This is a genomic window from Amycolatopsis sp. NPDC003731 (assembly GCF_053586895.1).
Window position 1 is genome coordinate 1 of the sequence record NZ_JBSFNC010000077.1, and the last position, 43,209, is coordinate 43,209.

At 72.1% G+C, this 43,209-nt stretch carries 41 protein-coding genes; 16 read left to right on the top strand and 25 right to left on the bottom strand.

Annotation, left to right across the window (positions count from 1 at the left end; all coding sequences use genetic code 11):
* Positions 1–56 precede the first annotated feature (56 nt).
* Genes ACWDN5_RS27780 through ACWDN5_RS27795 form a run of 4 tightly spaced genes read right to left on the bottom strand, consistent with a single transcriptional unit; the run spans position 57 to position 2,233 of the window.
* Complete coding sequence (locus tag ACWDN5_RS27780) at positions 57–782, bottom strand: ESX secretion-associated protein EspG (RefSeq protein WP_449678355.1); 726 nt, start codon at positions 780–782, stop codon at positions 57–59.
* The gene (locus ACWDN5_RS27785; protein WP_310972627.1) at positions 779–1,336 is read right to left on the bottom strand and encodes a PPE domain-containing protein; all 558 of its coding nucleotides are present in this window, start codon (positions 1,334–1,336) and stop codon (positions 779–781) included. The genes ACWDN5_RS27780 and ACWDN5_RS27785 overlap by 4 nt, the downstream gene beginning before the upstream one ends.
* A gap of 14 nt (positions 1,337–1,350) precedes the next feature.
* A complete protein-coding gene (locus ACWDN5_RS27790) occupies positions 1,351–1,899 on the bottom strand; it encodes a DUF3558 family protein (protein ID WP_449678356.1) in 549 nt (182 codons plus the stop codon).
* A complete protein-coding gene (locus ACWDN5_RS27795; protein ID WP_310972625.1) occupies positions 1,892–2,233 on the bottom strand; it encodes a hypothetical protein in 342 nt (113 codons plus the stop codon). Before ACWDN5_RS27795 ends, ACWDN5_RS27790 begins: the two co-directional genes overlap by 8 nt.
* Positions 2,234–2,505: 272 nt before the next feature.
* Here ACWDN5_RS27795 and ACWDN5_RS27800 point away from each other — a divergent pair, with 272 nt between their 5' ends.
* Genes ACWDN5_RS27800 through ACWDN5_RS27810 form a run of 3 tightly spaced genes read left to right on the top strand, consistent with a single transcriptional unit; the run spans position 2,506 to position 7,436 of the window.
* Positions 2,506–3,573 carry an AAA family ATPase gene (locus tag ACWDN5_RS27800; RefSeq protein WP_310972624.1) on the top strand — a complete coding sequence of 356 codons (1,068 nt, stop codon included), beginning with the start codon at positions 2,506–2,508 and terminating at the stop codon, positions 3,571–3,573.
* A gap of 30 nt (positions 3,574–3,603) precedes the next feature.
* Positions 3,604–4,878, top strand: a complete 1,275-nt coding sequence (locus ACWDN5_RS27805; RefSeq protein ID WP_449678357.1) for a DUF58 domain-containing protein — start codon at positions 3,604–3,606, stop codon at positions 4,876–4,878.
* On the top strand, positions 4,875–7,436 hold the full coding sequence (locus tag ACWDN5_RS27810; RefSeq protein ID WP_449678358.1) for a transglutaminase family protein: 2,562 nt from the start codon (positions 4,875–4,877) through the stop codon (positions 7,434–7,436). The genes ACWDN5_RS27805 and ACWDN5_RS27810 overlap by 4 nt, the downstream gene beginning before the upstream one ends.
* Positions 7,437–7,805: 369 nt before the next feature.
* On the opposite strand, the gene ACWDN5_RS27815 is transcribed toward ACWDN5_RS27810, so the two are convergent.
* The 3 genes from ACWDN5_RS27815 to ACWDN5_RS27825 form a co-directional block, all read right to left on the bottom strand.
* Positions 7,806–8,210: a DUF3040 domain-containing protein gene (locus ACWDN5_RS27815; protein WP_310972621.1), complete on the bottom strand. Its 405-nt coding sequence runs from the start codon at positions 8,208–8,210 to the stop codon at positions 7,806–7,808.
* A gap of 250 nt (positions 8,211–8,460) precedes the next feature.
* Positions 8,461–9,681: a DNA polymerase IV gene (gene dinB / locus ACWDN5_RS27820; protein WP_310972683.1), complete on the bottom strand. Its 1,221-nt coding sequence runs from the start codon at positions 9,679–9,681 to the stop codon at positions 8,461–8,463.
* Positions 9,682–9,767: 86 nt separating this feature from the next.
* The gene (locus ACWDN5_RS27825; protein WP_449678359.1) at positions 9,768–10,493 is read right to left on the bottom strand and encodes a methyltransferase domain-containing protein; all 726 of its coding nucleotides are present in this window, start codon (positions 10,491–10,493) and stop codon (positions 9,768–9,770) included.
* A 106-nt stretch (positions 10,494–10,599) separates the two neighbouring features.
* Here ACWDN5_RS27825 and ACWDN5_RS27830 point away from each other — a divergent pair, with 106 nt between their 5' ends.
* The 5 genes from ACWDN5_RS27830 to ACWDN5_RS27850 all read left to right on the top strand — a co-directional run bounded on the left by ACWDN5_RS27830 (position 10,600) and on the right by ACWDN5_RS27850 (position 15,612).
* A complete protein-coding gene (locus tag ACWDN5_RS27830; RefSeq protein ID WP_449678360.1) occupies positions 10,600–11,493 on the top strand; it encodes a ParA family protein in 894 nt (297 codons plus the stop codon).
* 3 nt (positions 11,494–11,496) lie between these two features.
* Positions 11,497–12,306 carry a DNA-formamidopyrimidine glycosylase family protein gene (locus ACWDN5_RS27835; protein WP_449678361.1) on the top strand — a complete coding sequence of 270 codons (810 nt, stop codon included), beginning with the start codon at positions 11,497–11,499 and terminating at the stop codon, positions 12,304–12,306.
* Between the two features lie 121 nt (positions 12,307–12,427).
* On the top strand, positions 12,428–13,474 hold the full coding sequence (add, locus tag ACWDN5_RS27840; RefSeq protein WP_449678362.1) for an adenosine deaminase: 1,047 nt from the start codon (positions 12,428–12,430) through the stop codon (positions 13,472–13,474).
* A 471-nt stretch (positions 13,475–13,945) separates the two neighbouring features.
* Positions 13,946–14,506, top strand: a complete 561-nt coding sequence (locus ACWDN5_RS27845) for a GNAT family N-acetyltransferase (protein WP_310972616.1) — start codon at positions 13,946–13,948, stop codon at positions 14,504–14,506.
* A 65-nt stretch (positions 14,507–14,571) separates the two neighbouring features.
* Positions 14,572–15,612 carry a quinone-dependent dihydroorotate dehydrogenase gene (locus ACWDN5_RS27850; protein WP_449678363.1) on the top strand — a complete coding sequence of 347 codons (1,041 nt, stop codon included), beginning with the start codon at positions 14,572–14,574 and terminating at the stop codon, positions 15,610–15,612.
* Here the strand turns inward: ACWDN5_RS27850 and ACWDN5_RS27855 are convergent.
* From ACWDN5_RS27855 to rimO, 7 genes are all read right to left on the bottom strand, one after another.
* Positions 15,584–16,990 carry an allophanate hydrolase-related protein gene (locus ACWDN5_RS27855; protein WP_449678364.1) on the bottom strand — a complete coding sequence of 469 codons (1,407 nt, stop codon included), beginning with the start codon at positions 16,988–16,990 and terminating at the stop codon, positions 15,584–15,586. The two genes, ACWDN5_RS27850 and ACWDN5_RS27855, sit on opposite strands and share 29 nt — an antisense overlap.
* A 457-nt stretch (positions 16,991–17,447) precedes the next feature.
* A complete protein-coding gene (gene pspM / locus ACWDN5_RS27860) occupies positions 17,448–18,434 on the bottom strand; it encodes a phage shock envelope stress response protein PspM (protein ID WP_310972613.1) in 987 nt (328 codons plus the stop codon).
* 23 nt (positions 18,435–18,457) lie between these two features.
* On the bottom strand, positions 18,458–19,300 hold the full coding sequence (locus tag ACWDN5_RS27865) for a PspA/IM30 family protein (RefSeq protein ID WP_091315526.1): 843 nt from the start codon (positions 19,298–19,300) through the stop codon (positions 18,458–18,460).
* A 231-nt stretch (positions 19,301–19,531) separates the two neighbouring features.
* On the bottom strand, positions 19,532–19,990 hold the full coding sequence (locus ACWDN5_RS27870) for a helix-turn-helix domain-containing protein (RefSeq protein WP_167454979.1): 459 nt from the start codon (positions 19,988–19,990) through the stop codon (positions 19,532–19,534).
* A 99-nt stretch (positions 19,991–20,089) separates the two neighbouring features.
* Entirely contained in the window at positions 20,090–20,584 is a 495-nt protein-coding gene (locus ACWDN5_RS27875) for a CinA family protein (protein ID WP_449678365.1), read from the bottom strand.
* Between the two features lie 62 nt (positions 20,585–20,646).
* The gene (gene pgsA, locus ACWDN5_RS27880; protein WP_310972610.1) at positions 20,647–21,288 is read right to left on the bottom strand and encodes a CDP-diacylglycerol--glycerol-3-phosphate 3-phosphatidyltransferase; all 642 of its coding nucleotides are present in this window, start codon (positions 21,286–21,288) and stop codon (positions 20,647–20,649) included.
* Entirely contained in the window at positions 21,285–22,721 is a 1,437-nt protein-coding gene (gene rimO / locus ACWDN5_RS27885; protein ID WP_310972609.1) for a 30S ribosomal protein S12 methylthiotransferase RimO, read from the bottom strand. Before rimO ends, pgsA begins: the two co-directional genes overlap by 4 nt.
* Positions 22,722–22,898: 177 nt before the next feature.
* Here rimO and ACWDN5_RS27890 point away from each other — a divergent pair, with 177 nt between their 5' ends.
* Both ACWDN5_RS27890 and ACWDN5_RS27895 read left to right on the top strand, forming a co-directional pair.
* Positions 22,899–23,408: an amino-acid N-acetyltransferase gene (locus tag ACWDN5_RS27890; protein ID WP_310972608.1), complete on the top strand. Its 510-nt coding sequence runs from the start codon at positions 22,899–22,901 to the stop codon at positions 23,406–23,408.
* 88 nt (positions 23,409–23,496) lie between these two features.
* On the top strand, positions 23,497–23,931 hold the full coding sequence (locus ACWDN5_RS27895; RefSeq protein ID WP_449678366.1) for a phospholipase: 435 nt from the start codon (positions 23,497–23,499) through the stop codon (positions 23,929–23,931).
* Here the strand turns inward: ACWDN5_RS27895 and ACWDN5_RS27900 are convergent, their stop codons facing one another.
* Together ACWDN5_RS27900 and ACWDN5_RS27905 are read right to left on the bottom strand one after the other, a co-directional pair.
* Positions 23,932–24,366 carry a hypothetical protein gene (locus ACWDN5_RS27900; protein WP_310972606.1) on the bottom strand — a complete coding sequence of 145 codons (435 nt, stop codon included), beginning with the start codon at positions 24,364–24,366 and terminating at the stop codon, positions 23,932–23,934.
* A 39-nt stretch (positions 24,367–24,405) separates the two neighbouring features.
* Entirely contained in the window at positions 24,406–26,892 is a 2,487-nt protein-coding gene (locus ACWDN5_RS27905; RefSeq protein WP_310972605.1) for a DNA translocase FtsK, read from the bottom strand.
* A 156-nt stretch (positions 26,893–27,048) separates the two neighbouring features.
* Between ACWDN5_RS27905 and ACWDN5_RS27910 the strand changes: the two genes are divergently transcribed.
* Positions 27,049–27,864 (top strand): lysophospholipid acyltransferase family protein, encoded by an 816-nt coding sequence (locus ACWDN5_RS27910; RefSeq protein ID WP_449678367.1) that lies wholly within the window; start codon positions 27,049–27,051, stop codon positions 27,862–27,864.
* Positions 27,865–27,898: 34 nt separating this feature from the next.
* Entirely contained in the window at positions 27,899–28,513 is a 615-nt protein-coding gene (gene wrbA, locus ACWDN5_RS27915) for an NAD(P)H:quinone oxidoreductase (protein ID WP_449678368.1), read from the top strand.
* A 31-nt stretch (positions 28,514–28,544) separates the two neighbouring features.
* Here wrbA and ACWDN5_RS27920 read toward each other — a convergent pair whose 3' ends face one another.
* Positions 28,545–28,892, bottom strand: coding sequence for a hypothetical protein (locus ACWDN5_RS27920; RefSeq protein WP_310972602.1), 348 nt, complete (start codon positions 28,890–28,892; stop codon positions 28,545–28,547).
* Between the two features lie 597 nt (positions 28,893–29,489).
* Here ACWDN5_RS27920 and ACWDN5_RS27925 point away from each other — a divergent pair.
* A complete protein-coding gene (locus tag ACWDN5_RS27925) occupies positions 29,490–30,437 on the top strand; it encodes an EamA family transporter (RefSeq protein WP_310972601.1) in 948 nt (315 codons plus the stop codon).
* A gap of 53 nt (positions 30,438–30,490) precedes the next feature.
* Positions 30,491–31,891, top strand: a complete 1,401-nt coding sequence (locus tag ACWDN5_RS27930; protein WP_449678369.1) for an amino acid permease — start codon at positions 30,491–30,493, stop codon at positions 31,889–31,891.
* A gap of 99 nt (positions 31,892–31,990) precedes the next feature.
* Here ACWDN5_RS27930 and ACWDN5_RS27935 read toward each other — a convergent pair whose 3' ends face one another.
* The 8 genes from ACWDN5_RS27935 to thyX all read right to left on the bottom strand — a co-directional run bounded on the left by ACWDN5_RS27935 (position 31,991) and on the right by thyX (position 41,183).
* Positions 31,991–33,634 carry a substrate-binding domain-containing protein gene (locus ACWDN5_RS27935; RefSeq protein ID WP_310972598.1) on the bottom strand — a complete coding sequence of 548 codons (1,644 nt, stop codon included), beginning with the start codon at positions 33,632–33,634 and terminating at the stop codon, positions 31,991–31,993.
* A gap of 140 nt (positions 33,635–33,774) precedes the next feature.
* Positions 33,775–35,472 (bottom strand): ribonuclease J, encoded by a 1,698-nt coding sequence (locus ACWDN5_RS27940; protein ID WP_310972597.1) that lies wholly within the window; start codon positions 35,470–35,472, stop codon positions 33,775–33,777.
* Entirely contained in the window at positions 35,469–36,482 is a 1,014-nt protein-coding gene (dapA, locus tag ACWDN5_RS27945; RefSeq protein WP_310972596.1) for a 4-hydroxy-tetrahydrodipicolinate synthase, read from the bottom strand. The genes ACWDN5_RS27940 and dapA overlap by 4 nt, the downstream gene beginning before the upstream one ends.
* Before the next feature lie 90 nt (positions 36,483–36,572).
* Positions 36,573–38,054, bottom strand: coding sequence for a serine/threonine-protein kinase (locus ACWDN5_RS27950; RefSeq protein ID WP_310972595.1), 1,482 nt, complete (start codon positions 38,052–38,054; stop codon positions 36,573–36,575).
* A 154-nt stretch (positions 38,055–38,208) separates the two neighbouring features.
* On the bottom strand, positions 38,209–38,643 hold the full coding sequence (locus ACWDN5_RS27955; protein ID WP_310972594.1) for a hypothetical protein: 435 nt from the start codon (positions 38,641–38,643) through the stop codon (positions 38,209–38,211).
* 22 nt (positions 38,644–38,665) lie between these two features.
* Positions 38,666–39,907 carry an Nramp family divalent metal transporter gene (locus ACWDN5_RS27960; RefSeq protein WP_449678370.1) on the bottom strand — a complete coding sequence of 414 codons (1,242 nt, stop codon included), beginning with the start codon at positions 39,905–39,907 and terminating at the stop codon, positions 38,666–38,668.
* A 128-nt stretch (positions 39,908–40,035) separates the two neighbouring features.
* Positions 40,036–40,431 (bottom strand): ACT domain-containing protein, encoded by a 396-nt coding sequence (locus tag ACWDN5_RS27965; RefSeq protein ID WP_310972592.1) that lies wholly within the window; start codon positions 40,429–40,431, stop codon positions 40,036–40,038.
* The gene (gene thyX / locus ACWDN5_RS27970) at positions 40,431–41,183 is read right to left on the bottom strand and encodes an FAD-dependent thymidylate synthase (protein WP_086848783.1); all 753 of its coding nucleotides are present in this window, start codon (positions 41,181–41,183) and stop codon (positions 40,431–40,433) included. The genes ACWDN5_RS27965 and thyX overlap by 1 nt, the downstream gene beginning before the upstream one ends.
* A gap of 119 nt (positions 41,184–41,302) precedes the next feature.
* Here thyX and ACWDN5_RS27975 point away from each other — a divergent pair, with 119 nt between their 5' ends.
* Both ACWDN5_RS27975 and ACWDN5_RS27980 read left to right on the top strand, forming a co-directional pair.
* Positions 41,303–41,824, top strand: coding sequence for a toxin-antitoxin system HicB family antitoxin (locus tag ACWDN5_RS27975; protein ID WP_449678371.1), 522 nt, complete (start codon positions 41,303–41,305; stop codon positions 41,822–41,824).
* 12 nt (positions 41,825–41,836) lie between these two features.
* Positions 41,837–42,760 (top strand): DUF4097 family beta strand repeat-containing protein, encoded by a 924-nt coding sequence (locus ACWDN5_RS27980; RefSeq protein ID WP_449678372.1) that lies wholly within the window; start codon positions 41,837–41,839, stop codon positions 42,758–42,760.
* The last annotated feature ends 449 nt before the right edge of the window (positions 42,761–43,209 follow it).

Sequence of the window (43,209 nt, forward strand, 5' to 3'; positions counted from 1 at the left end):
TGACTCATTCGGGACGTCGGAGGTCCCGAATGAGTCATTCGCGACGCTGGGGCGGCTCACGCTTCGGGGGTCAAGAGGGCCGTGACGCGGGCCGCGAGGCGGGTGCTGTCGACCGGGCTGACCGTCACCCACTCCGCCCCACCCCGGCCCGCCGTCTTCGTCGCGCAGTACGCGCCCACGTCGGTGTCGAACCACGTCAAGCCACTGACCCGCTCCACCCGGCCCGACGCCGACCGGCGGCTGACGCTGAACTGCCCCGCCGCGTACACCGGCCGCGCCTGGATCGCGCGGACCTCCTCGAGCTGCGCCGCGGCGGTTCCCGAGGCGACGTCCGAACCGAGCACCGAAGCCGGCAGGCTGATCCCGTACCCGGGCCCGGCCGCCAGCTCCGGCAGGACGTCGACGATCGCCGTCGCCAGTTCGCCCTCGTGGATCGAGTCCAGGCCGATCGTCTGCTCCGGCTGGGCCGCCAGGACGCCGCGACGGCCCCGGGCCGCCGTCACCGCGCGGAACGGCGTCGCCGCCGTCATGTCCGCCAGTGCCTCGCACGCGACGAACACGTCCGCGCCGGCCAGCAGGTCCAGGCGCGCGGCCAGCGCCGGCTCCAGCCGGGACCCGTCGTAAAGGCCCCGCGAAGCCAGGTTCTCGTAGACGGCCTTGCGCACCTCGGCCCGCTCGGCGTCGGTCACGCCCACGCTGCGGACGCTCAGCGGTTCCGGCGGCCGGTCGTGGCCGAGGTCGGTCCAGAGGATGTCGAACGCCGACGCCGAAACCCGGATCAAGCCCGCCCCAGCGCCGGCGGGACGGGGAACGTCTCGGCGGGCACGTGCCCGCGCAACGCCGTGTCCCGGGTCCGGAGGACGTCGATCGCCTTCTGCCGCGCGGCCTCCGCTTCGGCGCGCCGGGCCGCCATCTCCCCCGCCAGCCCGGCCAGGACCAGCACATTCCCGCTGGACGCGGCGTCGCGGATCATCGACGCCGGGTCGTAGGTCACCGGCGGCGGCATGTCGGCGCGGGCCCGCGCGGCCACCTCGGCCTGCGCCCCGACCGCCTGGCCGACCGACGCCGAGACGGCGGCGGAGTGCGCGAGCCACCGCGCGGCCCGCCCCAGCGACGCCCGCGCGGCGTCCCCCGCCTGGCCACGCCAGTGCTCCTCCGAGGACGCGACCAGCGCGGCGACGTCGGCGGTGGACTCCTGCAGCCGTTTCGCCAGCCCGTCCCAGCGCGCGCCCGCCTCGCCCGCGGCGACCGGGTCGTTGCCGCGCTCGACCTCCGCGGCCATCGCCTCGTGGCTGTAGGCCTCGTACCGCGCGGTCGGCACGGGTGGTTCGGGCACGGCCCACCTCCTGGTCAGGGCAGCTTCGGTTCGACCAGCGCGGCCACCGTGCCCGCGCGGCGGCACGCGAGCGGGGTGTCCGAGAAGCCGGTGTTGCTGACGTCGATCTGCACGCTGGCGCCGTCGCCGACCCCGAGCAGCACGGCGCAGGTGCCGTCGGCGGCCTTCTTGTCGGCGACCTTCAGCGCCGGGTGGCTGCCGACCGTCGTCTTCGTGACGTTCTTCTTGGCGACATCGAGCTCCGCCAGCCCGTCGGTGGCGCTGAGGGTCACCGTGACGCCGAAGGTGCCGGGCACGGTCCAGTCGCACGCCTTCGCCCCGGCGATGTCCTTGGGCTTGCCGAGGACGCTGATCCCGGCGGCCGACCGGTCCTGCGGGCCGAGCAGCGCGCAGGGGTCGAGCGCGGCGAGGCCGGTCCAGGCGACCGGTGGCGGTGCGGTCGTCGCGGACGCCGAGGACGTGGCCGGGTGCCCCGCGGCGGCCGGCTGCTGCCCGCAGCCGCCGAGCAGGAGAAGAAGAAGGACGGGCGCGAGCCACCGGACCGTCCGCCGCCGCTCACCCACCCGTGCAGTCCACGCCTTCGGCCGCCTGCTCGTCCGCGTGCTGGTACTTCGCCAGCGCCTCGCCGATCCGCCGCTTGAGCGTCTCCAGCTCCTTGCCGAACGCCGTCAGCTGCTGCACCGCCGAACCCTGGCCGCCGATGCCGTACTCCGCCATGAACGCGCCGATTTCCCCGGCGTACCCGCCGCCCAGCGGCACGGTCCGGCCGAGCACCTTGGCTTCGCGCACCATCTCGCCGACGACGTCCTGCAGGCGGCCGAGCCTCGCGTAGGCGTCCGTGGCCAGGTCCGGCGCGACCGCGAAGCCGCGCACGTCGTAGGGCAGCACCTCGCTCATAAGCGGTTACGCCTCTCCGTAGCCGGGCGACCTCGAACCGCAGCATACGACAGAGCAGGGTGTCAGCGGGAGCACCCAGAATCGGGTGAATACCCACCCATTCGGGGTATCGTCGCTGCTTGCGCAGTGTCATCGCGGGGTTCCAGCCCCCGGTTCGCCCGGGTTTGACACACTGGGTGGAAGGCTGGTCGCTGCGCGCGGACAGCAGCGAGGGGGCCGTTCGGCCCGGCCGGGCGCACAATGCGCGCGGCCATGCGCCACCAGGAGGTCGAGTGACGTCGAGAATCCAGTCTGCCGCGCCCGGATCGGGCGAGCAGGCATCCGGGCGGCCGCCTTATCCGGCGGAGCCCTCGGGCAACGGCCGGGTCCACGGCCACCCCGCCAGAGTGCCGCTGGACGAACTGCACGACACCGCGCGGCGGATCGCCGCCAACGTGGAGCGCGTGCTGGTCGGCAAACCCGACGTCATCCGGATCGCGCTGGTCACCCTGCTCGCCGAAGGCCACCTCCTGGTCGAAGACGTGCCCGGCGTCGGGAAGACGTCGCTGGCCAAGGCCCTCGCCCGGTCGATCGACTGCACGGTCAGCCGCATCCAGTTCACCCCCGACCTCCTGCCGAGCGACGTCACCGGCGTCTCCATCTACAACCGCCAGTCCGGCGACTTCGACTTCCGCCCCGGCCCGGTGTTCGCGAACATCGTGGTGGGCGACGAGATCAACCGCGCGTCGCCGAAGACGCAGTCGGCGCTGCTGGAATGCATGGAAGAGCACCAGGTCACCGTCGACACCTCGACCTACCGCCTCGAGCAGCCGTTCATGGTCATCGCGACCCAGAACCCGATCGAGATGGAAGGCACCTACGCGCTGCCCGAAGCCCAGCGCGACCGGTTCACCGCGCGCGTCTCCATCGGCTACCCCGACCAGCAGGCCGAGCTGGCCATGGTCGACGAGCACGCCGGCCACAACCCCCTCGAGGACCTGCAGCCGGTGTCCGACGGCGAGACCGTGCACCGGCTGATCGAGACGGTCCGCGGCGTGCACATCGCGCCGGAGGTCCGCCGGTACGCCGTCGACGTCGTCGCGGCCACCCGGGGCGTCCCGGAGATCCGGCTCGGCGCGTCCCCGCGGGCCACGCTGCACCTCGTCCGCGCGGCGCGGGCGCAGGCCGCGCTGTCGGGCCGCGACTACGTGGTGCCGGACGACCTGCACACGGTGGCGGTCCCGGTCCTGGCGCACCGCCTGGTGCTGACCACCGAGGCCCACGCGGCCCGCCGGTCGGCGACCGACGTCGTGCGCGCGGTGCTGCACCGGGTGCCGGTGCCGCAGGGCACCCGGCCCTAGCTTTCCGCCGAAAGGAAAGAGAAAAACGGCATGCTGCGTGCCCTGTCCGGCCTGACCACCCGCGGCCGCTGCCTCCTGGCCGCGGGGATCGCCGCCGCGGTGTGCTCGTTCGTGCTCAACGAACGCGACCTGCTGCGGGTCGCGGTGTTCGTGGTGGCGCTGCCGCTGCTGGTCGCCGCGTTCATCTCGGCGACCCGGCTGCGCATCGGCGCCACCCGCGCGCTGCGCCCGCAACGCGTCGCGGTCGGCGGCAACGGCGAGGTCCAGCTGGAGCTGTGGCGCAGCGGCCGGCTGCCCGCCGGCGAGATCCTCCTCGAAGACGGCGTTCCCTACGCGCTGGGTTCGCGGCCGCGGTTCGTCGTCGAGCGGCTCCCGCACGACCGGCGCGTCGCCCTCCGCTACCCGCTGCAGCCGGTGCTGCGCGGGATCCAGCAGGTCGGGCCGCTGCGCGCGACGATCACCGACCCGTTCGGGCTGTGCGAGTTCGAACGCGAGCTGATCGGGCACTCCCGGCTGGTCGTGGTGCCGCGGGTGGTCCCGCTGTGGGGCCTGCCGAGCGGCGCGGGCATCGGCGTCGGCGACGACGGCACGGTCCGGCTGCACGCGGGACAGGGCGAGGCCGACGTGATCGTCCGCCAGTACCGCCAGGGCGACGACCTGCGCAAGGTGCACTGGCGCTCGACGGCCCGCCGCGACGAGATCATGGTCCGCGTCGAAGAGCGCCCGTGGCGCGGCGGCACGACGGTGCTGCTGGACCACCGCGCCGCCGCCCACCACGGCAGCGGCCCGGCGGCGAGCCTGGAGTGGGCGGTGTCGTTCGCGGCGTCGGCGGCGCTCCACCTGCGCCGCTCCGGCCACCGCGTCCGCCTGGTCAGCGAGCACGGCATCACCCTCGCGGACACCCCGGGCGACGGCGGCGACCACTACGACCACGTCGTGCTCGACGCGCTGGCGGCCCTGCAGCCGGCGCACCAGCGCGACATCACACTGGCCGGCGACCCGGCCGAGGGCCAGGAGCTGATCGCGGTGCTGGGCACGGTGAGCACGGAGGCGGTGCACGAGCTGACCCAGTACCGCCCGCGCGGCATCCGGAGCCTGGCGGTCCTGCTGGACACGCCGACGTGGTCGGCGGGCGTGACGGCCCCGGAGCAGCGAGCGGCGGCGACGGAAGATTCGGCGGCGCTGCTGCGCGCGGCGGGCTGGGGCGTGATCGTCGCGGGACCCGGCTCGCCGATGCCTCAGGTGTGGGCAGAGTTGTGCCGCAGCGGCGCCCGACGCGGGACGCTGATCGGGGGGCCGCGATGAGCACCGCCGCACCGCCGCGGAAGTCCGAGCGGCCCGTGTCCCGGCCGGAACGTCCGCTTTCCGCCTGGCGCAGCAGCGTTCTCGCGCCCGTGGCCGCCGGGGTCGCCACCCTCTGCGCGGCCACCTCGGTCACCAGCGTCGTCTCCGGGCTGGCCTGGTTCGGCTACCTCTTCGTCGCCGTCCTGCTCATCGGGGCCTCCGGGCTCGCCCTGCGCTCGCTGCAGGCGCCGACCGTCCTGGTCGGCTTCGGGCAGCTGCTCGTCCTGCTCTTCCTCATCACCGGCGCCTTCACCACGCACGGCATCCTGCAGGTCATCCCCGGCCCGGAAGCGTTTTCCGAAATCGGGACCACGCTGTCGGCCGCCGCGGAGCAGATCCGCGTCGGGCTGCCGCCGGTCGAGGGCAGCCAGCCGATCCTGTGCCTGATCACCATCCTGATCGGGCTGGTCGCCGTCCTCGTCGACACGCTGACCGTCGCCGCCGCGGCGCCCGCCGCCACCGGGCTCGTGCTGCTCTGCGTCTACGCCGTGCCGGCCGCGCTGAGCGAGGACATGCTGCCGTGGTGGACGTTCCTGCTCGGCGGCGCCGCGTTCGCCGGCCTGCTCGCCGTCGACGGCAACCACCGGCACCGGCGCTGGCGCACCCGCGAAGCCCCGGGCCGCAGCGGCAAGCCGGGCGTGCTGTCCGCCCCGGTCGCGGTCGTCGGCACGGCCATCGTGCTCGGCCTGCTGGGCGGCGGGATCACCTGGGTCGGCACCGTCGGGAGCATGCCGTTCGGCGGCAGCGGCAACGGCCCCGGCGCGGGCTCCGGCGGCTTCGGCATCCAGCCGTTCACCGAGCTGCGCGGCATGCTCGACCAAGGCAGCAACCGCGAGCTGTTCAAGGTCCGCGGCCTCGGCACCGACCGCAGGCTGATGCGCGCGATGACGCTCGACACCTACTACCCCAACAAGGGCTGGGGCCTGCACGACGAAGGCCGTTCGCAGCAGGGCGTCCCGGTCGGGCCGCAGCTGCCGCCCGCCCCGGGCGACGACGGCACCGGCACCGCCCGCCGGATCGACGTCGAGCCGACCAGCTGGCGCGACAACTGGCTGCCGGTGTACGGCGCGCCGCGCGTGATCGACGGTGCCGGCACCGGCTACCTCTACGACCAGATCAGCGGCACGGTGTTCACCACCCGCAGCGAAGCGCCGCCGTCGTACACCGAATACGCGTCACTGAAGGAGCCGACGGCCGCCGAACTGCGCGTGACGCCGCGCGCCGACGACCTGCCGCCGCGCTACACCCAGATCGACCAGGTCGACCAGCGCGTCCGAGCGAAGACTCAGCAGCTCATCGCGGGCGCGTCCAACGACTTCGACCGGGCGTCGGCGATCTGGCGCTACTTCACGGCGCAGCAAGGGTTCGTCTACGACACGAAGACCGCACCGGCGAACGACGCCGACGCGCTCGCCGACTTCATCCTCAACGGCAAGCGCGGCTTCTGCGAGCAGTTCGCGTCGGCGATGGCCGTGATGCTGCGGGTGGCGGGCATCCCGTCGCGGGTGGCGATCGGGTTCACGCCGGGCGTGCAGGTCAACGACTACCTGTCGATCAGCACCCAGGACGCGCACGCGTGGGTCGAGGCGTACTTCGGCGACCGGGGCTGGGTGACGTTCGACCCGACGCCGCTGTCCGACGGCCGCGGCATCACCCCGTCGTACCTGCAGGCGGGCCCGCAGAACGGCAACCAGCCGGACGACACCCAGGTGGCCCCGAGCACGGTCCAGTCGAGCGCGGCGCCGACCGGCGTCCCGCGCGACAACGAGCCGAACCTCCCGGCGCAGTCGGCCCAGGAAGAGTCCGGTGGCGACGACTGGCTGTTCAACATCGCGCTCGCCCTGGCGGTGCTGGGCGCGGGCGCGCTGTTCGCGGCGGCCCTGCTGCGGCGGCTCCTCGACCGCGGACGGAAACCCGCGTCACCGTCCGGCGGTGCGGGCCCGGCGGAAGGTGACCGCAGCGAGGGAGCGTTGCTCGTGCGGGCACCGGCCCCGGTGGCGGCGCCCTCGCGGCCGCAGGCGCTGCTCGGCTGGCTGCCGCTGCTGGCGGTGGGCCTGTGGATCATCGCGCTCGGCCTCCTCGCGGCGACGGTGGCCTGGTGGCTGGGTGTGCTGGTGGTGGTCCTGCTGCTCGCGGTGGCGGGTCCGGCCATGGTCCGCGAGGCCCTCCGCCGCCGGCGCCTGCAGCGCGTCCTCCAGCAGCAAGCGGGCGCGGCGGACGCGGCGTGGGCGGAGCTGCGCGCGGAGTGCGCGGACCGGGGCCTGCCGATCCCGAGCAGCGACACGGTCCGCGTGGCGGGCCAGAAACTGGCGGCCAAGCACCACTTGGACGACGACGGCCGCGAGAGCCTCCGTACGGTGATCGGCGTCCTGGAGAGGTCCTGGTACGGCGGCGACGACACGCCCCAGCCGGAACTCCCCCCGGCGTTCGACGGCCTGCGGCGCAGCCTCCGCCGGAACGCCCCGCTCTCGTGGAAGGGCAGGCTGTTCCCCCGATCAATCTTCCGCAACCGCGACTAACCCGCTCCGCTCACGCCCACCCGCCCTTGGAGAGGCATCACGCGTGTCGACCCTCCAATCACGCGTGTCGACCCTTCAATCACGCGAGTTGACTCCCCAATCACGCGAGTTGACCCTCTGATCACGCGAGTTCTGGGCTCGAACACGCGAGGCTCGGCTTGATCATGCGGCCGAGCGGGCGCGGAGGCGGCTCGCGGGGTGAGCTCATTGCGGAGGGAGCGAGCACGGACCCGAAGGCGTGGCCAGCTCACCCGGGTGGGGGTCACCCACTGTCACCGCAGCTTCCAACGCCCCACGGGCCCAGTTGAGCACACAAGAAGATCCGCATCCCGCCGAACGGAGGGACGCGGATCTCGTCGTCTTGCGGCGCTACTGCTCCTCGAAGCGCTGGCGGAAACGCTCCTCCATCCTCTGGGTGAAGGAACTCCGGCGACCCGATGGTTTCCCACCGCGGGCACCCGAGCCACCGCCCTTGCCGTCTCCGTCGGCGCCGTGCCGAATCGAAGTGACGGCCATCATGACTCCGAAGAACATCACGAGGAACCCGAGCACGCTGATCAGCGGGATGTCGGCCACCCGGAACTGCGGCACCACCACGCCCAGCACCAGCAGGGCCACGCCCACTACGAACAGGGCGATGCCCTGAATACGCCGTCGGCGAGCGGGGCGACGCAACCGGGTGCCACGCACCGTGGATGCGAACTTGGGGTCCTCGGCATAGAGCTCGCGCTCGATCTGATCGAGCAGCCGCTGCTCATGCTCGGAGAGTGGCATCTTTCCTCCTCCGGCACAGCTGTCGCGGGCGCCGGGCCGCGCAACGTCCTGGACCCAACAGCCAACCCCAGGCGGGGTGGCACTGTCCAGGATACGAGGCCCGCGCCCGCACGACTACCCGATCCCGCATCCAGAAGGGATCGAATTGGGCTAAATCCCGCTCGACAGGCGTTGCGGACCGTCACCGTTGCCGATCGTGACCGTTTTGCCGCCCGACCGCCGTTGTGGGGGAACGTCACCGAGCCGAAGATCACCCTCCGTTCTCGCGCGGCCCCAGCAGCGACGCCGGCCGCACCGCCGCCGAGCCGAACTTCGACCGCGCGACGTCCGCGGCCACCTCCGCGTCCCGCCAGCGCGGGGCCGGTGAGTCGAACACCAGCTGCTCCCCCGCCTCCCCCGTGTCCAGCCCCTCGACGCGGACGCCGATCAGCCGCACCGCCCCCGTCGGCGCGTGCTCGGTGAGCAGCGCCACGGCCACGGCGTGGATCTCGCGCGCCACGTCCGTCGCCGAAACCAGCGTGCGGGCGCGGGTGATCGTCCGGAAGTCCGCGAACCGCACCTTGATCGACACCGTCCGGCCCCGCACGCCCCGCTCCCGCAGTGTCGCCCCCACCCTCGTGGCCAGCCGCAGCAGCTCGAGCTCGAGGGAAGCGCGCGAATGCAGGTCGACGTCGAACGTGTGCTCCGCGCCGATCGACTTCTCCGGCGAGTCGACCACCACCGACCGCTCGTCCACCCCGTGCGCCAGCCGGTATAGGTGCTCGCCCGCCGCCACCCCCAGCGACTTCTTCAGCCGCTCCGGCGGGAACGCGGCGACGTCGGCGATCGTGGCCAGCCCCAGGCGCCGCAGGTGCTCCTCGGTCCGCGCGCCGACGCCCCACAGCGCCGACACCGGCAGCGGGTGCAGGAACGCCAGGGTCTCCGCCGCCGGCACCACGACCATCCCGTCCGGCTTCGCCATCCCCGACGCCAGCTTCGCGACGAACTTGACCTTCGCCACCCCCACCGAGCAGGTGATCCCGTGCTCGGCCGCGACCCGCGAGCGGATCTCCGCGCCCAGCGACGCCGGCGTGGCGCCCAGCCGCCGCAGCGCCCCGCTGACGTCCAGGAACGCCTCGTCCAGGCTGAGCGGCTCGACCAGCGGCGTCAGCTCGCGGAAGATGCCCATCACGCCGCGGGACACCGACGAGTACAGCCCCGACGTCGGCGGGATGTTGATCAGCTGCGGGCACAGCCGCTTCGCCGTCGAGAACGGCATGGCCGAGCGCACGCCGAACTTCCGCGCCGGGTAGTTCGCCGCCGCCACGACCGCTCGCGGCCCGCCCCCGGACACCACGACCGGCTTGTCCGCCAGCTCGGGCCGGGTGCGCAGCTCGACCGACACGAAGAACGCGTCCATGTCGACGTGCAGCAGCCCGCACCCGGTGTCGTCCGGCACCGGCTCACCCGGCCGGACGCGGAACCGGCCCATCCCGCCCGGCAACTCGGCATTTCGTCCCACGCCGAGGACGCTACCGGGCACCACCGACAGTTTTGGACGAGGCGCGAAACCGCAGCTCAGACCGGGCGCGCCACCGCGTGCAGCCGGCCGGCGATGTCCCGCAGCACCGGCGTCGCGGACGCCGTCCGCTCGAACGCCGCCAGCTCGTCGTCCCGGACGTCGCCGCCGACCAGGTCGGCGATCACCCGATCGCCCTGCAGCAGCGTGACTTCCAGTCCCGCCGCCTCCAGGTCGGCCTGCAGCCCGGAAGCGGAGAAGCGCCGCAGCACCGTGTCGCCGGCGACGACCCCGTCGGCGCTCTCGAGCAGCTGCCGCGCCTCGCCCACCCGGCCCGCCAGCGCGCGGTGGAACGCCGCCGCGTGCCGGTTCGCGACCAGCACCGACACCGCGCCGCCCGGCGCGACCGCCGTGGCCAGCGCCGTCAGCACCCCGGCCGGGTCGTCGACGATCTCCAGCAGCCCGTGCGCCAGCACGAGGTCGGCCGAGCCGGCCTCGACGTGCCGGCCCAGCGCGTCGGAGTCGTCCGCGATCACCGTGATCAGCTCGGAGACGCCCTCCTCCTCGGCCCGCCGCTGCAGCGTGGCCAGGGCGTTCGGGCTCGGCTCGACGACCGTCACCCGGCAGCCCGCCGCCGCGAACGGCACCGCCCAGCCGCCGCTGCCGCCGCCCACGTCGACGACGCGGGGGTGCTCGGCGCCCCGGGCGCGTGCGGCCTCGATCTCGGCCTCGAGCACCCGGCGGACGGCACCCGAACCCCGGGCGGCCACGGTCTCCGTCTTCATGTCGCACAGGGTAGTGCCCGCCCCCGCCGGCCTCCCGAGCTCCTCCCTTCGAGTGAACGGCCCTTGCCCGGCGGCGCCTTGCGCGCGCACCCGTAGGCTGGTGAACGTGCACACGGTCGCCGTACTCAGCCTCAAGGGAGGCGTCGGCAAGACGACGGTCGCTCTCGGTATCGCGTCCGCCGCCTTGCGTAGGGGCACGCGGACGCTGGTGGTCGACCTCGACCCGCAGGGCAACGCCACCACCTCGCTCGACCCGCCCTACACCGACGCCACCCTCGCGGACGTGCTCGAGACCCCCACCCGGGAAACGCTGGAACGCGCGATCGCCCCGAGCGTCTGGAGCGAGGACGTCGACGTCCTCGTCGGTGCCGAAGAGCTGGAGCTGCTCAACGACCCGGACGCCGACAGCGAGCGCCTGGCGAACTTCTCGCGGGCGCTGGACGAGCTGCACCGCACGCCGCTGCGGGAAACCCCGTACGAGCTGGTGATCCTCGACTGCCCGCCGTCGCTGGGCCGCCTGACGAAGTCGGCGCTGGTCGCCGCGGACAGCGCGCTGATCGTGACCGAGCCCACGATGTACGCCGTCGCCGGGGCGTCGCGCGCCCTGGAGGCGATCGAGAAGATCCGCAAGGAGCTCAACCCGGAGCTGCGCCCGATCGGCGTCCTGGTGAACAAGCTGCGCGTGCGCTCCTACGAACACCAGTTCCGGATCGCCGAGCTGCGCGAGAACTTCGGCTCGCTGGTGATGCCGACGGCGATCACCGACCGGCTCGCGGTGCAGCAGGCCCAGGGCGCGTGCAGCCCGATCCACGAGTGGCACTCGCCGGGCGCGCAGGAGATCGCGCTGACGTTCAACATGGTGCTGGCCAAGATCCTGCGCTCGAACCGGGCGGGCCGGCACCGCATCGCCGGCGAGGAGCCCGAAGGCCCGGACTGGCCCGAAGGCCCGGCCCCGGAGACGCCCGAGGCGCCGGCCGAGGTGTCCGAATCCGCGGGGTGAGCCGTGCCCGAAGGTGACACCGTCTTCCTGGTCGCCCGCCGCTTCGCCAGGGCGATGACCGGGAAGACGTTGCTGCGCGGCGAGTTCCGAGTGCCACAACTGGCCACAGTGGACCTGTCCGGCCGTGAGGTGCTCGGCGTCGGCACGGTCGGCAAGCACCTGTTCACCCGCTTCTCCGGCGACCTGACCCTGCACTCGCACCTGTTGATGGACGGGATGTGGGACGTCTACCCGGCCGGCGCGAAGTGGCGGCGGCCCGGCCACCACGCGCGGGTGATCTTCACCGCGGCCGACGTCCAGGCGATCGGGTTCCGCGTGCACGACCTGAAACTCGTGGCCACGAGCAAGGAACACGACCTCGTCGCCCACCTCGGCCCGGACCTGCTCGATCCGAAGTGGACGGACGAGCACCTGGAGCGGGCGATCGCGAACCTGACCGCCGCCCCCGCGCGCGAACTCGGGCTCGCCCTGCTCGACCAGCGCGTGATGGCGGGGGTCGGCAACCTCTACAAGTGCGAAATCGCCTTCCTGCTCGGGGTCACGCCGTGGACGCCGGTGTCCGAAGTGGACGCCGGGCGCACGGTCGCGCTGGCCCGCAAGCTGCTGCTGGCCAACGCCCTCGCCGGGCGGTTCGAGCAGAGCACCACCGGCCACCTCGACCGCAACCGCAAGAACTGGGTGTACGAGCGCACCCGCCAGGGCTGCTTCCGCTGCGGCGGCAAGCTCCTGGTCCGCACGCAGGGCCACGACGTCCAGCGGCGGCCGACGTGGTTCTGCCCGAAGGACCAGACAGGCCCGTACCCGCCGCAGTAGGCTGGCGCCCGTGACGACGTTCAAGCTCCCGCTCTACGGGGCCGACACCGAACGCGGCGACCTCGCTCCCTGAGCCGCGCCCTTCTTCCGTCACCTCGTACCCCCTCAAGGGAGCTTCGTCATGCCCGCAATCCTGACCGGGCAGGCGCTGCGCGCGTTCGCGCACGCCCTGCCCAAGGTCGAACTGCACGTCCACCTGGTCGGCTCGGCGAGCCTGCCGACCGTCCTCGAGCTGGCCCGCCGCCGCCCCGCCGCCGGCGTCCCCACCGACGAGCGCGAGCTCGCGGAGTTCTTCACCTTCCGCGACTTCGCCCACTTCCTCACCGTCTACCTCGCGGTCACGTCGCTGGTGCGCGACCGCCACGACATCCACACGCTCGTGACCGGCCTGGCGGCGGACCTCGCCGCGCACAACTGCCGCTACGCCGAAGTCACCGTGACGCCGTACAACCACCTGCTCGACGGCATGTCCGGCGACGACCTGCTGACCGGGCTGGAAACCGGCCGGGCCCGTGCCGCCGAACTCGGCGTGGAACTGGCCTGGTGCTTCGACATTCCGGGCGAAAAGGGCAACCGCGCCGGGCAGGAGACCCTCGTGTTCGCGCTCCGCGAACGGCCCGAAGGCCTGGTGTCGTTCGGGCTCGGCGGCCCCGAACTCGGCGTCGGGCGCGCGCAGTTCGAGCCGTACTTCACGCGGGCGCGGGAAGCCGGGCTGCACAGCGTCCCGCACGCCGGCGAGACCACCGGGCCGGCGACCATCTGGTCCGCGCTGCACGACCTCGGCGCCGAGCGGATCGGCCACGGCACCAGCTGCGCGGCCGATCCGGCGCTGATGGAACACCTTGCGGCGCACCGGATCCCGCTCGAGGTGTGCCCGACGTCGAACGTCCGGACCGGCCAGGTCCCGTCCGTGGCCGCGCATCCGGTCCGGCGCATGCTCGACCACGGCGTCGTCGTCACGCTCAACACCGACGACCCGCCGATGTTCGGCGCCACGCTCACCGGTGAGTACGTCGCCGTCGCCGAGGCGCTCGGCCTCACCGCGGCCGAACTGGCCCGGCTCGCGGAGAACGCCGTCGACGCCTCCTTCCTCGGCGAGCGGCGGAAAGCCCGTCTGCGGAGTGAGATCGGCGAAATGACGTTGCACGCCACCGCGGACTTCACCTAGCGTGGCAGTACACGAGAAAGGAGGTGGTCCTAAGTTGTATTCCAACAGGACTCGTGAGGTGACTGTCCGCTAGCGGATGGCACGTGGAGGACTTTGAGCAGCGATACAACCGAGCCACCTTCGGCTCATCGCCTGCTTCACGTGGTGCCTGATAGCGAATACCAGGCAGTCACCGTGCCCCCGGGGTTCCCGAGCACCAGTCCGGCTCGGGCTCAGGCGTTTGACGGCGCTTGAGAGCACCCCCGGGGGTCCCTTTACCCATCCGGCCAAAAGTAGGCCGCCCCCCTCCGCGCGGGACGTAACTGTTGCCGCGAAAGGTGGTCGGCCGTGGCTGTGGTCGGATGGGTAACGATCGATACAGTTTCGCTCGTTTGTGCAGTTCATGCCACCCGGCGTAGCAAGACGACCGTCCGGCGATCAGCGTTTCGCCGTTCCGTCCCCCGGACGGCTGACGGTCGCTAGCCTGGATGCATGCTCAGGCCCGACTACCCGATCACCACGGCCCGGCTGATCCTGCGCCCGTTCACGTCCGGGGACCTCGACGCGCTGAACTCCTTCCAGTCCCGGGCCGACGTCGCCCGCTACCTCTACTGGGGTCCGCGCAGCCGCGCCGAGTCGGCCGCCGCGCTCGCGAAGCGGGTGCACAGCTCGACGTTGACGAAGGAAGGGCAGTTCCTGGCCGTGGCGGTCGAACTGGCCGCGACCGGGCAGCTCATCGGCGACCTGAACCTGGAGTGGCTGAGCAGCGAACACCGCCAGGGCGAGATCGGGTTCGTCTTCCACCCGGACCACCACGGCAAGGGCCTCGCCGCCGAAGCGGCCACCGAGCTGCTGCGGCTGGGCTTCGAAGACCTGGGGCTGCACCGCATCATCGGCCGCTGCGACGGCCGGAACACCGCGTCCGCCGCGTTGATGGAACGCCTCGGCATGCGCCGCGAAGCGCACCTCAGGGAGAACGAGATCGTCAAGGGCGAGTGGACCGACGAACTGATCTACGCGATGCTCGAGGACGAGTGGAAGGACCGCGAGTAGTGGCGGCCTTCACTCCGGTGTGACGCTCGGGTCGCGCCCGGCGGGCGATTTGGCAGCATGGGGGCGTGTTCTTCGACAAGATCGTCCGCCCGGCGCTGTACCGGCTGTCCTCCGACGACCCCGAATTGGTGCACGAGCGCACGATCGCCGTCCTCGCCCGGCTCGGCAAGCTCGCTCCCCGCGGCGTTCCCGGCGTTCTCCGCGTCGACGACCCGGTGACCGTGCTGGGCCTGCGGTTCCCCAACCGCGTCGGCCTGGCCGCCGGGATGGACAAGAACGGCCGCGCGCTGCCGGCGTGGGCCGCGCTGGGCTTCGGGTTCGTCGAAGTCGGCACCGTGACCCGGCTCGCGCAGCCGGGCAACCCGAAGCCGCGGTTGTTCAGCCTGCCCGCCAGCGACGCGGTGATCAACCGCATGGGCTTCAACAACGAGGGCGCCGAAGCGCTCGCGGCCAAGCTCGCGCGCGACGGGAAACCGGGTGTCCCGCTGGGGATCAGCATCGGCAAGTCGAAGGTGACGCCGCTCGAGGACGCCGTCGAGGACTACCGGTTCTCGCTGCGCGCGCTGCACCCGTACGCGGACTACTTCGCGATCAACGTCAGCTCCCCCAACACGCCGGGGCTGCGGCAGCTCCAGGACCGCACGGCGCTCGCCGAGCTGCTCGGCGAGCTGCGTTCCACGTCGGCCGAGCTGGCCGGCGGCGGATCGCCGGTGCCATTGCTGGTGAAGGTCGCGCCCGACCTGACCGACGACGCGCTGGCCGAGCTGCTGGAAGTCGCGCTCGAGCACGGTGTCGCCGGGATCATCGCCACGAACACGACGCTGTCGCGCGAGGGCATCGCCCCCGCGGAGAGCGGCCTGGCCGGACAGGCGGGAGGACTGTCCGGCCGGCCGCTGACCACCCGCGCGGCCGAGGTCGTGCGGTTCGTGCACGACCGGACCGGCGGGAGCCTGCCGATCATCGGGGTGGGCGGGATCATGGGCCCGGACGACGCGGTCCGGCTCGTCGACGCCGGCGCGTCGCTCGTGCAGCTCTACACGGGCTTCGCGCTGCACGGGCCGGGCTTGGTGCGGCGGGTCAGCCGGGGTCTCGCGGCCCGGCGGTAGACGTGAAGCGCACGTACCCGCGCCAGGACTCGTAGCGGTCCAGACCAGGCCCCTCGGCCGTCAGGCACCGGACGGCCAGGGGCGCGGTGCCGTCGTCGAGGACGACGCGGTCGAGCACGAACGGCTCCTTCAGCGTGGTGGCGAACCGCTCGAACGCGGCCGGGGACAGGCGCCAGCGCTCGCCGTCGAGGGTGGCGGTGCCCTCGAGGACGCCCGGCTGCGGCGGTTCGGTGTCCAGCAGCACCATCCGGTAGGCGTCGGTGGTCCGGACCGGTCCGGTGAAGCGGGCGCCGAGGGCGGTGAGGTCGGCGTTGAGCGGCTGGCCGCGCAGGTGGGCGCCGAACACGACGACGTCCTCCCCCGGCTCCGGGTAGGGCGTCATCGGCTCGTCCGTGCAGACGGTCGCCAGGTCGAGGGCGATCTGGTCTTCGAACGCCCGCGTCAGGAAGGTGACGCCGAACGGACGGCGGTCGCCCGGCAGCACCGGGACGGACACGGAAGCCACGTCGAGGAGGTTCGCGAAGGCCGTGCAGGAGGTCAGGCGGTGGCCGACGCCGGCCGGGTCGGCCAGCGCTTCGGCGATCCCCGGGTGCTCCGGCACGGTCGGCAGGAGGAGGGCGTCGAAGCCGTCGAAACCCTGGTCGGGCACGGAGATCGGGGTGAGCACGGCGCCGGCGGCGGTCAACCGGGCGACGACGGCCTCGAGCGCGAGGCTCGCGGCCTCCCCGAGGGGGAGGTCGGCGGGGTAGGCGATCCGCGGGTGCTCACCGGCGCCGAGGCGGACGTCGGCGGGCCAGGAGCGGTCGCCGCCGGTCATCAGGGTGAGGGCGCGGTGGGCCGCGACCAGGCCGGTCGCGTACACGGAGACGTTGTCGGCGCCGGGCAGCAGGCCCCGCGTCGGCTTCACCGCGGCGATGGCGTTCAGCGCGGCAGGGACGGCGCCGCCGGTGCTCAGGGCCAGGTCGACGACGCCGAGGGCGACGGCGACCGCGGCGCCGTTGCCGCCGGCCTTGGTGCGGTCCCAGGCGCCGGAGATCATGGCGGCGCCGGTCTTGCCGAGGACGACGGCGCCGGCGGCGGTGAGCCGGGTGACGACCGCGGCGCTGGTCTCCGGGACGCCGTGGCCGGACGGCTGCCCGGCGACGTCGATCAGGTCCTGGACGGCGATGACGGTGCCGGCCAGCGGCAGGTCTTCGCCGGCCTTGACGCGTTCGTCGACGGCCTTGGCGTCGACGAGGACGTCTTCGACGGCGCGGAGGGTGGTCCAAAGTTCGGGGCGGCCGGCCTCGGTGAGGCGTTCGAAGGCCGCGATGACGCGCTGGGAGGCGGTGGGCGGGGTGATCGGCACGGGGTCCGGGTCCGGCGGGAGCGTGTTCACGGGGCGTCCTTTCCTCGGCGGTCGAGAAAGTCCACTGTGTACGGTCGGCGCCGTCGAACCTCAGTCCACGGCGGGCCTCCCGGCGAGTGACACCTCGGCATGCATGACAGAAACGTTAGGGCGCGGACGTTTCCGTAGCCATCAGTTTCCGATTACGCGCGGGTTTCGGCCCCGGAAGGTGAACAGGGGGCGACGCCGGGGTGAAACGCACGATCACGCACGCGCCGTGACGACCAGCCGGATCCCCCGGTCGGCGGCACCCGAACGGCCGAGTTTCAGATCCCAATGGCCCAGCGAAGCCGAAATCCGCGTGATGGAAGGGTCGACACGCGTGATCAGGAGGTCGACACGCGTGATTCCCGGGTCGACACACCGCACCGGAGGCCGGTTCGCCGTGTCGACCCTTCAATCACGCGTGTCGTCGCTTCAATCACGCGTGTCGACCTGCGGATCATGGTCAGGAGAGTTCGCGGAGGGCCATGGCGAGGCCGGCGAGGCGGTCGGTGGCGTCGGTGAGGGCTTGCTTGGACGTCACCAGGCCGTCGCCGGCGGCGGCGACCGTGTGGCCGGCCGCGGCGACCAGGCCGCGGTAGCCCTCGAGGCCGTCTTCGAGCTGCTCGCGGAGCTTGGCCACCGCCGCGTCGAGGGCCGCCTTCTCCCGGGCGGGTGCCGAGTCGCGGCCGCGCTCGATGGCCTGGATGCGGCCGGCCAGGCCGCGCAACGCGGCCGCCGCTTCGGTCGCCGTCTGGCGAGCGTCCGCGACCGAGACCTCCGAGACCAGCGGCGTCCCCAGCGACGAGGGCACCGAAAGCTGGCGCAGGAGCTCCGTCAGTGACGCTTCGCACTCGGCGAGACGTTCCATCGGCTCACGGGCCGCCGAGCGAGCGGGCGGCAACGGCGGCGGGCCGGCCGGGGCCGCCGGGATCGGGGTGCGCTTGAGTTCACGCAGCTTCAGGCCGGAGCGGACGCTGAACGTGCCGAAGATGACGGCTCCGGCGAACGCCGTGATCGCCTGCGGCATCATCGCGGCACTGGTCGGGCTGAGCCAGCCCACCGCCGCGGCCACCGTCACGACCGCGCACAGGATCGTCAGGATGATCCACAGCGTCATCGCCTTCGACGTCCGGCGCTTGCGGCGTTCGAGCTTCGCGGCCGGGTGGTTCCAGCGGTCCCACTTGGCGCGGGCCTCGGCGAACGCCGGGACCTGGCTGGCCATCGACGACAGCGACGCCGTCATGTCGGGGCGCCGCACCGGCGGGCGTTGCAACGGGTTGGGGCGCTGCGGTGCGGGTTTCCCGCCGGCCTGGTCGGCCGGCGGGAAGTACTTCTGCACCTTCTGGAGCTTCTCCTGAGCGCGCACCGCGTAGTCGGGCAGCTTCTCGATGTGCTTCTCCAGCTTCGCGCTCAGCTCGCTGAAGTCGCGCCGTCTGCCCTGCTGCCCCATGGTGCTCGCCCCCTCCGGAGTCGTCAGGCCGGGTTCTTGCCCTGCTCGGCCTGCACGCGCGCCTGGATTTCCCGCTGGATGTCGGCCGAGCTGCTGGCCGGCTGCTGGGCCGTCTTGCCGCCGTCGGTCACCTGGGCGACCGAGTCACCGCGCATCGACGCGCGGATCTGCTCGAGCCGCGAGTGGCCGGCCAGCTGCGTGGTGGAGGCCTGAACCTCCATCATGCGCCCCTGGACCGAGTTCTGGGCGAGTTCCGCCTGGCCCAGCGCGGTGGTGTAGCGCTTCTCGATCTTGTCGCGGACCTCTTCCAGCGACGGCGTGTTGCCCGGCGCGGCCAGCTGGCTCATCTGGTTCAGCGAGGCGGAGACCTGCTCCTGCATCTTCGCCTGCTCCAGCTGCGAGAGCAGCTTGGTGCGCTCGGCGAGCTTCTGCTGCAGCATCTGCGAGTTCCGCTCGACGGCCTGCTTCGCCTGCGCCGCGGCCTGCAGCGACTGGTCGTGCAGCGTCTTCAGGTCCTCGATGTTCTGCTCGGCCGTGACGAGCTGCGTGGCGAAGCTCTCCGCGGCGTTCTCGAACTCGACGGCCTTCTGCTCGTCACCCTTCGAGCGGGCCTCGTCGGCGAGGACGAGCGCCTGCCGGGTCGAGGCCTGCAGCTTCTCGACGTCGCCGAGCTGCCGGTTGAGCTTCATCTCCAGCTGCCGCTGGTTGCCGATCACGGAGGCGGCCTGCTGCGTCAGCGCCTGGTGGTTGCGCTGCGCCTCCTCGATGGCCTGCTGGATCTGTACCTTCGGGTCGGCGTGCTCGTCGATCTTCGACGAGAACGCCGCCATCATGTACTTCCAGAACTTCACGAACGGGTTGGCCATCTCCTCCGCCTGCCTTCTTGCGTCCCACGGGCCTAGGTACTCGGGGTGTGGGGCGTCGCTCCCCTGCAAGTGCAACGCTCCGACCCCGGCGTCGGGTTCCATCGTGTCAGGTCGGCCACGTCCGTTCCAGGCGACCCGGCCGAATTCAGGGATCACCCCGATCACTACCCGTAGACAACGCCGACGGCCCCGGGCGGGTTGCCCGGGGCCGTGCGGTCGTGTGCGCTGGGGCTACGCGGCGATCGTGGAGGCCAGCTTGGGCTGGCCGATCGTCGTCCGCAGCGTCGTGTTCATCCGCGGGGCCGGGGAAACCCGCAGGTCGGCGAGGTCGTTGCCGATCAGCTCGGACATCAGGCGGCCGCCTTCGATGCCGGCTGCCGAGGCCTCCGCGCCCCGCTTCTCCCGGGGCGCGCCCTCCACGATCCGCTCGTCGACCGGTGGGACCTCGACGTTGTCGAGAGCCGAAACGTCCGCCGCCACGTTGTGCAGCAGCTCGCCGAGCGGAAGGTCCAGGGCCTGGCAGATGGACGCGAGCAGTTCGCTCGACGCCTCCTTCTGGCCCCGCTCGACCTCCGAGAGGTAGCCGAGGCTGACCCTGGCGGCGCGGGAGATGTCGCGCAGCGTACGACGCTGGTTGGTGCGGGCATGACGGAGCCGATCACCGATCGCCTCACGCAACAGCACGGTCATCACGCGCCTCCCTTCCGAACAAGTACCCCCTACGTTACCCAGAGCGGTGCCCCGGGCGCAGGAGTTGGTGTGCACGTACGCCAAGGGCGAACGCGTGTTTCACCTCAAATGTTCCCCGAGCAGGGCAAACGCGGCCAAGACCGACTCGGTCCTGATCAAATCGCGGTCGCCGGTCAAGGCCAGGGTACGGACTGTACGTGTTCCCGGCCCGGCCAGCCCGACGTGCACGGTGCCCGGCGCGACGCCGTCCTGCGCCGACGGCCCGGCCACGCCGGTGAGCCCGAGGCCCCAGGTGGCGCCGCACCGGTCGCGGGCTCCCGCGGCCAGCTGGGCGGCCACCTCGGGGTGGACCGCGCCGTGTTCGGCCAGCAGCTTCGAAGAGACGCCGGCCAGGGCCGCCTTCAGCTCGGTCGCGTAGACGACCAGTCCCCCGCGCAGCGCCGCGCTGGCTCCCGGCACCCGCGCGAGGGTGGCGCAGACCAGGCCGGCGGTGAGGGACTCGGCCGCGGCGACCGTCTCGCCCCGCGCGGTCAGGGTGCCGATGAGGGCGGCGGCCTGCTCATCACCCGGCGCCGGAGGTCGCGAATGACTCATTGCCGGCGCCGGAGGTCCCGAATGAGTCATTCGCGACGCGTCGGCGGGGGTTCCGGCCACCGTCAGCTCCCGGTGACCCGGCGCCCGGCCGCGCGCAGCCGCACCGCCCGCACCAGGTAGTCGACGCCGGTCACGACGGTCAGCACCAGCGCCAGCCCCATCAGCGCCCACCGCACCGGGTCCGCTCCCACCGGCAGCGGCAGCAGGTACGCCACGATCGCCGCGATCTGGGCCATCGTCTTGGCCTTCCCGCCGCGGCTGGCCGGGATCACGCCGTGCCGGATCACCCAGAACCGCAGCAGCGTCACGCCGATTTCGCGAACCGCGATGACGATCGTGACCCACCACCCGAGCTCGCCCAGCACGCTCAGCCCGACCAGCGCCGCGCCGGTCAGCGCCTTGTCCGCGATCGGGTCGGCGATCTTGCCGAAGTCGGTGATCAGGCCGTACTTGCGGGCCACCCAGCCGTCCAGCTGGTCGGTGGCCGAGGCGATCGCGAACAGCCCGGTCGCGAGCGCGCGCCAGGTCGTGTCGTGGCCGTCGCCGACGAACAGCGCGATCACGAACAGCGGCACCAGGACCAGCCGCGACAGCGTCAGCAGGTTCGCGACGTTGAGCGTGGGAACCGGGGTCGGCTCGGGGACCTGGGCGGCGGTGTCGCGCGTGAGGCCCTCGTCGGCGGCGTCGCTGGGGAGCGCACTCACCGGTCGGCGTCCGGTACCGCGCGGACGATCAGGTCCACGCCCGCCGAGTCGACGACCTCGCAGCGCAGGAAGTCACCCACCTGCACCTTCTCCGGCGCGTCGAGGATGACGCACTCGCCGTCGACCTCCGGCGCCTGGTGCGCCGCGCGGCCGGTGAGCTCGCCGTCGTCGTCCAGCTCGACCAGGACGTCGACGAACGTGCCGATCCGGTCCTCGGCGCGCTGCGCGGTCAGCTCCTCGACCAGCGCCGAGATCCGGGTGACGCGCGCGGCGACCTCCTCGGCGGAGAGCTTCCCGTCGAAGGTCTCGGCCTCGGTGCCGTCCTCGTCGGAGTAGCCGAAGACGCCCACGGCGTCGAGGCGCGCGCCGGTCAGGAACCGCTCGAGCTCGCTCAAGTCGTGCTCGGTCTCGCCCGGGAACCCGACGATCACGTTGGTCCGGATGCCGGCCTCGGGCGCGTACTCGCGGATCTGCTCGCACAGCGCCAGGAACGAGTCGGTCGAGCCGAACCGGCGCATCCGGCGCAGCACCTGCTCGCTGGAGTGCTGGAAGGACAGGTCGAAGTACTCGGCGACGCCCGGCGTGGTCGCGATGGCCTTGACCAGCTGCGGGCGCGTCTCGGCCGGCTGCAGGTAGGAGACCCGGACGCGCTCGATGCCGTCGATGTCCGCCAGCCGCGGCAGCAGCCGCTCCAGCGCGGTGGCGCCGTCGCGGCCGAAGTCCTTGCCGTAGGACGTCGAGTTCTCGCTGACCAGGAACAGCTCCTTGACACCGTTCTCGGCCAGCCACATCGCTTCGGCGACGACCTCGTCCGGCTGCCGCGAGACGAAGGAGCCGCGGAACGACGGGATCGCGCAGAACGAGCAGCGCCGGTCGCAGCCGGAAGCGATCTTCAGCGCGGCCACGGGCGAGTCGTCCAGGCGCGTGCGCAGCACCCGCGGGCCCCAGCCGTGCTGCGCGTGCCCCGGGACCTCGACCGCCTCCGCGGCGGCGGGCCGCTCGACCGGGCTGATCGGCAGCAGCTTGCGGCGGTCACCCGGCGTGTGCGAGGCGATCTTGCGGCCGGCGACGACGTCGTCGAGCCGGGCCGAGAGGTCGGCGTAGTGGTCGAAGCCCAGCACCGCGTCGGCCTCCGGGAGGCTGTCGGCGAGCTCGTGCCCGTAGCGCTCGGCCATGCAGCCGACGGCGACGACTTTCTTGCCCGTGTCGGACGCGGCGAGCAGCGTGTCGACGGAGTCCTTCTTGGCCGACTCGACGAAGCCGCAGGTGTTGACCACCACGACGTCGGACTCTTCGGGATCGGCCGCCAGCTCCCAGCCGCCGGCCGCGAGCCGGCCCGCCAGCTCCTCCGAGTCGACCTCGTTGCGGGCGCAGCCCAGGGTCAGCAGGGAGACGCGTCGGGTGGCGGCTGGGTCCGTGGCGGGGGAAGGCACAACGCTCAGAGTAGCCGCCGGTCCCGGGCGGCCCGACGACGGCGTAGCCCGGGCTGTGACAACCGGGGCTTCGCCCCGGGCCGGGGGCTTCGCCCCGGGCCGGGGGCTTCGCCACCCGGGCCCCGAAAGAGAGCTGTGTCGCCACCCGTGCCAAGGGATGTGGCAGGGTGGACGATCGTGCCGTCCGACTCGCCCCGCCCGACCGTCCGCCGCGCCCGGATCGCCGACGTCCGCAAGATCAAGGCCCTGGTCGACTCGGACGCCGGGCGCGTCCTGCTGGAGAAGGACCTGGTCACGCTGTACGAGGACGTCCAGGAGTTCTGGGTCGCCGAAACGGGTGACGAGGTGGTCGGCGCGGCCGCGCTGCACGTGCTCTGGGAGGACATCGCCGAGCTGCGCACGGTCGTGGTCGACAAGGCCGTCCGCGGCCAGGGCGTCGGGCGGGTGCTGGTCGCCCGGCTGGTCGACGAGGCACGTGAGCTGGGTCTCAAACGGCTGTTCGTGCTGACCTTCGAGACGAGCTTCTTCGCCGGGCACGGGTTCGTGGAGATCGACGGCACCCCGGTGTCGCACGAGGTCTACGAGGAGATGCGGCGGTCGCACGACACGGGTGTCGCGGAATTCCTCGACCTGCCTTACGTCAAGCCGAACACCTTGGGGAATTCCCGCATGTTGCTCGAACTGTGAGTGAAAACCTCCTTTCGGGCGGTGACGTGCGCCACTGCGCTGCCGGAAGCTGATCGGGCACCAGTCCACCGATCGGCAAGGAAAACCGATGCGCACGACACTGCGGAACCTGGGGGCCACCGTGACGGTGGCCGTTTCTGTCGGCGCGGGCGCCCTGCTGGGCACCGGCACCGCGGCCGCCGTCGACATCCCGGCGGTCACCGACCAGTACCTCTTCTCGACGTCGCTGTCCGGCTTCGAAACGATCCGGAACTCCGCGCCCTACTCCGGCCAGCTCGACTGGTCGTCCGACGGCTGCTCCTGGTCGCCGGACACCCCGTTCGGCTGGCAGTTCCTGCCGGGCTGCCACCGGCACGACTTCGGCTACCGCAACTACAAGAAGCAGGGCCGGTTCACCGCGGCGAACCGGCTGAAGATCGACGACAACCTGTACACCGACCTGAAGAGCGTCTGCGGGTCGAACATCGCCTGCAAGGGCGCGGCCTGGACGTACTACCAGGCGGTCCGCAAGTTCGGCGGCTGATCAGCTGATCCGGACGGTCGCTTCCCCGCCGTCCTCGCTCACCGAGACCAGCTCGATCCGGCTGGCGGCGAACGACGTCGCCTGCGGGCCGGTGCGCGGGCCGCTGTGGAGCTCGGCCGTGGTGCTTTCGCCGCGGCCGGGCTCCTTCAGCAGGAACGCCAGCGTGGCCTCCCCCTGCCAGATGCAGGTCATCCCGGGCCGGCACCGCGAGTCGGCGACCACCCGCGTGAAGCGCACGGTGAGGTCTTTCCCCTGCACGGCAACCTCTTGCCCGAGCCGCAAGGCGACCTCGCCCCCGGCGGCGGCACTGACGGTGCTCGGAGCCACCGCGGGCGCCGCCACGGCCCCGGGCCGCCCGGCGGCGACCGAGCTCCCGGCGCCCACCGTGACGACGGCGAAGGCGAACAGTCCGGCTACGAATCGCTGTAGGTCCACGCCTCCATGACGGAACGGACCGAGCCGGGGTTGCACGCGCTACTCGTCGTCGTCGCCGGCGCCGGTGTCGACCGGGCCGCCGCCGCGGATCATGAACAGCACCGACTCCAGTTCCTCCGGCTTGATCAGCACGTCGCGGGCCTTCGAGCCCTCCGACGGGCCCACGACGCCCCGGCTCTCCAGCAGGTCCATCAGCCTGCCCGCCTTCGCGAACCCCACCCGAAGCTTGCGCTGCAGCATCGACGTCGAGCCGAACTGGGACGTCACGATCAGCTCCGCCGCCTGCAGGAGGACGTCGAGGTCGTCCCCGATGTCCGGGTCGATCTCCTTCTTCTCGCCCGCCTTCTGGGCCGTGACGCCGTCCTGGTAGTCCGGCTGCGCCTGCTCCTTCGCGTAGTTGACGACCGCGGCGATCTCCTCGTCGCCGACGAACGCGCCCTGGATGCGGACCGGTTTGCCAGCCCCCATCGGCAGGTACAGCGCGTCGCCCATGCCGATCAGCTTCTCCGCGCCCGGCTGGTCCAGGATGACCCGCGAGTCGGTCAGCGACGACGTCGCGAAGGCCAGCCGCGAGGGCACGTTGGTCTTGATCAGGCCGGTCACGACGTCGACCGACGGCCGCTGCGTCGCCAGGACCAGGTGGATCCCCGCGGCACGCGCCTTCTGGGTGATGCGGACGATCGCGTCCTCGACGTCGCGCGGGGCGGTCATCATCAGGTCGGCGAGCTCGTCGACGATCGCCATGATGTACGGGTACGGCCGGTACTCGCGCTCGGACCCCGGCGGCGCGGTGATCTCGCCCGAGCGCACCTTCTTGTTGTAGTCGTCGATGTGCCGGACCTTGTTGACCTGCATGTCCTGGTAGCGCTGCTCCATCTCCTCCACCAGCCAGGCCAGCGCGGCGGCCGCCTTCTTCGGCTGGGTGATGATGGGCGTGATCAGGTGCGGGATGCCCTCGTACGGCGTCAGCTCGACCATCTTCGGGTCGATCAGGATCATCCGGCACTCGTCCGGCGTCGAGCGCGCGAGCAGCGACACCAGCATCGAGTTGACGAAGCTCGACTTACCGGAGCCGGTCGACCCCGCGACCAGCAGGTGCGGCATCTTCGTCAGGTTCGCGGTGACGAAGTGGCCCTCGATGTCCTTGCCGAGGCCGATCACCATCGGGTGGTTGTCCTTGACCGTGGACGGCGCCCGCAGGACGTCGCCGAGGCGGACCATCTCGCGGTCGGAGTTCGGCACCTCGATGCCGACCGCGGACTTGCCGGGGATCGGTGCCAGCAGCCGGACGTTGTCGGTGGCCACCGCGTAGGCAATGTTCTTGGTCAGCGCGGTGATCTTCTCGACCTTCACACCGGGACCGAGCTCGACCTCGTAGCGGGTGACCGTCGGGCCGCGGGTGAAGCCGGTGACCTGCGCGTCGACGTTGAACTGCTCCAGCACGCCGGTGATCGCCTCGATCATGGCGTCGTTGGCCTTGCTGCGTGACTTCGGCGCGTCGCCGAGCTTCAGCAGGTCGGGCGGCGGGAGCTGGTAGTCGCCTTCGACCGTGCGGGTGACCGCGAGCGGCGGTTCCGGGGCCTTCTTCGGCTTCTTCTCGACGACCTCGGGCGCCGGCTTGGGCTTGGGCGGCTTGATCGGCGTCGGCGCCTCGGCGAGCATCGCGTCGATGTCCAGCTGCTCGGGTTCGGCGTCGCTGGCCTGACGGCGCCGGGACGGCTTGCGCAGCCGCGCGGACTTCGGGTCGGCGTCGGTGACCTTCTCTTCGTCGGTCGCGAAGCCCGAGCGCTGCGCCTCGGCTTCGGCGATCTCCTCCTCGTCGAGGCCCCAGTTGCGCAGCCGCTGCGGGATCTGGCGGACCGGCGTGCCGGTGAACACGAGCACGCCAAAGAACAGCGCGAGGATCAGCAGCGGCACGGCGACCCAGGTGGTGACGCCCATGGTGAGCAGGCCGCCGGAGAAGGCGCCGACGATGCCGCCGGCGTACATCCGGCCGTCGTTGGTCTCGGGCAGCGCGGTGAAGATGTGCAGCATCCCGAGCACGGACAGGACGACCATGATCGTGCCGACGACCATCCGCGGCCGCGTCTCCGGGTGCGGCTCGGACCGCATCAGCGCGACGGCGACGACGACCAGCACCAGCGGCAGCGTGACGGCCCCGGCGCCGAGGACGGTCCGGGTGGCGATCTCCACCCCGGCCCCGATCGGCCCGGCCGCCCGCCACCAGACGCCGACGGCCGCGACGATGGCCAGCGCGATCAGGCCCAGCGCGAGCCCGTCGCGGCGGTGCTCGGCCTCGAGCTCGCGGGTGCGGCCGACCGTCCTGGCCAGCGTGCCGAGGCCCTTGGCCAGCAGGTTCCAGGTGCCGCGGACGCCCTTCCCGAAGATCCCGGGCGTCTTGCGGCGGGCGCGTGGCGCGGGTTTGCGAGGGGCCGGACGTGACTTCGCGGGTGTACGCGGCTTACGCGCCGCTGCCCCCTTCGCGCCGCTTCCCGTGCTTCTCTTCCTCGTCGCCGACCCAGCCATACCGTTTACGGTAACCGGCCGTGGCGGTTCGTCCCACGCGCCACTCTCGGCCCAGGGTGAACTTCTGCCTCACACCGCGGGTTGAGCCGCCATCCGGGTGAACCGATCCGCCCAGTGCGCAATCGGGTGAAATCGGCGTCTGCCATGCTCTGCCCCATGGTCGCGCTGAACTCCGACAACACCGCTCGCCGGGCGCCCGCCATCTGGCGGACCATGCTGAACATCGACCGCGGGCTGGTGAACCTCGTCGGGCGGCTCACGGTCACCGGCCGGGTGCCCGCGCAGCTGCGGGGCAAGCCGCTGCTGATGGCCGCGAACCACATCGGCGTGTTCGACGCCTTCGTGCTGATGGCGGCGTGCAAGCGGATCGGCATCAACCCGCGGTTCATGCTGGCCGGCGGCATCCTCGACGCGCCCGTGATCGGGCCGGCGCTGCGGGTCAGCGGGCACCTGCGGGTCGACCGCAAGCACGCCGGGACCGCCGTCGGGCAGTTCGCCGAGGCCGTCGAGGCGATGAAGACCACGCGCGAGCCGATCATCGTCTACCCGGAGGGCCGGATCAGCCACGACCCCGGGCTGTGGCCGGAGCGCGGCAAGACCGGCGCGGCGCGGCTCGCGCTGGCCTCGGGCGTGCCGGTGATCCCGATCAGCCAGTGGGGCGCGCACGAGGCCGTCTACTGGGGCACCGAGACCGTCAACGGCCCGGCCGACCTGATCCCGCTGGCCCGCTCGGGGCTGAGCGCTCCGCTGCGCCGGCCGCGGTTCCGGGTGCACTTCGGCGACCCCGTCGACCTCTCGGAGATCGACAAGCAGCGCCCGGGCGCCGGGGTGCGTGCGCACGCCAAGATCATGCAGGCGATCACCGACGGTCTCGTCCCGCTGCGCCGCGACGAGCTCGACCGGCCCAAGTTCCACGACCCGACGCGCCCCACCGACACGGTCAGCCCCTGGAAGCCGCCGTCCGTACTGTGAGACGGGCGGGCGCGGCCGCCTAGAGTCGGCGGACGTGAGCACACGGATACTCGTCGTCTACTACAGCTCGACCGGGAACACGGCCGCCCTCGCCGAGTCGCTCGCCGCTGGCGCGCGAGAGACCGGGGCCGACGTGCGGGTGCGGACGGTGCCGGAGACGGTGCCCGCCGACGCGATCGCGCGGAACCCGCGCTGGCAGGCCTGGGTCGACGCCGGCCCGCACCACGAGCTCGTCACCCTCGGCGACCTCGAGTGGGCCGACGGGCTCGCCGTCGGCAGCCCGACCCGGTTCGGCGGACCGGCCGCCCAGCTGAAGTCCTTTTTGGACAGCACGGGTGGGTTGTGGGCGCAGGGAAAGCTGGCGGACAAGGTGGCGACGTCGTTCACGACGGCGTCCACCGCGCACGGCGGCCTGGAGTCGACGCTGCTGACGATCAACAACGTCTTCTACCACTGGGGCGCGATCGTGGTCCCGCTCGGCTACACCGACCCGCACCTCAAGGAGTCGGGCAACCCGTACGGCGGCTCGTTCGTGTCCCGGAAGTCCGCGGCGCCGGACGACATCGCCCTCGACGCGCTGCGGCTGCAGGGCCGGCGGCTGGCCACCATCACCACGCACGTCGCCACCGGGCTGAAGCACGCCGGATGACGGCCCGGGCGCCTCAGCCCGACCCTCGGTCTCAGCGCCGGGCGGCGTTCCGGCGGCGCAGGGCCCAGGCACCGCCGGCACCGGCGAGGACGAGCACCCCGCCGGCGACGAGCGCCGGAGCGGCGGAGCCGTCATCGGCCGGGCCACCGCCGGTCTGCGGCGCACCGTGCGGCTTCACCGCAACCTGCGGCGCGGGCTTCGGCTTCGGCTTGGTGGGTTTCGGCGTGGGCTTGGTGGGCGTCGGTGTGCCGGTGACCCCGACGGTGAACTGCCGCCACCAGCTGCCGGTGCCGCCCTCGAGGCAGGACATGGTCGCGTACCACACACCCGCCTGCACGCCGGTGAACGTGATGGTGTGCCGGTTCCCGTTCTGGACCATGACCCCCTGCTGAACGGGGCTTTGCCCACGGTAGTAGTCGTAAGTCGCCAGAGCCCGGACATCGGCGGTCTCACACGTACCCGTGATGGTCACCGCGTTCCCTTTCACGGTGACCTTCATCGACGTCGGATTGCCCGGGTACGCTTTGTCGGCCGAAGCCACGATCGGCGACAGCAACACGCAACCGGCGGAAACACCAGCGACGACCAAAGTTCTTCGCATTGTTTCACCTCCAGGGTCCTCGCACGGCAACTGCGCGCGAGCCTCTTGGAGACGCCCGCCGCCGGATCGGTGGTTGCCACCCGGACGTAACGAAACGGACTCGCCGGATTCAGTCCTCTTCGGACAGTCCGGGTGCCGCCGGTCGGCGGTCGGGCGTTTCCGCGGCCGACGCCACGACGGCGACAGCGCGTGAAGAGAAATCGCTCGCCGCCGAAATGAATCGCGGGGTTCCCAGTCTCTCGAGGCAGCCGGAAGACGCCTGCCCACCGGCCCGGTTGCGACCTCGACGCAACGAACCGGACTCCGCGCCCGCGTGAGCAGCGTAACCGGGAAAATCGCTTCGGCGGTCACGCCGGGCCACCTACAGTCGCGGTGGTGACCACCGAACTCCCCGTCCTCGCACCGCCCCGGGTCGCCCACCGGGGCCGGGGGACCGCCTACGTCCTGCTCGCCGCGCTGTTCTTCAGCACGTCGGGCACCCTGGGCAAGTCCGTGATGTCCGCCGGGGTCACGCCGCAGCAGGTGGCCGCGGCGCGGATCGCGCTGGCCGGCGTGGTGCTGCTCGCCGGGGTGGCGCTGGTGGCGCCGCGGAAGCTGCGGGTGCGCCGGGCGGAGCTGCCCGTCCTGGCCGGGTACGGCCTGCTCGGCGTGGCCGGCGTGCAGCTGCTCTACTTCGTCGCCGCGGGGCGGATCCCGGTCGGGATCGCCATCCTGCTGGAGTTCGTCTCGCCGGTGCTCATCGCGCTGTGGGTGCGGTTCGTGCGGCGGCACCGGCTGCCGCGGGCGGTCTGGGGCGGCATCGCGCTGGCCATGGCCGGGCTCGCGCTGGTCGCCCAGGTCTGGGAAGGCGTCACGCTGGACGGGCTCGGCCTGCTGGCCGGCTTCGGCGCGGCGCTCTGCTCGGCCGGGTACTTCCTGCTGGGCGAACGCGCGGTGGCCGGGATCGACCCGCTGGGCCTGGTCACCTGGGGCATGGTGATCGGCGCGGTCGCGATCAGCTTCGTCGCGCCGCCGTGGACGTGGCCCGCCGCGCTGCTCGACGTCCCGGTCGGGTTCGGCGCCTGGCACCCGCCGGTGTGGCTGCTGCTGACCCTGCTGGTGCTGGTCGCGACGGTGCTCGCGTACGTCTGCGGCATTTCGGCGCTGCGCCACCTGCCGGCGTCGGTGGCGAGTGTGGTCGGGCTGGTCGAACCGGTGATCACGATCTTCGCGGCGTGGGTGCTCATCGGCGAGGAGCTCGCCTGGCCCCAGCTGCTCGGGTCGGCGATCCTGCTGGCCGGTGCGTACATCGTGCAGCGCTACTCGGAGATCCTCAGCGGGTGAGCTTGCGCAAATTCTGCGTCTGACCTCGCCCGGGTGGACAATTCCCGCGATCGATGCCCACCCGGGGAGGAAGCACCTTGGCGACGAAGTCCGGGCTGCGGCCCGACCTGCGGCAGCGGCACGTCCGGATGATCGCCCTCGGCGGCATCATCGGCGCGAGCCTGTTCATCGGCAGCGGCGCGGTGATCCACACCGTCGGCCCGGCCGCGGTGCTGTCCTACGCCATCGGCGGGCTGCTCGTCGTGCTGGTGATGCGGATGCTCGGCGAGATGGCGACGGCGGCGCCGGCACTGGGCTCGTTCATGGAGTACGCGCGCGACGCGCTCGGCGGCTGGGCGGGCTTCACGATCGGCTGGCTGTACTGGTACTTCTGGGTCGGCGTGGTCGCGTTCGAGGCCGTCGCGGGCGCGAAGATCCTGCAGGGCTGGATCCCCGGCGTCCCGCAGTGGGTGTTCTCGCTGGCGCTGATGCTCCTGCTGACGGCGACGAACCTGGCGTCGGCGCGTTCCTTCGGCGAGACGGAGTTCTGGCTGGCGTCGATCAAGGTCGCCACCATCGTCGTGTTCCTGCTGCTCGGCACGCTGTTCGTGCTCGGGCTCTGGCCGGACGCGCACTTATCGGTCGGCAACATCGGCCTCGACGGCTTCGTCGCGAACGGGCCGTTTTCGGTCGTCCACGGCGTGGTCATCGTGATCTTCTCGTACTTCGGCGCGGAGATCGTCACGATCGCGGCGGCGGAGTCCGACCAGCCGGAGACGGCGGTCCGCAAGGCGACCTCGACGATCGTCTGGCGCGTGATCGTGTTCTACGTGGGCTCGGTGGCGCTGCTGGTGATGATCACGCCGTGGCGCGAAATCCCGAGCGAGACAAGCCCGTTCGCGGCGGCGTTCGGCCGTTTCGGCGTCCCGGCGGCGTCGACGATCGTGTCGGCGGTGGTCCTCACGGCGGCGTTGTCGGTCTTGAATTCGGGGCTGTACACGGCATCCCGCATGCTGTTCGCGCTGCGCCGCCACGGCTGGGCGCCGGCCTGGATCGCGGACACGAACGCGCGAGGCGTGCCGTGGAAGGCGATCCTGGCGTCGACGTCGGTCGGCTACGTGGCGGTGGTGATGAGTTACGTGTCCCCGGACAAGATCTTCTACTTCATCATCAATTCGGCGGGCGCGGTGGCCCTGTTCGTGTACGCGATCATCTGCGGCTCCCAGCTCAGGATGCGCCGCACGCTCGAAGCGACGGCGCCGGAGAAGCTGAAGCTGCGGATGTGGGGCTATCCGTGGCTGAGCTGGGTCACGCTGGTGCTCACGCTCGTGGTGGTGGCGTCGATGCTGTTCGTCGACGAGGAGGCGCGGGCCCAGGTCTACCTCAGCCTGATCAGCCTGGCGGTGATCCTCGGCGTATACGCCCTCATCCGCCGGCGCACGTCCCGTGATTCCGCACGTATCTCGCGTGAGTGAACCCGGAACTCGCGTGATTGGAGCCGTAACTCGCGAATTGCGGCTTTGATCACACGAGTTCCGGCCCTGATCACGCGAGCTCCGGGTCCGATCACGTGCTCAGCCGCCGGCGATCCGGCTCAGGGCCCCGAAAAACACGTCCGTGATCTTGGCCGGGTCCGGGGCCACGAAGGCCTGTCCGCCGGTTGCCGCCGTCAGCTGGTCGAGTTCCGACTTGTCCGCGTCCGGGCCGATGCCCACCCCGATCAACGGGATCGGGCGGCGGGCGTCCTGCAGTTTGGCCAGCTCCGTCAGCAACTCCGCGCGGGAGATGCCGTGCGGGTCCTCGTTGCGGCCGTCCGTCATCACGATCACCAGGTTCAACCGGCCCGGCTCCCACTCGCGGCGCGCGGTCCGGTAGGTGTCCAGCACGCTGTCGTACAGGCCCGTTCCGCCGTTCGGGGTGGCCGTCACCTGGCCCAGCTTCTCCAGCGCTCCGCCGGCCAGGTGCTGGGCGACCGACGCCATCGGGAGCAGCTCGCGGTAGTCCTTGTCGCCGTCCAGGCGGGTCGAGAACGCCAGCATGCGCAGCTGCGTCGCCGGCTTGAACAGGCGCATCGCCTTGGCCGCCGCCTGCATCGTCACCTGCATGCGGTTCAGGCCGGTTCCCGGGACCTGCGCGTTCATCGAACCCGACACGTCGATCAGCACCTGCACGCGCGCGCTCAGGTTGATGCCCGCCCACTGGTTGAGCAGCTCGTCGACCTCCGGGCCGGACGGGAGGTTCGCCGCCCGGATGCCCTGCGGCTGCACCCTCGGGTCGTCGGTGTGGTCGCGCAGGGCCTGGCCGCCCGCCGCGCGCAGGCCGGTGCGGGCGATCGCGTCCGACCCCGTGTCGCCGAGGACCGCGTCGCGCAACGCGTCGACGAGCGGGCGCTGCTGCGGCGTGATCCGGCCCAGCTCCGCGAACGGGTAGTCCAACGTCGGCACCGCCGTCGAGTAGACGGCGACGAGCGGGGACTTCGAGTCCTCGACGTTGTGGCGCAGCAACGAATTCTCCGACGCGGGGAACGCCGTCACCGCGGCCGCGCCCCCGCCGTCGCTCGAGCCCGGCAGCCGGGCGATCAGCTCCGTCTCCGCGCCGAGGGTGTTGGCCGAGAAGCGCCGCAGCGTCGCCACGTACGCGCCCGACGGCTCGGGGGCCGTCTTGACGCTGTCGCGCAGACCGAGCAACGCCAGCGCGCCGACCGGATCGCGCGCCGGGTCGGACATGCCCGGCACCACGCCCGGCGCGGCGAGCGCTTCCGCCCAGGTCGGCACGTGGTCGGGCCAGCCGAGGCCCTTGACGACGTCCGCGGCGACCGCCAGCACCACCGGCGAGCTCGCCACCGATGCCCCGGTTTCGGGGACATCGGCCGCGCCGAGCTGGTGGGCGCGGCGCAGCGCCAGCGTGGAGTCCGGCACCCAGACCTGCGGCCGCGGGCTGCCGTCCGACATGGCGAGCCGCTCGGCCGCCTGTGTCGCCTCCCGCGTCTGGATCTCGATGCTGCCGCACTTCAGGTCGAGACCCTGCACGACGAGCGAAAGCGCGGGCGCGATGTCCGGCGAAGCGGTGACGAGGACCTTCGTGGGCTGCTCGCACGACGGCCGGGCACGCACGGTCGTCACCGTCACCCACGCACCGGCTCCGAGGACGAGCACGACGCCGGTCGCGAGGGCGGGCACGAGCAGCCGGCGTCGTCTGCCGTCCGAATGACGTCCCATCGGCGCGGCCTCTCTGCGCGAGGCGGGGTGGGATCAAGGTTATCCCGCGGCAAAGCGGCGGCTCATGGGCCGGACGGCCTAACAAGCGTGCAGGCCGCACCGAGGGAGTCCCTCGATGCGGCCTGCACGGTGGGTCGGATCTAGACCGGGATGACCGTCGGGACGATCATCGGGCGGCGGCGGTAGGTGTCGGCCACCCAGCGGCCCACCACCCGGCGCACCGCCTGCGCGATCCGGTGCGTGTCGGTGATGCCCTCGGCCTCCGTGCGCGCCAGCTCCATCTCCACCAGCGGCACGACGGCGGCGAGCGCCTTCGGGTCGTCGGAGAAGCCGCGGCCGGACACCGTCGGGCTGCTGACCGCGCGGCCGGTGCTGGAGTCCACCGCGACCGTGATCGCGATGAACCCGCCCTCGCCGAGGACCAGCCGATCCGACAGCGTCGACTCCCCGACGTCGCCGACCGATAGGCCGTCGACGTACACGTGCCCGACCTCGACGCGGCCGGTGCGGGACGCCTTGCCGTCCACGAGGTCCACGACCACGCCGTCCTCGGCGATGACCACGTTCTCCGGCGCGACCCCCGTGCGGATGGCCAGCTCGCCGTTCGCCCGCAGGTGCTTCCACTCGCCGTGGACCGGCATCACGTTGCTCGGGCGCACCGCGTTGTACAGGTACAGCAGCTCGCCCGCCGACGCGTGGCCGGACACGTGGACCTTCGCGTTGCCCTGGTGGACGACGTTCGCGCCGAGCCGGGTGAGGCCGTTGACCACGCCGAACACCGCTGTCTCGTTACCCGGGATCATCGAGCTGGCCAGCACGACCGTGTCGCCCGCGCGGATCGAGATCTGCCGGTGCTCGCCGCGCGCCATCCGCGACAGCGCCGAGAGCGGCTCGCCCTGCGACCCCGTCGAGACGAACAGGACCTTGCTCTCCGGCAGCGTGCTCGCCTGGTCGAGGTCGACGAGCAGGCCGTCCGGCACGTTCAGCAGGCCCAGCTCGGCCGCGATCCCCATGTTGCGGACCATCGACCGGCCGACGAACGCGATCCGGCGGCCGTGCCGCTCGGCGGCGTCGAGGACCTGCTGGACGCGGTGGACGTGGCTGGCGAAGCACGCCACGATCACCCGCTGGTCCACGCGCCGGACGACGTCGTCGAGCACCGGGCCGATGTCGCGCTCGGGCATGACGAACCCGGGCACCTCGGCGTTGGTCGAGTCGACGCAGAACAGGTCGACACCCTCGTCGCCGAGCCGGGAGAAGCCGGCCAGGTCGGTGAGGCGCCCGTCCAGCGGGAGCTGGTCGAGCTTGATGTCGCCGGTGTGCAGGACCACGCCAGCCGGGGTGCGGATCGCCACCGCGAGCGCGTCCGGGATGGAGTGGTTGACCGCGAAGAACTCGAGGTTGAACACGCCGACGTCGCGGCGCTCGCCCTCGCGGACCTGGATGAGGTTCGGCCGCTGCCGGTGCTCCTTGGCCTTGGCCGCGAGCAGGGCGTTGGTGAACTTCGAGCCGTAGATCGGCAGGTCCGGCCGCAGCCGCAGGAGGAACGGGACGGCACCGATGTGGTCTTCGTGCCCGTGGGTGAGCACCAGGCCGTCGATGTCGTCGAGGCGGTCCTCGATCGCGCGGAAGTCGGGCAGGATCAGGTCGACGCCGGGCTGGTCGTCCTCGGGGAAGAGCACCCCGCAGTCGACGATGAGCAGGCGGCCGCCGAACTCGAAGACGGTCATGTTGCGCCCGACCTCGCCGATGCCGCCGAGCGCGACGACGCGCAAGGCACCCTCGGGCAGTGCGGGCGGGGCGTTGGTGGGGCCTGGACCAGGGGGAAGTGAGCTCACCGAGGCAGGGTCCCAACGCTGGTGTGCGAGGTCGGCGCGACGTAGGCCGCTCGCGAATCTGCTTGTGCCACCCGCTCACCATGCCAGTCCTGGGCCGCCGTGTCGCCCAGCGGCACGCCGCCCTGGGCAAGATCAGCGGCGATCAGGGCCGTCTGCTCGGGGGTCGGCGCGACGATCGGCAGCCGCGGGTCGCCGATGTCGAACCCGCGCAGCCGCAGCGCCGCCTTGCTGAAGGCGACCCCGCCGACCCGCGACATCGCGCGCAGCACCGGCAGCATGCCGCGGTGGTTGGTGCGCGCGGTGGAGGTGTCGCCGTTCTCGTAGGCGTCGATCATCGCGCGGATCCGGCCCGCGACGACGTGACCGATCACACTCACCACGCCGACCCCGCCGACGGAGATCCACGGCAGGTTCAGGCCGTCGTCGCCGGAGTAGTAGGCGAGATGGGTGTTGGCGATGACCTCGGAGCCGGCGATCAGGTCGCCCTTGGCGTCCTTGACCGCGACGATCCGGGGGTGCTCGGCCAGCCGCAGCAGCGTGTCGACCTCGATCGGGACGACCGAGCGCGGCGGGATGTCGTAGAGCAGCACGGGCAACCCGGTGCTGTCGGCGACCGTGGTGAAGTGCGCGAACAGCCCGGCCTGGCTGGGCCGCGAGTAGTACGGCGTGACGACCAGCAGGCCGTGCGCCCCGGCCGCTTCGGCCTGCTTGGCCTGCTCGATGCTGTGCGCGGTGTTGTTGGTGCCCGCGCCGGCCACGACGGCTGCGCGGTCGCCGACGGCCTCGACCACGGCGCGGATCAGGTCCTGCTTCTCCGCGTCGCTCGTGGTCGGGCTCTCGCCGGTGGTGCCGTTGACCACGAGGCCGTCGTTCCCCAGCTCCACGAGGTGCTCGGCCAGCTCCTGCGCCCGCTTCAGGTCCAGCGCGCCGTCGGCGTCGAACGGGGTGGCCATCGCGGTGAGCACGCGCCCGAACGGCCGTCCGGGCGCTGCGGTAGGTGGGTTGGACATGGGGAGACGGTACCTCGCCGGTCCGACGAAAACCGCGTCGACCTGGTCACCAGGAGGATTTCCCGGAGCCGGCCGCTCGTCGCGGAACTTCTACTTGACCTTGGTCACGATCGGGGCGGTGATGGGGCCGCCGTCGGCGCGGGCCAGCACGCAGTAGAACTCGCGGCTGGGCTCGTCACCCTGCTTCGCAGGAGCCCGGCGCCACTCGGTCTCGGTGGGCACGAGCGCTCGGAAGGTGAGGTCCGCGCGGTTCGGCTCGGGCACGATCGACGACCGGAACGCGGTCGCGCACGCCGCTTCGGCACTCGCCGTCACCGCGGGCAGGCCCGGGTAGGCCGCGACCTTGGCGTCGTCGGTGCTCCAGTTCTCGACCGAGAGCAGGTTTCCGATCTCGTAGACCTCCAGCGTGTGGCTCTTGTCGCAGTCGGTCCTGTTGTCTTCCTCGCTGATGATCGAGCCGTCCTGCACCGGGGTGTTGAAGCACCGGTAGTAGCCGCCGATGTCGGTGCGGAGCTGGCCGCCGACACCGAAGGTCATGGTCGGCAGCTTCTGGGCGTCCACGGCGGGCGTCTCGTAGGCCTTGCCCGCGAAGAAGCCGCCGATCAGCGCCGCCACGACCAGCACCGCGGCGGCGGCGAGCCACAGGGCGCGGTGGGACTTCCGCTGCGGCGGCTGCGGGGCGGCGGCGCCGAGCATCGCGGTGCCGTGGGGCGGAGTCGGCCGGATGCCCTGCGCCGTGGTCAGCAGGTTCTGGGCCTGGGCCGCGGTCAGCCGCGCGTCCGGGTTGGTGACGAGCAGGCCGAGGATGGCCGCGGCGATCGGGCCCTGGCCGCGGGTGAGGTACGGGATCTCGGTCATGATCGCGTGCAGCGTCGCGGCGGTGGTCGCGCGCTCGAACGGGATCGAGCCTTCGACGGCGAAGAACAGCGTCGCGCCGAGGGACCACAGGTCGGACGCGGGCAGCGCTTCGCGGCCCTCGACGCGCTCGGGCGCCATGAACGCGGGCGAGCCGACGATCATGCCGCTGGTGGTCAGGCGCGGGTCGTCGACGGCGTGGGCGATGCCGAAGTCGGTGAGCTTCACGCGGCCGTCCGGCGCGACCAGGATGTTCGCGGGCTTGACGTCCCGGTGCACGATCCCGGCGGCGTGGGCCGCCTGCAGCGCGGCGAGCACCCGCTCCCCCAGCTGCGCGGCCCGCGCGGCGGGCATCGGGCCGCGCTGGCGCACCAGGTCGGCCAGCGACGGCGCTTCGACGAGCTCCATGACGATGAAGGTGGTCCCGCCGTCGGTGATGACGTCGTAGACGGTGACGATCGCCGGGTCGTTGAGCCGCCCGCCGGTGCGCACTTCGCGGAGCGCGCGTTCGGAGAAGACGGCGGCGGACTCGGCGTCAGGCAGCCGCAGTTCCTTGACCGCGACCTGCCGTCCGATGACCTGGTCCTGCGCCCGCCACACGACACCCATGCCGCCCCGGCCGAGTTCGCCGAGCAGGAGATAGCGGCCCGCGACGACCCGCTGACCAGGCGTAACGGGTGCCTGCGGCGGATAGGGCCGGGTCTGTTCGTCGGTCACGGTGCTCCTTTTGGCGGCGGTCGCGCAGATGCTAGTCGGACCACCGCGGAGCGCCGCGGGTTCCGCGGAATTCGTGATGCGGAACGGACGACACGCGTACCTCAACGGACGACACGCGCACCTGGACGGACGACACGCGTACTCGGAGGGTCGGTCAGCGGTGGGTCTCGCCGCGGTAGGGCAGCCAGCGGTAGCCCGGGGCGAAGTCGCTGAACTCAGCGCGCCGGCCCGTGCGGGCCCAGATCTCCTCGGCGACGACCAGCCCCGGGAAGATCGTCAGGTCCTTCTCCGCCACGAGCTCGTCGTACGTGCGGAACAGGTCGGTTTCGACGCCGGCGAGGGCGTAGCGGTAGACCGGTGGTGCGGTCCGGAGCAGCCAGTAGAGCCGGCGTCCGGCCGCGGTCATCGCCGCCGCCTCTTCGGCCGACTGTGGGCCGATACGGCTGAGGCCTTCGGGGGCCACTCCGCACCACCAGGCGCCTTCGTTCTCGAAGACGCCGGCCGGCCAGCCGTCGAAGTGGCGGGCGAGGTCGCGGGCGTGGGTCTCGCGCTCCCCGCATTCGGCGTTGAGGGCGAAGATCCAGGCCATGGCCGCTACCCCGTTTCGTGGGTCAACCGGTGACCGTGAGGTAGATGAGCACCAGGTTGAGAGCGATGATGATCGCCGCGATCACCGCGGCCGCGACCGTCGTCAGCCGGCGGTTCGCGTCCGCCCCCATCAGATCACGGTCGGCCGTCAGCCGGATCAGCGGCACCAGCGCGAACGGGATCCCGAACGACAGCACCACCTGCGACACGACCAGCGCCGCACTCGGGTCGGCGCCCAGCGCCAGCACCACGATCGCCGGCGTCAGCGTCACCAGGCGGCGCAGGACCAGCGGGATCCGCTTGTGCAGCAACCCCTGCATGATCATCGCGCCCGCGTACGCGCCCACCGACGTCGAGGCCAGGCCGGAGGCCAGCAGGCCGATCGCGAACAGCAGTGCGACGCCCGGGCCGAGCGCCCCCGCGACCGCGCCGTGCGCGCCCTCGATGCTGTCCACGCCCTCCTGGCCCTGCAGGTTCGTCGCGGCCAGCAGCAGCATGCCCAGGTTCACCGCGCCCGCCAGCAGCATCGCCAGGCCGACGTCGGCCCGGGTCGCGCGCAGCAGGCGGCGGCGCCGGACGCCGTCGGGCCGGCCGTGGCGGTCGCGGACCAGGCCCGAGTGCAGGTAGACCGCATGGGGCATCACCGTCGCGCCGAGCATGGCCGCGGCGATGAGGACGCTGCCCGCGCCGTCGAACTTCGGGACCAGGCCTCCCAGCGTCGACGCGGCCGACGGCGGCTCGACGAACAGGCTGGCCAGGAACCCGACGGCGATGACCAGCAGGAGCCCGGTCACCACCCGCTCGAACGTCCGCTGGCCGCCGCGGTCCTGGACCGCCAGCAGCGTCAGCGACACCGCTCCGGTGATCAGGCCACCGACGATGAGCGGGAGGTCGAACAGCAGGTTGAGGGCGATCGCGCCGCCGACCACCTCGGCGAGGTCGGTGGCGATGGCGACGACCTCCGCCTGCGCCCAGTAGGCCAGCCGGGCCGGCCGGGACAGCCGGGCGCGCAGGGCCTCCGGCAGCGACATCCCGCTGACGAGCCCGAGCTTCGCCGACAGGTACTGCACCAGCACGGCCATCAGGTTCGCCACGACGATCACCCAGACCAGCAGGTAGCCGTAGCGGGCGCCGGCGCTGATGTTGGACGCGACGTTCCCCGGGTCGACGTAGGCGATGGCGGCGACGAACGCCGGCCCGAGCAGGGCCGATCCGGTGCGCAGCCGGGTCGCCAGTCTCGGCCGGACAGCCTCGGTCACAGCCATGACGCCCACCTCTCGAAAACCGGATGTCGGGAACCCTAAACCGAAGTTTAGGCGTGCCAAACTTTGTTTTTCAAGGGTGACTGCTCCCACCCCGGCACCCGGGTACCCAGCGAAACGCCCCCGAAAAGTCAGGGGTGGGCGACCTCGTGGCCGGCCTCGCGCAAGGCCGCGACCGCGTCGTCGAGGTCGCCGCCGCGGACCAGGATGTGATCGGTGTCGAACGTCGAGATCGAGAACAACGCCACCCCGGCGGCGGCCAGCTCCGAGGCCAGCGCGGCGATGATGCCGGTGAGGGTGAACTCGAGCGGGCCGCGGACCGAGAGCAGCCGCCAGCCGTCCTCGGCGGCCGTGGCCCCGGCGGGCTCGCGGCCGGCCGGGCAGATCACCGACAGTTCCCCGGGTGTCCGCGTCACCGAAACCAGGGCTTCGCCAGGTGCGAAGAGCTCGGCGGGCACCGCGGCGTCCGCGGGCAGCCGCACGACGGCGTACTCGCCGGGCCGGACGTCGATCGCAAGTCGCTTCATCAGCCTTCCAGCACCTTCGGGCTCGTGGCGATCTCGGTGCCGTCCGGCAACGTCGAGATGGTGAAGTCCGCGAACACGTTCGCCGCGGCCTTCTGCAGCTGCCGCAGGCACTCCACGGCCAGCTCGCGGATTTCGACGTCCGCGTGCTCGGTGGCGCGCATCGCGACGAAGTGCCGCCAGGCCCGGTAGTTCCCGGTGACGACGATGCGGGTCTCGGTCGCGTTGGGCAGCACCGCGCGGGCGGCCTGGCGGGCCTGCTTGCGGCGCAGGGTCGCGCTCGGGACGTCGGCGAACTTCTCCTCGAGCCCGGCCAGCAGCTCGGTGTAGGCGTCGACGCTCGCCCGGGTCGCGGCGAGGAACTTCTCGTGCAGCACCGGGTCGTTCGCGATGATCTCCGGCTCGACGAACTCGGCGTCGCGCTCCGGGACGTACCGCTGCGACAGCTGGGAGTAGGAGAAGTGCCGGTGCCGGATCAGCTCGTGGGTCAGCGAGCGGGAGATGCCGGTGATGTAGAAGGTCACCGAACCGTGCTCCAGCACCGAAAGGTGGCCGACGTCGATGATGTGCTCGAGGTAGCCGGCGTTGGTCGCGGTGGCCGGGTTCGGCTTCTTCCACGACTGGTAGCAGGCGCGGCCGGCGAACTCGGCGAGCGCTTCGCCGCCGTCCGCGTCGGTCGACCACGGCACGTCCCCGGGCGGGAAGAACTCCGTCTTCGCGATCAGCTGCACTCTGGGTGACACGGTTCCGGTCACGTCAGCACTCCTTCTCCCGGTTCCCGCGCAGCCTAACCGCGTGAGGGCGGTCACTCCCGGGGGACACGTGACATCACCGCCGCCTTGACTGACATCATCGATGACGTCATAGTGGTGTCATGGACTTGACGCCGTACATCGCCAACCTTCGCGAGGACCTCGCGAACACGGCTGCCGCCGGGGACGAGCAGACCCGGCGAGCGGCTGCGCTCCTGTCTTCCGCCCTCGAACCCGCCGTCCGCCTGACCCTGATGAACGCGCTCGCCGACCTCGCCGCCGAGGTCACGGCCGCACTGCCGGGCCAGGTGGTGGACGTCCGGCTCGACGGCCGGGACGTCCGCGTGGTCGTCACCGGCGACGCCGAAGGGACGACGTCACGCGAGACACCACGTGACACCACCCCGCCGCCGCCGATCGACGGCGGGGACATCAGCCGGATCACCCTCCGGCTGGTCGAGCAGATCAAGGGGCAGGCCGAACGGGCCGCCGCCGCCCAGGGCGTCTCGCTGAACACCTTCGTGTCGCAGGCGGTCCAGGGCGCACTGGGCCACGGCGCGCTCGGCGGCGGGGGCGGGAGCCGCAAGCACCAAGGCAAGAGCGGCGGGAGCGGTTCGCACCTGCACGGCTGGGTCGAAGGCTGAGGGGACGAGACGATGAGTGAAGAACAGACCACACCGGCCGAAGAGCCGAACGACGACCTGGTCCGGATCGACGAGTTCGAGACCGACAGCCCGCTGGAGCTCGACGTCAGCGTCACGATCGGCCGCGTCGAGGTCGTCCTCGACGGCGACTCCGGCGCGCGCGTCGAACTGCGGCACGACCAGGGCGAGCAGCAGCCGTGGGTGGCGGGCGTGAACAGCCTGCTGTCCTGGGTCGGCGAGCGCTTCGGCGACCAGCTGGGCGTCGACCCGGCGAGCTCCCCCGCCGAAGCCGTCCGGCAGAGCCGGATCGAGAAGCTCGGCAACCGCCTGGTCGTGAGCGCGCCGAAGGCGTGGCAGCTGCGCAACGTCGCCCTGTCGGTCAAGGTGCACGCGCCGGCGGGCTCGCACGTCGAGGTGCGCGCGGGCGCGGCGGACGTCACGGTCACCGGCTCGGCCGGCCGCGTCGACCTGCTGACCGGCTCCGGCGAGGTGAAGCTCGACCGCGCCGACGGCGCGGCGACCATCCGCACCGGCAGCGGCGCCGTCAAGCTGGGCCCGACGCTGGGCGGGCTGCAGCTGCGCAGCGGCAGCGGCCACGTCGAGGCGTCGTCGATCGCCGGCTCCGCGACCCTGGCCACCGGCACCGGCGACGTCTGGCTGGGCGCGGTTTCGGGCGAGGTGATGGCCCGCACCGGCAGCGGCGACCTGTCCGTGGCCGACGCCGGGTCCGGCTCGCTCGACCTGATCACCGGCTCCGGCGAGGTCCGGATCGGCATCCGCGGCGGCACGTCCGCCGAGGTGGACCTGACCTCCAGCGGCGGCCGCGTCTCCAGCGAGCTGGACGTCGCCGACACCGCCCCCGAGGGCGGCGTGAAGCTGAAGGTGCGAGCCCGCACGGGCACCGGCAACGCCGTGGTGACGCGCGCGGCGGGCTGAGTAAGGGGGAGGAACGGGCCGTTCCCGGTACGGGGGTGCCGGGAACGGCCCGTTCGCGCGAAATGCCAGAGAGGGGCGTGCGCAGAACACGGCGAACGAAGGGTGAATCCGTCGACCGCATTCACGACGCCGTTCTGGCGCAGGCGCGGGCCCGTCCGGACGCCGTGGCCGTGATGCACTCGGGTGCATCGCTCGCCCGGGCACCACGTGGGTGTTCCTCACGCGGTCGATCCCGCTGGTGGTCGGCATCCTCGCCGTGCTCCGCGCGGGCGCGGCGTACGTGCCGCAGGACATCCGGGCCACCCCTCCCCCGCAGCCTCGCGGTTGTGCGCGCCGGGGTGTTCGCCGGATCCGCGGATCGACCGCACCACCCTGGCCCCGGCCACGGGTCTCGATCCGGCCCACCTCGGAGCGAATGGTGCGCCGCCGCGCTGATGTCGCGAATGACT

What these genes read in the sequence shown, in the direction of transcription:
- ACWDN5_RS27955 (WP_310972594.1), bottom strand. Translation starts at nt 38,643, where the DNA reads ATGGCCTGGATCTTCGCCCTCAACGCCGAATGCGGGGAGCGCGAGACC.
- ACWDN5_RS27865 (WP_091315526.1), bottom strand. Translation starts at nt 19,300, where the DNA reads ATGGCCAACCCGTTCGTGAAGTTCTGGAAGTACATGATGGCGGCGTTC.
- add (WP_449678362.1), top strand. Translation starts at nt 12,428, where the DNA reads ATGCCCGCAATCCTGACCGGGCAGGCGCTGCGCGCGTTCGCGCACGCC.
- dinB (WP_310972683.1), bottom strand. Translation starts at nt 9,681, where the DNA reads ATGGGCCGGTTCCGCGTCCGGCCGGGTGAGCCGGTGCCGGACGACACC.
- ACWDN5_RS27920 (WP_310972602.1), bottom strand. Translation starts at nt 28,892, where the DNA reads ATGGTCCAGAACGGGAACCGGCACACCATCACGTTCACCGGCGTGCAG.
- ACWDN5_RS27905 (WP_310972605.1), bottom strand. Translation starts at nt 26,892, where the DNA reads ATGGCTGGGTCGGCGACGAGGAAGAGAAGCACGGGAAGCGGCGCGAAG.
- ACWDN5_RS27875 (WP_449678365.1), bottom strand. Translation starts at nt 20,584, where the DNA reads ATGAGTCATTCGCGACCTCCGGCGCCGGGTGATGAGCAGGCCGCCGCC.
- ACWDN5_RS27935 (WP_310972598.1), bottom strand. Translation starts at nt 33,634, where the DNA reads ATGGGACGTCATTCGGACGGCAGACGACGCCGGCTGCTCGTGCCCGCC.
- ACWDN5_RS27910 (WP_449678367.1), top strand. Translation starts at nt 27,049, where the DNA reads ATGGTCGCGCTGAACTCCGACAACACCGCTCGCCGGGCGCCCGCCATC.
- ACWDN5_RS27975 (WP_449678371.1), top strand. Translation starts at nt 41,303, where the DNA reads ATGGACTTGACGCCGTACATCGCCAACCTTCGCGAGGACCTCGCGAAC.
- ACWDN5_RS27805 (WP_449678357.1), top strand. Translation starts at nt 3,604, where the DNA reads ATGCTGCGTGCCCTGTCCGGCCTGACCACCCGCGGCCGCTGCCTCCTG.
- dapA (WP_310972596.1), bottom strand. Translation starts at nt 36,482, where the DNA reads ATGTCCAACCCACCTACCGCAGCGCCCGGACGGCCGTTCGGGCGCGTG.
- ACWDN5_RS27895 (WP_449678366.1), top strand. Translation starts at nt 23,497, where the DNA reads ATGCGCACGACACTGCGGAACCTGGGGGCCACCGTGACGGTGGCCGTT.
- ACWDN5_RS27965 (WP_310972592.1), bottom strand. Translation starts at nt 40,431, where the DNA reads ATGAAGCGACTTGCGATCGACGTCCGGCCCGGCGAGTACGCCGTCGTG.
- ACWDN5_RS27845 (WP_310972616.1), top strand. Translation starts at nt 13,946, where the DNA reads ATGCTCAGGCCCGACTACCCGATCACCACGGCCCGGCTGATCCTGCGC.
- ACWDN5_RS27795 (WP_310972625.1), bottom strand. Translation starts at nt 2,233, where the DNA reads ATGAGCGAGGTGCTGCCCTACGACGTGCGCGGCTTCGCGGTCGCGCCG.
- ACWDN5_RS27930 (WP_449678369.1), top strand. Translation starts at nt 30,491, where the DNA reads ATGCCCACCCGGGGAGGAAGCACCTTGGCGACGAAGTCCGGGCTGCGG.
- ACWDN5_RS27825 (WP_449678359.1), bottom strand. Translation starts at nt 10,493, where the DNA reads ATGAAGACGGAGACCGTGGCCGCCCGGGGTTCGGGTGCCGTCCGCCGG.
- ACWDN5_RS27960 (WP_449678370.1), bottom strand. Translation starts at nt 39,907, where the DNA reads ATGGCTGTGACCGAGGCTGTCCGGCCGAGACTGGCGACCCGGCTGCGC.
- ACWDN5_RS27870 (WP_167454979.1), bottom strand. Translation starts at nt 19,990, where the DNA reads ATGACCGTGCTGTTGCGTGAGGCGATCGGTGATCGGCTCCGTCATGCC.
- ACWDN5_RS27980 (WP_449678372.1), top strand. Translation starts at nt 41,837, where the DNA reads ATGAGTGAAGAACAGACCACACCGGCCGAAGAGCCGAACGACGACCTG.
- ACWDN5_RS27810 (WP_449678358.1), top strand. Translation starts at nt 4,875, where the DNA reads ATGAGCACCGCCGCACCGCCGCGGAAGTCCGAGCGGCCCGTGTCCCGG.
- pspM (WP_310972613.1), bottom strand. Translation starts at nt 18,434, where the DNA reads ATGGGGCAGCAGGGCAGACGGCGCGACTTCAGCGAGCTGAGCGCGAAG.
- ACWDN5_RS27815 (WP_310972621.1), bottom strand. Translation starts at nt 8,210, where the DNA reads ATGCCACTCTCCGAGCATGAGCAGCGGCTGCTCGATCAGATCGAGCGC.